49 protein-coding genes and 1 pseudogene (1 of these 50 cut by a window edge) are annotated in these 56,059 nt (G+C 72.7%); 28 read left to right on the forward strand and 22 right to left on the reverse strand.

Annotated features, from left to right (window positions below):
* A protein-coding gene (locus ACZ4UV_RS39145) for an alcohol dehydrogenase (protein ID WP_451019174.1) crosses the window boundary here: on the forward strand, positions 1 to 862 show its 3' portion. Its footprint begins 164 nt before the window's first position; only the last 862 of its 1,026 coding nucleotides appear in the window; its start codon lies beyond the left edge, outside the window; it ends in the stop codon at positions 860 to 862.
* Here ACZ4UV_RS39145 and ACZ4UV_RS39150 read toward each other — a convergent pair.
* From ACZ4UV_RS39150 to ACZ4UV_RS39160, 3 genes are all read right to left on the reverse strand, one after another.
* Positions 849 to 1,139: a hypothetical protein gene (locus tag ACZ4UV_RS39150; protein ID WP_451019175.1), complete on the reverse strand. Its 291-nt coding sequence runs from the start codon at positions 1,137 to 1,139 to the stop codon at positions 849 to 851. The genes ACZ4UV_RS39145 and ACZ4UV_RS39150 overlap by 14 nt on opposite strands.
* Positions 1,136 to 2,080: a polyprenyl synthetase family protein gene (locus ACZ4UV_RS39155; RefSeq protein WP_451019176.1), complete on the reverse strand. Its 945-nt coding sequence runs from the start codon at positions 2,078 to 2,080 to the stop codon at positions 1,136 to 1,138. The genes ACZ4UV_RS39150 and ACZ4UV_RS39155 overlap by 4 nt, the downstream gene beginning before the upstream one ends.
* Before the next feature lie 112 nt (positions 2,081 to 2,192).
* Entirely contained in the window at positions 2,193 to 4,022 is a 1,830-nt protein-coding gene (locus tag ACZ4UV_RS39160) for a SpoIIE family protein phosphatase (protein ID WP_451019177.1), read from the reverse strand.
* A 316-nt stretch (positions 4,023 to 4,338) separates the two neighbouring features.
* Between ACZ4UV_RS39160 and ACZ4UV_RS39165 the strand changes: the two genes are divergently transcribed.
* Positions 4,339 to 8,340 carry a molybdopterin-dependent oxidoreductase gene (locus tag ACZ4UV_RS39165; protein ID WP_467844812.1) on the forward strand — a complete coding sequence of 1,334 codons (4,002 nt, stop codon included), beginning with the start codon at positions 4,339 to 4,341 and terminating at the stop codon, positions 8,338 to 8,340.
* A 3-nt stretch (positions 8,341 to 8,343) separates the two neighbouring features.
* Here ACZ4UV_RS39165 and ACZ4UV_RS39170 read toward each other — a convergent pair whose 3' ends face one another.
* Positions 8,344 to 9,384 (reverse strand): helix-turn-helix domain-containing protein, encoded by a 1,041-nt coding sequence (locus ACZ4UV_RS39170; RefSeq protein WP_451019178.1) that lies wholly within the window; start codon positions 9,382 to 9,384, stop codon positions 8,344 to 8,346.
* A gap of 194 nt (positions 9,385 to 9,578) precedes the next feature.
* On the opposite strand from ACZ4UV_RS39170, the gene ACZ4UV_RS39175 reads away from it, so the two are divergent.
* The 3 genes from ACZ4UV_RS39175 (at position 9,579) to ACZ4UV_RS39185 (ending at position 14,242) form a co-directional block, all read left to right on the forward strand.
* Positions 9,579 to 11,633 carry a xanthine dehydrogenase family protein molybdopterin-binding subunit gene (locus ACZ4UV_RS39175; protein ID WP_451019191.1) on the forward strand — a complete coding sequence of 685 codons (2,055 nt, stop codon included), beginning with the start codon at positions 9,579 to 9,581 and terminating at the stop codon, positions 11,631 to 11,633.
* 32 nt (positions 11,634 to 11,665) lie between these two features.
* Positions 11,666 to 12,124, forward strand: a complete 459-nt coding sequence (locus tag ACZ4UV_RS39180) for a (2Fe-2S)-binding protein (RefSeq protein ID WP_351495606.1) — start codon at positions 11,666 to 11,668, stop codon at positions 12,122 to 12,124.
* Positions 12,125 to 12,292: 168 nt separating this feature from the next.
* The gene (locus ACZ4UV_RS39185) at positions 12,293 to 14,242 is read left to right on the forward strand and encodes a right-handed parallel beta-helix repeat-containing protein (RefSeq protein ID WP_467844605.1); all 1,950 of its coding nucleotides are present in this window, start codon (positions 12,293 to 12,295) and stop codon (positions 14,240 to 14,242) included.
* Positions 14,243 to 14,261: 19 nt separating this feature from the next.
* Here ACZ4UV_RS39185 and ACZ4UV_RS39190 read toward each other — a convergent pair whose 3' ends face one another.
* Positions 14,262 to 15,236, reverse strand: coding sequence for an alpha/beta hydrolase (locus ACZ4UV_RS39190; protein WP_467844608.1), 975 nt, complete (start codon positions 15,234 to 15,236; stop codon positions 14,262 to 14,264).
* Between the two features lie 292 nt (positions 15,237 to 15,528).
* Between ACZ4UV_RS39190 and ACZ4UV_RS39195 the strand changes: the two genes are divergently transcribed.
* Complete coding sequence (locus ACZ4UV_RS39195) at positions 15,529 to 16,410, forward strand: LLM class F420-dependent oxidoreductase (RefSeq protein ID WP_451019182.1); 882 nt, start codon at positions 15,529 to 15,531, stop codon at positions 16,408 to 16,410.
* An 86-nt stretch (positions 16,411 to 16,496) separates the two neighbouring features.
* Here ACZ4UV_RS39195 and ACZ4UV_RS39200 read toward each other — a convergent pair whose 3' ends face one another.
* A complete protein-coding gene (locus ACZ4UV_RS39200) occupies positions 16,497 to 17,054 on the reverse strand; it encodes an NAD(P)H-dependent oxidoreductase (RefSeq protein ID WP_451019183.1) in 558 nt (185 codons plus the stop codon).
* Between the two features lie 99 nt (positions 17,055 to 17,153).
* Here ACZ4UV_RS39200 and ACZ4UV_RS39205 point away from each other — a divergent pair, with 99 nt between their 5' ends.
* Positions 17,154 to 17,834, forward strand: a complete 681-nt coding sequence (locus ACZ4UV_RS39205; RefSeq protein ID WP_451019184.1) for a TetR/AcrR family transcriptional regulator — start codon at positions 17,154 to 17,156, stop codon at positions 17,832 to 17,834.
* On the opposite strand, the gene ACZ4UV_RS39210 is transcribed toward ACZ4UV_RS39205, so the two are convergent.
* Positions 17,809 to 18,975, reverse strand: coding sequence for an FAD-dependent oxidoreductase (locus tag ACZ4UV_RS39210; RefSeq protein ID WP_451019185.1), 1,167 nt, complete (start codon positions 18,973 to 18,975; stop codon positions 17,809 to 17,811). The genes ACZ4UV_RS39205 and ACZ4UV_RS39210 overlap by 26 nt on opposite strands.
* A 9-nt stretch (positions 18,976 to 18,984) precedes the next feature.
* A complete protein-coding gene (locus ACZ4UV_RS39215) occupies positions 18,985 to 19,656 on the reverse strand; it encodes a TetR/AcrR family transcriptional regulator (RefSeq protein WP_451019186.1) in 672 nt (223 codons plus the stop codon).
* 158 nt (positions 19,657 to 19,814) lie between these two features.
* On the opposite strand from ACZ4UV_RS39215, the gene ACZ4UV_RS39220 reads away from it, so the two are divergent.
* On the forward strand, positions 19,815 to 20,861 hold the full coding sequence (locus ACZ4UV_RS39220) for a LacI family DNA-binding transcriptional regulator (protein WP_451019187.1): 1,047 nt from the start codon (positions 19,815 to 19,817) through the stop codon (positions 20,859 to 20,861).
* 180 nt (positions 20,862 to 21,041) lie between these two features.
* Here ACZ4UV_RS39220 and trxA read toward each other — a convergent pair whose 3' ends face one another.
* The gene (gene trxA, locus ACZ4UV_RS39225) at positions 21,042 to 21,422 is read right to left on the reverse strand and encodes a thioredoxin (RefSeq protein WP_451019188.1); all 381 of its coding nucleotides are present in this window, start codon (positions 21,420 to 21,422) and stop codon (positions 21,042 to 21,044) included.
* Positions 21,423 to 21,558: 136 nt separating this feature from the next.
* On the opposite strand from trxA, the gene ACZ4UV_RS39230 reads away from it, so the two are divergent.
* Positions 21,559 to 22,986, forward strand: a complete 1,428-nt coding sequence (locus ACZ4UV_RS39230) for a dihydrolipoyl dehydrogenase family protein (protein WP_467844614.1) — start codon at positions 21,559 to 21,561, stop codon at positions 22,984 to 22,986.
* Between the two features lie 147 nt (positions 22,987 to 23,133).
* Here ACZ4UV_RS39230 and ACZ4UV_RS39235 read toward each other — a convergent pair whose 3' ends face one another.
* The gene (locus tag ACZ4UV_RS39235) at positions 23,134 to 23,778 is read right to left on the reverse strand and encodes a peptide deformylase (protein ID WP_467844617.1); all 645 of its coding nucleotides are present in this window, start codon (positions 23,776 to 23,778) and stop codon (positions 23,134 to 23,136) included.
* A 122-nt stretch (positions 23,779 to 23,900) separates the two neighbouring features.
* Between ACZ4UV_RS39235 and ACZ4UV_RS39240 the strand changes: the two genes are divergently transcribed.
* From ACZ4UV_RS39240 to ACZ4UV_RS39250, 3 genes are read left to right on the forward strand one after another with little or no spacing between them, the layout of a single operon-like run.
* Positions 23,901 to 25,349, forward strand: a complete 1,449-nt coding sequence (locus tag ACZ4UV_RS39240; RefSeq protein ID WP_467844815.1) for a PepSY-associated TM helix domain-containing protein — start codon at positions 23,901 to 23,903, stop codon at positions 25,347 to 25,349.
* A 60-nt stretch (positions 25,350 to 25,409) separates the two neighbouring features.
* Complete coding sequence (locus tag ACZ4UV_RS39245; RefSeq protein WP_390041536.1) at positions 25,410 to 25,826, forward strand: BlaI/MecI/CopY family transcriptional regulator; 417 nt, start codon at positions 25,410 to 25,412, stop codon at positions 25,824 to 25,826.
* Between the two features lie 6 nt (positions 25,827 to 25,832).
* Positions 25,833 to 26,753, forward strand: a complete 921-nt coding sequence (locus tag ACZ4UV_RS39250) for a M56 family metallopeptidase (protein ID WP_467844620.1) — start codon at positions 25,833 to 25,835, stop codon at positions 26,751 to 26,753.
* A gap of 87 nt (positions 26,754 to 26,840) precedes the next feature.
* Here the strand turns inward: ACZ4UV_RS39250 and ACZ4UV_RS39255 are convergent, their stop codons facing one another.
* Positions 26,841 to 27,200, reverse strand: coding sequence for a tetratricopeptide repeat protein (locus ACZ4UV_RS39255; RefSeq protein WP_390041540.1), 360 nt, complete (start codon positions 27,198 to 27,200; stop codon positions 26,841 to 26,843).
* A gap of 138 nt (positions 27,201 to 27,338) precedes the next feature.
* Between ACZ4UV_RS39255 and ACZ4UV_RS39260 the strand changes: the two genes are divergently transcribed.
* Entirely contained in the window at positions 27,339 to 27,683 is a 345-nt protein-coding gene (locus ACZ4UV_RS39260) for a DUF6343 family protein (RefSeq protein ID WP_451022969.1), read from the forward strand.
* Positions 27,684 to 27,774: 91 nt separating this feature from the next.
* Here the strand turns inward: ACZ4UV_RS39260 and ACZ4UV_RS39265 are convergent, their stop codons facing one another.
* Positions 27,775 to 28,047: a hypothetical protein gene (locus ACZ4UV_RS39265; RefSeq protein WP_451022968.1), complete on the reverse strand. Its 273-nt coding sequence runs from the start codon at positions 28,045 to 28,047 to the stop codon at positions 27,775 to 27,777.
* A gap of 132 nt (positions 28,048 to 28,179) precedes the next feature.
* Here ACZ4UV_RS39265 and ACZ4UV_RS39270 point away from each other — a divergent pair, with 132 nt between their 5' ends.
* Positions 28,180 to 28,752: a dihydrofolate reductase family protein gene (locus ACZ4UV_RS39270; RefSeq protein ID WP_390041546.1), complete on the forward strand. Its 573-nt coding sequence runs from the start codon at positions 28,180 to 28,182 to the stop codon at positions 28,750 to 28,752.
* A gap of 39 nt (positions 28,753 to 28,791) precedes the next feature.
* Here the strand turns inward: ACZ4UV_RS39270 and ACZ4UV_RS39275 are convergent, their stop codons facing one another.
* Positions 28,792 to 29,574, reverse strand: coding sequence for an Fpg/Nei family DNA glycosylase (locus tag ACZ4UV_RS39275; protein WP_451022967.1), 783 nt, complete (start codon positions 29,572 to 29,574; stop codon positions 28,792 to 28,794).
* A 188-nt stretch (positions 29,575 to 29,762) separates the two neighbouring features.
* Here ACZ4UV_RS39275 and ACZ4UV_RS39280 point away from each other — a divergent pair, with 188 nt between their 5' ends.
* Complete coding sequence (locus ACZ4UV_RS39280; RefSeq protein WP_390041550.1) at positions 29,763 to 29,963, forward strand: hypothetical protein; 201 nt, start codon at positions 29,763 to 29,765, stop codon at positions 29,961 to 29,963.
* Positions 29,964 to 30,103: 140 nt separating this feature from the next.
* Complete coding sequence (locus ACZ4UV_RS39285; RefSeq protein WP_351495566.1) at positions 30,104 to 30,961, forward strand: chitosanase; 858 nt, start codon at positions 30,104 to 30,106, stop codon at positions 30,959 to 30,961.
* 72 nt (positions 30,962 to 31,033) lie between these two features.
* On the opposite strand, the gene ACZ4UV_RS39290 is transcribed toward ACZ4UV_RS39285, so the two are convergent.
* From ACZ4UV_RS39290 to ACZ4UV_RS39300, 3 genes are read right to left on the reverse strand one after another with little or no spacing between them, the layout of a single operon-like run.
* Entirely contained in the window at positions 31,034 to 31,840 is an 807-nt protein-coding gene (locus ACZ4UV_RS39290) for an SAM-dependent methyltransferase (RefSeq protein WP_451016603.1), read from the reverse strand.
* 35 nt (positions 31,841 to 31,875) lie between these two features.
* Entirely contained in the window at positions 31,876 to 32,148 is a 273-nt protein-coding gene (locus ACZ4UV_RS39295) for a DUF397 domain-containing protein (RefSeq protein ID WP_351495562.1), read from the reverse strand.
* Entirely contained in the window at positions 32,145 to 33,020 is an 876-nt protein-coding gene (locus tag ACZ4UV_RS39300; protein ID WP_351495560.1) for a helix-turn-helix domain-containing protein, read from the reverse strand. The genes ACZ4UV_RS39295 and ACZ4UV_RS39300 overlap by 4 nt, the downstream gene beginning before the upstream one ends.
* A 268-nt stretch (positions 33,021 to 33,288) precedes the next feature.
* On the opposite strand from ACZ4UV_RS39300, the gene ACZ4UV_RS39305 reads away from it, so the two are divergent.
* The 7 genes from ACZ4UV_RS39305 to sbnA all read left to right on the forward strand — a co-directional run bounded on the left by ACZ4UV_RS39305 (position 33,289) and on the right by sbnA (position 43,536).
* Positions 33,289 to 33,729 (forward strand): ATP-binding protein, encoded by a 441-nt coding sequence (locus ACZ4UV_RS39305; protein ID WP_451016602.1) that lies wholly within the window; start codon positions 33,289 to 33,291, stop codon positions 33,727 to 33,729.
* A gap of 78 nt (positions 33,730 to 33,807) precedes the next feature.
* Positions 33,808 to 34,086, forward strand: a complete 279-nt coding sequence (locus ACZ4UV_RS39310; protein ID WP_451016601.1) for a hypothetical protein — start codon at positions 33,808 to 33,810, stop codon at positions 34,084 to 34,086.
* 321 nt (positions 34,087 to 34,407) lie between these two features.
* Positions 34,408 to 36,984 (forward strand): Pls/PosA family non-ribosomal peptide synthetase, encoded by a 2,577-nt coding sequence (locus tag ACZ4UV_RS39315; protein ID WP_451016600.1) that lies wholly within the window; start codon positions 34,408 to 34,410, stop codon positions 36,982 to 36,984.
* 13 nt (positions 36,985 to 36,997) lie between these two features.
* Complete coding sequence (locus ACZ4UV_RS39320; RefSeq protein WP_467844630.1) at positions 36,998 to 40,270, forward strand: non-ribosomal peptide synthetase; 3,273 nt, start codon at positions 36,998 to 37,000, stop codon at positions 40,268 to 40,270.
* A 39-nt stretch (positions 40,271 to 40,309) separates the two neighbouring features.
* Positions 40,310 to 41,314, forward strand: a complete 1,005-nt coding sequence (locus ACZ4UV_RS39325) for a TauD/TfdA family dioxygenase (RefSeq protein ID WP_467844633.1) — start codon at positions 40,310 to 40,312, stop codon at positions 41,312 to 41,314.
* The gene (sbnB, locus tag ACZ4UV_RS39330; RefSeq protein WP_467844634.1) at positions 41,311 to 42,381 is read left to right on the forward strand and encodes a 2,3-diaminopropionate biosynthesis protein SbnB; all 1,071 of its coding nucleotides are present in this window, start codon (positions 41,311 to 41,313) and stop codon (positions 42,379 to 42,381) included. The genes ACZ4UV_RS39325 and sbnB overlap by 4 nt, the downstream gene beginning before the upstream one ends.
* Before the next feature lie 36 nt (positions 42,382 to 42,417).
* Positions 42,418 to 43,536 carry a 2,3-diaminopropionate biosynthesis protein SbnA gene (gene sbnA, locus ACZ4UV_RS39335; RefSeq protein ID WP_467844636.1) on the forward strand — a complete coding sequence of 373 codons (1,119 nt, stop codon included), beginning with the start codon at positions 42,418 to 42,420 and terminating at the stop codon, positions 43,534 to 43,536.
* Positions 43,537 to 43,615: 79 nt separating this feature from the next.
* On the opposite strand, the gene ACZ4UV_RS39340 is transcribed toward sbnA, so the two are convergent.
* Complete coding sequence (locus tag ACZ4UV_RS39340) at positions 43,616 to 44,821, reverse strand: cytochrome P450 family protein (RefSeq protein WP_451016596.1); 1,206 nt, start codon at positions 44,819 to 44,821, stop codon at positions 43,616 to 43,618.
* Positions 44,822 to 44,948: 127 nt separating this feature from the next.
* Here ACZ4UV_RS39340 and ACZ4UV_RS39345 point away from each other — a divergent pair, with 127 nt between their 5' ends.
* Complete coding sequence (locus ACZ4UV_RS39345; protein ID WP_467844638.1) at positions 44,949 to 45,539, forward strand: P-loop NTPase family protein; 591 nt, start codon at positions 44,949 to 44,951, stop codon at positions 45,537 to 45,539.
* Here ACZ4UV_RS39345 and ACZ4UV_RS39350 read toward each other — a convergent pair.
* Positions 45,496 to 45,894 carry a VOC family protein gene (locus ACZ4UV_RS39350; protein WP_451016594.1) on the reverse strand — a complete coding sequence of 133 codons (399 nt, stop codon included), beginning with the start codon at positions 45,892 to 45,894 and terminating at the stop codon, positions 45,496 to 45,498. The two genes, ACZ4UV_RS39345 and ACZ4UV_RS39350, sit on opposite strands and share 44 nt — an antisense overlap.
* Positions 45,895 to 45,986: 92 nt before the next feature.
* Here ACZ4UV_RS39350 and ACZ4UV_RS39355 point away from each other — a divergent pair, with 92 nt between their 5' ends.
* Positions 45,987 to 46,976: a helix-turn-helix transcriptional regulator gene (locus ACZ4UV_RS39355; RefSeq protein ID WP_451016593.1), complete on the forward strand. Its 990-nt coding sequence runs from the start codon at positions 45,987 to 45,989 to the stop codon at positions 46,974 to 46,976.
* 55 nt (positions 46,977 to 47,031) lie between these two features.
* Here ACZ4UV_RS39355 and ACZ4UV_RS39360 read toward each other — a convergent pair whose 3' ends face one another.
* Together ACZ4UV_RS39360 and ACZ4UV_RS39365 are read right to left on the reverse strand one after the other, a co-directional pair.
* On the reverse strand, positions 47,032 to 47,460 hold the full coding sequence (locus ACZ4UV_RS39360; protein ID WP_451016592.1) for a VOC family protein: 429 nt from the start codon (positions 47,458 to 47,460) through the stop codon (positions 47,032 to 47,034).
* A gap of 46 nt (positions 47,461 to 47,506) precedes the next feature.
* Complete coding sequence (locus tag ACZ4UV_RS39365) at positions 47,507 to 48,994, reverse strand: FGGY-family carbohydrate kinase (RefSeq protein ID WP_467844642.1); 1,488 nt, start codon at positions 48,992 to 48,994, stop codon at positions 47,507 to 47,509.
* Between the two features lie 363 nt (positions 48,995 to 49,357).
* On the opposite strand from ACZ4UV_RS39365, the gene ACZ4UV_RS39370 reads away from it, so the two are divergent.
* Positions 49,358 to 52,120 carry a lectin gene (locus ACZ4UV_RS39370; protein WP_451016590.1) on the forward strand — a complete coding sequence of 921 codons (2,763 nt, stop codon included), beginning with the start codon at positions 49,358 to 49,360 and terminating at the stop codon, positions 52,118 to 52,120.
* A 147-nt stretch (positions 52,121 to 52,267) separates the two neighbouring features.
* Positions 52,268 to 53,941, forward strand: coding sequence for an esterase-like activity of phytase family protein (locus ACZ4UV_RS39375; protein WP_467844644.1), 1,674 nt, complete (start codon positions 52,268 to 52,270; stop codon positions 53,939 to 53,941).
* A 135-nt stretch (positions 53,942 to 54,076) separates the two neighbouring features.
* On the opposite strand, the gene ACZ4UV_RS39380 is transcribed toward ACZ4UV_RS39375, so the two are convergent.
* Positions 54,077 to 55,057, reverse strand: a complete 981-nt coding sequence (locus tag ACZ4UV_RS39380) for a D-cysteine desulfhydrase family protein (protein ID WP_467844818.1) — start codon at positions 55,055 to 55,057, stop codon at positions 54,077 to 54,079.
* A gap of 90 nt (positions 55,058 to 55,147) precedes the next feature.
* Here ACZ4UV_RS39380 and ACZ4UV_RS39385 point away from each other — a divergent pair.
* A pseudogene (locus ACZ4UV_RS39385) lies at positions 55,148 to 55,351 on the forward strand (FCD domain-containing protein); the annotation flags it as partial.
* 68 nt (positions 55,352 to 55,419) lie between these two features.
* On the opposite strand, the gene folE reads toward ACZ4UV_RS39385, so the two are convergent.
* Positions 55,420 to 56,025 (reverse strand): GTP cyclohydrolase I FolE, encoded by a 606-nt coding sequence (gene folE / locus ACZ4UV_RS39390; protein ID WP_390041585.1) that lies wholly within the window; start codon positions 56,023 to 56,025, stop codon positions 55,420 to 55,422.
* Between the last annotated feature and the right edge of the window lie 34 nt (positions 56,026 to 56,059).

Below are 56,059 nucleotides of genomic sequence, written 5' to 3' on the forward strand. Positions count from 1 at the left end.
CACGTTCCCGGTGGTACCCGGCCACGAGATCGCCGGGCGGATCGAGGAGCTCGGCGAGGGCATCGAGGCCTGGGGCTGGCAGCTCGGCGACCGCGTGGGAGTCGGCTGGTTCGGCGGCAGCTGCGGCCACTGCAAGCCTTGCCGCCAGGGCGACTTCATCGTCTGCGAGAACCTGAAGGTGCCCGGCTGGTCCTACGACGGCGGTTTCGGCGCGCAGGTGATCGCACCGGTCGACGCGCTGGCCCGCATCCCCGACGGGCTGACCTCGGCCGACGCCGCCCCCCTGGGCTGCGCGGGCGTGACCACCTTCAACGGTCTGCGGCGCAGCCCGGCCCAGCCCGGTGACCTGGTCGCCGTCGTCGGCCTCGGCGGGCTCGGCCACCTCGGGGTGAAGTACGCGGTGGCCATGGGCTTCGAGACGGTGGCCGTCGCCCGAGGCGCCGAGAAGGCCGACCTCGCCAAGCAGCTCGGCGCCCACCACTACGTCGACTCCACGGCCGAGACCCCGGTCGCGGAGTCCCTCCAGTCGCTCGGCGGCGCCAAGGTCGTGCTCGCCACCGCGGGCAACTCCCAGGCGATCTCCGCGGCCGTGGACGGGCTGGGGCCCCGGGGCGAGCTGGTGGTGATCGGCATCGACCCCGAGCCGCTCGGGATCAGCCCGCTCCAGCTGCTCACGGGCGCGCGGGAGATCCGCGGCCATCCGTCCGGCACCGCGCGGGACGTGCAGGACACCATGGAGTTCAGCGCCCTGCACGGAATCCGCCCGACGATCGAGACCGTACCGCTGGAGCAGGCGGACGAGGCCTACCAGAAGATGCTCACCGGGGCCGCGCGCTTCCGCATGGTCATCACCTACGACTGAACCCGCGGCTGAGGGAACGCCAGTTGGCCAGTGTGGCCAGGACGAACGCCACCGGCCGGAGGAGGACCGCGCACCGCCGTGCGGTGGCGGCCCGCAGCCGTCCGCAGGGGATGGGGCGATACGGCTTGGTCCGCCCGTCCTCGTGCCGGGTGAGGTAGTCGGCGGTGTACAGCGCCCCGGCACACGCCGTGAGGCCGAGCGCGGTGATGACCGGGGTGACCACCAGGTCGTACGGGCGCAGCGTCTCCAGATGGCCGGGTAGCCGCGTCGCCGTCAACCGGCGCCGCCCGCACGCCACGGCCCGGTTGCCAGCGCCTCGGCGATCCGGCACAGCGCGGTCCGGTGCGGGCCCTGCGGCAGCGCCTCCAGCTCCCGGCAGGCCCGTTCCGCATAGGCGCGCGCCATCCGCGTGCACTCCTCCAGCACGCCCGTCTCCACCAGCAGCCGCCCCACCTTCTCCGGATCCTTCGAGACCGGCCCGGCCAGCAGCAGGGGCAGGCTGGGCCGATCGTTGCGCACGTCGCTGTCGGCGGGCTTGCCCTCCCGCCCGGCCTCCGGGCCGTACGGCAGCAGGTCGTCGCGGATCTGGAACGCGACCCCGAGCGCCTCGCCGTACCCGGCCAGGGCCCGCGCCTGCCCCGGCGAGCCGCCGCCCAGCACCGCCCCCGTCGCGCAGCACGCGCCGAGCAGCGCCGACGTCTTCAGCCGGACCATCTCCAGATACCCGCCGATCGCGTCCGGCGCCCGGACCGGGTCCAGTTCCCTGGCCACCCCCTGCGCCATCCGCCGGCCGGCCCGCGCCAGCATGCCCACGGCCCGGTTCACGGCCGCCTCCGGCACCCCGCGCCGACCGCACTCCACCACTTGCTCGAACAGCGCGAACATCAGCGCGTCACCGCCCAGGACGGCCGCGCCCGGCCCGAACCTCGCATGCCCCGACGGCTTGCCGCGGCGCAGCTGGTCGTCGTCGAGGATGTCGTCGTGCAGCAGGCTCGCCACGTGCACCAGCTCCACCCCGACCGCCGCGGGCATGACCCGCTCGCAGGACCCTCCCACCGCCGCCGCCGACTCCAGCAGCAGCACCGGCCGCAGCAGCTTGCCCGGCGGATGGAGCGCCCAGCGGTGCACCTCCGTGAGCGGACCCTCGGCGTCCCCGGACATCCAGTCCCGCAGCGCCTGCTCCACGGCGGCCGCCGTGCCGTTCTCCTCGTGCCGCATACCCGGTCCTCACTGCTGATCGCTTCCCCGGCGGTGAACGAGCCACCCGCGGCGGTGTCACACGACTGCCGGAGGCACGGCGGGCGCGCGCCCCGGCGTACGGGCGTGCCGCTCAGCCGCGTACTGCGCGGGCCGCGAGCAGCGCGATGTCGTCCTCGGAACCGGTGGCGAGGTGCGCCAGGACCGTGTCGAGGATCTTGTCCAGCGGATCGGTGGGGCACAGCGACAGTCCCGTCAGCCGTGCCAGACCGCGGTCGATGTCCTCGCCGCGTCGCTCCACCAGCCCGTCCGTGTACAGGAGCAGCACCCCGCCGCGTTCCGGGGTGACGCCCTGCTCGTACCGGCCGAGCCCGCTGCCCAGCGGCGGGCCGACCGGCACCGGGACCAGTTGTATCTCGCCCTCAGGGGTGAGCCAGACCGGCGGCAGATGGCCGGCGCTGGCGTAGGTGAGCGTGGCGACGTCCGGGTCGCCGAGCGCGAGGAAGCAGGTGGCCACCCGCTCGAAGCCGGAGTCGGCGACCATGCGGTCCGCGTGCTGCAGGATGCGGCGCGGCGAGAGCCCCGCGAGGGCCAGGGCGCGGAGCGTCGAACGGTAGTGGCTCATCGCCACGGCCGCGTCCACACCGTGGCCCATCACGTCCCCGATGACCAGCATCGTGCGGCCGTCGGGCAGTGCCAGGACGTCGTACCAGTCACCGCCGATCATCGAGCCGTCGTCGGCGGGACGGTAGCGGGCCGTGGTCTCCACACCGGCGTGCTGCTGCAACTGGCCGGGCTCGGCCAGCAGGGCCCGCTGCAGCTCCAGGGCCATGGTGTGCTCGCGTTCGAAGCGGACCGCCCGGTCCAGGGCGCGGGCGGCGCGGGCGGCGAGCTCGCGGGCCACCGTGGCGTCCTCGTTCGAGAACGGCCCGGAGTCCCCGGCCCGGGCCAGCAGCAGGATGCCGAGCACCCGGCCGTCCGAGACCAGGGGGGCGAGCAGCACCGAGTGGACCCGGGCGGTCAGACACGCCTGGGCGGGCGCCCAGCGCGGGATCAGCGACCGCCACTGCGCCGCGGTGATCGCGTTGCGGCGCCAGATCCGGCCTGCCGCCAGGTTCCGCCGGGTCCCGGTGCCGCGTGGCCAGCCGACCAGTTCGCCGCGCGAGTCGAGGGCCGCCAGCCCGGTGGCCAGCCCGGGACGCGTGGCGTACGCCGCGAGCCGTGTCGGCGTCCGCCGCGCCGACACGGTGTCCGGCGGAGTGAGCTCCACTCCGGCCGCGTCCGCCAGCTCCGGTACGACGAACTCCGCCAGCTCCCGGCAGGTCCCGGCGACGTCGGTGCCGGTGCCGATCCGGGACGCGGCCGAGTCCAGCAGCGCCAGCCGCCGGTGGGCGCGCTCCAGCTCGTACAGGTACTGCTGCGGCTCGCTGATCTCCAGGCCCACCGCGGCCACGCCCACCACCCTGCCCGTGCCGTCCACGAGCCGGTGGTACACACACCGCCACTCCCGGACCTGGTACGGCGAGTCCACCCAGGTGCGTCCGGTGATGATGGCCTCGCGCGGCCGTCCGTCGCGGATGACGTCCCGCAGCACCTGGTCGGGCCGCTGGATGTGCGGCAGCACCTCGCGCTGGGTGTGGCCCAGGTAGGCGTCGGCCGGCACGCCCGTCGCCCGGGCCATGTGCGGATTGACGTAGAGGTAGCGCAGATCGGTGCCGAGGACGGCGAAGCCCACGGCCGCGTCCTCGACGATGCCACGCAGCATGTCGACGTAGCCGATGCCGACGGGGGACGCCTTCGCCGCGGCCGGAGCCGGTGTGCCCCGTGCGACGGGCGCACCCGGCGTCTTCGGTGTGTCCCGTGCGCCCGGTGACCTCGGTGTGTCCCGCGCGGTCGCCGCAGGCGCGGTTGCCGGCGCCGGCGCCGGTGCGGCCCGTCGTCGAGAGGAGGTGTCCCTGTCCACCCGGTCCTCCTCGCCTGCCCCCTCCCTCGGCCGCCCTCATCGTGCAACAGGTCCCGGCACGGCGCATCCCGGGACGGCTCCGGCGGGCATCCCGGCCGCCTTCGCTCACACCGCCCGGAGCGGGGCTGTGCGGCGGCCTTAACCCCCGTTGATCAGGAGCGGTGACGCCGGTGTAATCAGCCGTACATACCGTCGGTGCCGAATGGAAGAGGCTGACCAGCAGGAACAGGGGGCGCCCGTGGCCGCGCCGGACTCGCGCAGCACCGACACCGGCAGGGTGCGGACCGTCTGCTCGTACTGCGGGGTCGGCTGCGGCATGGTCCTGGACATCGGCATGGGCCCGGACGGCCGCCGTACCGTCCTGAAGGCGTCCGGCGACAAGGAGCACCCGGCGAACTTCGGCCGGCTGTGCACGAAGGGCGCCACCACCGCCGACATGCTCGCCGCGCCCGGCCGCCTGACCACCGCCCTGCTGCGGCCCGAGCGGGGCGCGGAGGCGGTGCCGTCGGCCGTGGACGCGGCGGTCGCCGAAACCGCGCGGCGGCTGCGCGCGATCGTCGACGAACACGGCCCGGACGCGGTCGCCCTCTACGTCTCCGGCCAGATGAGCCTGGAGGCCCAGTACCTCGCCAACAAGCTCACCAAGGGCTGGCTCCGCACCAACAACATCGAGTCCAACTCCCGGCTGTGCATGGCCAGCGCCGGCACCGGCTACAAGCTCTCGCTCGGCGCCGACGGCCCGCCCGGCTCGTACCAGGACCTCGACAAGGCGGACGTCTTCCTCGTCATCGGCGCCAACATGGCCGACTGCCACCCCATCCTCTTCCTGCGCCTGATGGACCGCGTGAAGGCGGGCGCGAAGCTGATCGTCGTCGACCCGCGCCGCACCGCCACGGCCGCGAAGGCCGACCTGTTCCTCCAGGTCAGGCCCGGCACCGATCTCGCGCTCCTGAACGGCCTGCTCCACCTGCTGTACGAGAACGGGCACACCGACCCCGGCTTCATCGCCGCGTACACCGAGGGCTGGGAGGCGATGCCGGAGTTCCTCGCGGACTACCCGCCCGCCGCCGTCTCGGACATCACCGGGATCCCCGAGGCCGACCTGCGCGCGGCGGCCCGGCTGATCGGCGAGGCGGGGGAGTGGACCAGCTGCTGGACCATGGGCCTCAACCAGTCCACGCACGGCACCTGGAACACCAACGCCCTGGTCAACCTGCACCTCGCGACCGGGAAGATCTGCCGTCCGGGCAGCGGCCCGCTCTCCCTCACCGGCCAGCCCAACGCCATGGGCGGCCGGGAGATGGGGTACATGGGACCGGGCCTGCCCGGCCAGCGGTCGGTCCTCGCCGCCGCGGACCGCGCGTTCGTCGAGGAGCAGTGGGGGCTCGCGCCCGGCTCGATCCGCGCCGACGGCGTCGGCAAGGGCACGGTGGAGATGTTCCGGAAGATGGCCGACGGCGAGATCAAGGCCTGCTGGATCATCTGCACCAACCCGGTCGCCTCCGTCGCCAACCGCAGGACCGTCATCGAGGGCCTGGAGGCCGCCGAGTTCGTCGTCACCCAGGACGTCTTCACCGACACCGAGACCAACGCCTACGCCGATGTCGTCCTGCCCGCCGCCCTGTGGACCGAGACCGAGGGCGTCCTCATCAACAGCGAGCGCAACCTCACCCTCGCCCGCCCCGCCGCCGACCCGCCCGGCGAGGCCACCGCCGACTGGCGGCTGATCGCCGGCGTGGCCCGCGCGATGGGATACGAGGACGGCTTCTCCTACGACAGCGCGGAGGAGATCTTCGAGGAGATCAAGCGCTTCCACAACCCGCAGACCGGCTACGACCTGCGGGGCGTGACCTACGACCGGCTGCGCACCGCCCCCGTCCAGTGGCCGGCCGCCACCGCCGACGGCCCCGACCGCAACCCCGTCCGGTACGTCGACGCCGACGGCTCCCTCACCTTCGCCACCGCCTCCGGGCGCGCCGTCTTCCACGCCCGGCCGCACGTGGACCCCGCCGAGATGCCGGACGACGACTATCCGTTCGTCCTGAACACCGGCCGCCTCCAGCACCAGTGGCACACCCTGACCAAGACCGCGAAGGTCGCCAAGCTGAACAAGCTCGACCCGGGCCCGTTCGTCGAGGTCCACCCCGAGGACGCGGCCGCGCTCGGGCTCGCCGACGGCGACTCCGTGGAGGTCGCCTCACGGCGCGGCCGCGCGGTGCTGCCGGCGGTCGTCACGGACCGGGTGCTGCCCGGCTCCTGCTTCGCGCCCTTCCACTGGAACGACCTGTTCGGCGAGTACCTCAGCGTCAACGCCGTGACCAGCGACGCCGTCGATCCCCTGTCGTTCCAGCCCGAGCTGAAGGTGTGCGCGGTGTCGCTGACCAAGGTGTCGACACCGGTGAGCGTGCAGCTGCCCGGTGCGCAGGAGACCCCGGCCGCCGTCGTCGCACCCGCTGCCGCCGTACCCGGTGGCGGCGCCGTCGCGCCCACCGCCGCCTCCGTCTTCGGCCTCGACCCCACCCCGCCGCCGGTCCTCACCGCGTCCGAACGGCAGTACCTGCTCGGCTTCCTCGCCGGCATCCCGGTCGGCGCCCCCGGCGTCCCCGTGCTGCCGCCGGACGCGCCGTTCAGCCCCGAGCACGCCCTGTGGGTCAACGGCACCCTCGCCGGCATGTACTCGCGGTCCGCCGAGCCCCCGGCTCCGCTGCCCACGCCCGGCCGCCAGGTGGTGGTCCTCTGGGCCTCGCAGACCGGCAACGCGGAGGACTTCGCCGCCACCACCGCCGAGCGCCTCACCGCGGGCGGCCACGCGGCCTCCCTCGTCGCCATGGACCAGGCCGACCCGGCCGCCCTGCCCACCGGCGCCGACCTGCTCCTGATCACCAGCACCTTCGGCGACGGCGACGCCCCCGACAACGGCGCGGGTTTCTGGGACGGCCTCGCCGCCCTCGACGCCGGGCGCCTCGAAGGCCGCCGGTACGCCGTGCTGGCCTTCGGCGACTCCAGCTACGACGACTTCTGCGGGCACGGGCGGCGCCTGGACAGCCGGATGGACGAACTCGGCGCGGTCCGCATCGCGCCGCGCACCGACTGCGAACCGGACTACGAGACCCAGGCGGAGGCCTGGCTGGACCGGGTGCTGACCGCGCTCAAGGACGGCTCCGCGGCGCCGGCCCCCGCGCCCGCCAGGTCCCGGCGCCCCGCCCCCACCACCGCCCGCCTCGTCGGCAACCGGCTGCTCAGCCTGCCCGGCGCCGGCAAGGAGGTTCGCCGCTTCACCTTCGACACCCGCGACAGCGAGACCCCACTGGTCTACGAGGCGGGCGACGCGCTCGGCGTCCGTCCCCTCAACTCCCGTGACTTGGTGGCGGAATGGCTGGACGTCACCGGCCTCGACGCCGCAACCGGCGTGGATGTCGGCGGAGTCGGTGAAGTCCCGCTCGCCGAGGCCTTCGCCCGCCATCTGGACATCACCCGCGTCACCCCGGACCTGCTCCGCTTCGCCGCCGAACGCACCCGTGACCCCCGCGAGTTGCGCAAGCTGCTGCGTCCCGACAACAAGGACGAGCTGGCCAAGTGGTCCTGGGGCCGCCAGGCGGTCGACGTCGTCGCCGAGTTCGGGATCCGTGCCGACGCCCGGGAATGGGCGGGCGTCCTCGGCAGGCTCCAGCCGCGCCTGTACTCCATCTCGTCCAGTCCGCTGACCGACCCCCACCAGGTCTCGCTCACCGTCTCCGTCGTCCGCTACGAGAACCTGCGCGGCAGGCCCCGGCAGGGCGTCTGCTCACCGTTCCTCGCGGACGCCGAACCCGGCACGCCGGTCCCGGTGCACGTCCAGCGCTCCCCGCACTTCCGGCCGCCCGCCGACCCGGCGACCCCCATGGTCATGATCGGCCCCGGCACCGGCGTGGCGCCGTTCGTCGGCTTCCTGGAGGAGCGCCGCGCCCGCGGCCACCGCGCCCCCAACTGGCTGTTCTTCGGCGAACAGCACCGGGCCACCGACTTCTACTACGAGGAGGAGCTCACCGCCCTGCTCGCCGAGGGCACCCTGAGCCGCCTCGACACCGCCTTCTCGCGCGACCAGCGTGCCAAGGTCTACGTCCAGGACCGGATGCGCGAACACGGGCCGATGCTGTGGTCCTGGCTCCAGGACGGCGCCCACTTCTACGTCTGCGGCGACGCCTCCCGGATGGCCAAGGACGTCGACCGGGCCCTGAAGGACATCGCCACCGTGCACGGCGGACTGACCGAGGACGAGGCGACCGTGTACGTCAAGCAGCTGGCCGCGGACAAGCGTTACGTCCGGGACGTCTACTGACCTCTACTGGCTGCCCATCAGGTGGTGCATGGTGAGGGCGAGTTGCAGCCGGAACCGGCCCTGCGGGGTGCGCACCGACCAGCCCAGCAGATGCTCGGCGTGCGTCAACCGGTCCTGGAGCGTGGAGTGATGGACGTTGACGTCGGCGGCCGCCGCCCGCAGGCTCGCCGTCGACGCGACCGCGTGCAGCGTGCGCAGCATCCAGGGCGCGTCCGCCGCGGCGGCCCGCACCGCGCGGACGTCCGGCGCCGGTTCCGTACCGGGTACGACGAGATCGGCGAGCAGCGCGACCCCGCCCAGTTCGTCGGCGTGCACGACGGGCGGGCCGCCGGGCTCCTGTGCGCCGGCGTCGTAGGTGAACCGCAGCGCGGTGCGGGCCGCCGCCCAGGATCGGGGGAGGTCCGCGACGGCCACGGCCGTCCCCACGCCCGCGCGTCCGGCCGGCGGCACCGGTGGCGCGCCGTCGGCCGTGATCCGGGGCGTCCCGTCGGCCACGATCCGGGGTGGTCCGTCGGCCGGGGCCACCGCCCGAAAGCGCGCCGCCGGGTCGGCGGTGTCCAGGCCCAGCCTGCGGGCCGCGTGCAGCCGGGCCGGTAGCGGGGCGGCTGCGTCCAGGACCGTCTCGACCAGCGCGGGGTCGTCCACCGGCGGCCCTGGAGCCCGCCCCCGGGTGCGGTCGAGCACGGACCGCACGGCCGCCGAGGCCCGCTCCAGGATCACCGCGTCGACGACACTCGGACCGTCGGCCCCGGCCCGCTCCAGCCACAGCGCCGGCGGCCCGCCCGGCACCAGCGGCGCGCACGGCCACCCGGGCTCGGGAGCGCCCGCCACGTCCGTCCGCCGTCCGTCCTGCTCCACCCGCAGCCGGACCCGCCGCTCCTCGTCCGCCAGCCGCGCCGGGCACCCGGCGAGCACGGCGGCGCCGCGCACCAGCGCCTCCAGACCGGCCCGGGTCTCGGCCAGCCGGTCGAAGTAGGCGATGACCGCGACGGCGGCCCCGGCATCCGGGTCCACCGCGGCCAGCCGCCCCGCCAGCTCTTTCATACGGCCATGATGCGTCATCCGGCGGTACGGCGAGGAGAGCCCGGCACGGCAGGCAACCCGCGCGGGCGCCCGCCCCTCCTAGCTGTCGAGGCCCGGCCGCACACAGCGCCGGCACAGGAACCGACCGACAGGAGCCCAGCTTGGACCGCAACGAGCCCCGGCGGGCCGCCGCCGGACCGTCCCGCCGGAGTTTCATGGTGTACACGGTGGCCGCGGCCACCCTCACGGTCGCCGCCCCGCTCGGCTGCGACACCCCGCGGGCCGACGGCGCCACCGCGGCCCCGGGTGTCCTGGTCACCGGCACCGACGAGGAGATGCTCGTCCTGGAGGTCACCGCGGCCAACGAGGTCGTCGTACGGCTGCCCCGCGTCGAGGTCGGCCAGGGCATCACCACCGCCGTCGCCATGATGATCGCCGAGGAGCTGGACGCCCGCCTCGCCGACGTCCGGATCCCGCTCGCCGACGCCCGCAGCAAGGGCAACCAGTACACCGGCGGCTCCAGTTCGGTCAGCTCGCTGTACGGCCCGGCCCGGCAGCTGGCCGCCACCGCGCGCGCCCGGCTGGTGACCGCGGCCGCCCGCCGCTGGCGGCTCCCCGCGCGCGTCCTGCACACCCGGAACACCATGGTCGTGGCCCCCGACGGCCGGACGGCCACCTTCGGCTCCCTCACCGCGAGCGCGGCCCGGATCCGTAACCCGGACGTGTCGAGCAGGCCCAAGCCGGCCTCCCGGCACCGGGTGATCGGGAAACCGACGACCAGGATCGACGCCCGGGACATCGTCACCGGCGCCGCGAAGTACGCCGGTGACCTGGCGGTGGCGGGCGCGAAGCCGACCGTGGTGGCCCGGCCGCCGACCCTGCGCGGCAGAATGGTCTCCCTCGACGACACCGCGGCCCGCGCCCTGCCCGGCGTCCACGCGGTCGTGAAGACACCGGGCGGGGTCGCCGTCGTGGCGGACACCTTCCACCACGCCTTCCAGGCCCGGGACGCGCTGCGGATCACCTGGGCCGACGGCCCGCTCGTTGCCCTGTCCGACAAGGAGATCCGCGCCCGGCTGCGCGCCGCGGTACCCCGGCTCGGCACCCCGCCGCGGGGATCGACGCAGATCGAGGGCGAGTTCGCGTTCGCGTTCGTCAGCCATGCCCCGATGGAGGTGCTCACGGCCGTCGCCGACGTCCGCTCCGACCGGGCCGAGCTGTGGTTCGCCACCCAGACCCCGATGGAGGCCCGCGAGGCCGTTGCCGACCTGCTCGGGCTCTCCAGGACCGCCGTACGCGTCCATGTGATGCGCGGCGGCGGCTCGTTCGGGCGGCGGCTCAATTTCGACCAGGCGACCGAGGCGGCGCTCATCTCCAGGGCGGCCCGCCGGCCCGTGAAGCTGATGTGGAGCCGCAACGACGACATCCGGCACGGCAGGATGCGCCCCGCCGACCACCACCGGATCCGGGCCAGTGTCGCCGGGGGGCGGGTGGTGGCCTTCCAGCACATGTCGGCCTCGGTGGGGGAGTCGTCCGACGGGCAGGGCCTGACCGCGCAGTCCGCCGCGGTACGTCCGCTGCCCAGCGACAGCGGGCTGTACAACTTCGGCCGGGTGAGCGGCGATTCGGGCGGCATCGAACTGCCCGTACCGCTCGGTGCCTGGCGCTCGGTGGACTCCGGGACCATGCGCACGGCGGAGGAGATCGTCGTCGACGACATCGCCCGCGCGCTGGGCCGGGACCCGGTCGCCTTCCGCCGTACCACCCTGCGCAGCAGGACGGTGAAGGCCGTCCTCGCCAAGGCGGCCGCCGCCGGGCACTGGGGGCGCCGGATGCCCGCGGGTACCGCCCAGGGCGTGGCCGTCCACGAGGAGTACGGGTCCGCGGTCGCCTGCCTGGCCGAGATCGACGCCACCGACCCGGAGAACCCCCGGGTCACCAAGGTGGTGATGGCCGCCGACGTCGGTACGGCCGTCAACCCGCGCGGCCTGGAGGCGCAGCTCATGGGCACCGCCGTCGACGGCATCTCCACCGTGCTGCGCGCGGGGCTGCACATCGACCGGGGCGCGGTCCGCGAGGGCAGCTTCGCCGACTTCCACTACGCCCGCCAACGGCACGCCCCGCTGGAGTTCGAGGCGCACATCATCCCCTCCGGCGGGGACCCGGGCGGCGCCGGTGAACTCGGCGTCCCCGCGGCTGCGGGCGCGGTCGCCAACGCCTACGCCCGCGCCACCGGCAGGAAACCCCGCAGCTTCCCCCTCGACTTCTGACCACCGCCGTTCCCAACTCCCAGAAGGCACCGATGCGTTCGTATTCCTTCGTCCTCAACGGCAAGCCGGTGACGGTCGAGGCCCCCGCCGACATGCCCCTCCTCTGGGTCCTGCGTGACCTGCTCGGCGTCACCGGTCCCAAGTACGGCTGCGGGGTGGGCGTCTGCCGCGCCTGCACCAGCCACCTCGACGGCGAGGAGATCCAGCCCTGCGTCGTCCCGGTCGCCGACTGCGCGGACCGCGCGGTCACCACCATCGAGGGCCTGGCCGACGGCGACACCCTGCACCCCGTCCAACAGGCCTGGCTGGACCGTGACGTGGCCCAGTGCGGCTTCTGCCAGCCCGGCCAGATCATGGCGGCCGCCGCCCTCCTGAAACGCACCCCGCACCCCACGGACGCCGACATCGACGCCATCGAGAACGTCTGCCGCTGCGGCACCTACTCCAGGATCAGGGAGGCGATCAAGAAGGCGTCGGCGAACGGGGGTTGAGCCCCGGTCGCTCCACCTCCCGGTCCGCTCCACCTCCCGACGCGCGAACGGCGACCAAAGGCGCCCGACGCACAGACGATGGAAGCCCAGCCATAGACGATCGGCCGACGCCCCCGAGGCCGCTCCCGCCCGACGATGGGCCCATCCGACGAGCGGGAGGTACGAGACGTGAGGACAGCACGGGGGAGTGCGGCCGCCGCCCTGGCCGTGGCGGCCGCACTGGCATCGACGGCCGGCGCACCGGCGCCGCACCACCACCCATCACCCACCCGGCTCTACGTGGCCCCGTGGGGCGACGACCACGGGCCCGGCACCCTCGACCGCCCCTTCGCCACCCCGGCCCGCGCCCAGCGCGCGGTGCGGGCCATCGCCCCGCGCATGACCTCCGACGTCACGGTGAACCTGCGCGGCGGCACCTACCGCCTCACCTCCCCCGTCCGCCTGACCCCCGCCGACTCCGGCAGGCACGGCCACCGGGTGGTCTACCAGGCGTACGGCTACGGAACCGCACACCAGGAACCGGTCACCCTCAGCGGCGGCCGGCAGGTCACCGGCTGGCGCCCCGACCCCGGCCGGCCCGGGGTCTGGCGGGCCGACGTGGGCGGGCTGGAGACCCGCCAGCTGTACGTCGACGGCCACCGGGCCCCCCGCGCCTCCCTCGGCGGACCCCTGCCCGGAAAACTCATCCCGACCGCCACCGGCTACACCACGACCAGCAGGATCCCCCTCTCCTGGCACCACCCCGCCGGCCTCGAAGTCGTCTACCGCTACGACTACGTGGAAGGCCGTTGCGGCGTGAAGGCCGTCTCCGCGACCGCCTCCACCCCCGCCAGGACCGTGATCACCATGGACCAGCCCTGCTGGCGGCTGGCCCGGGCCCTCTACGGCGCGGCCGCACTCGCCCGGTCCCACGACGTCGAGAACGCCCCCGACTTCCTCACCCGGGCCGGAACCTGGTACCTGGACCGCTCCCGCCCAAGCCACCACACTCTCCTCTACCGCCCGCGCGTGGGCGAGGACATGACCCGCACCGAGGTCATCGCCCCCACCCTCCAGACACTGCTCAGCGGCACCGGAAGCTCCGCCGCCCACCCGCTCCACGACCTCACCCTGCGCGGCCTGACCTTCGCCCACGCCACCTGGCTGGCACCGGACGAACCGGCCGGTTTCGCCGCCGCCTGGAGCATGTACATGCGCCCGGGCCGGGGCGGCGACATCACCGCCCTCACGGTCCCGGGCAACGTCACCTTCCGGCACAGCGACCGCATCACCCTCGCCGGCAACCGCTTCGTCCACCTGGGCGCCCAGGGTCTGACCCTCACCGCCGGCACCTCGCACACCACGGTCACCGGCAACGTCTTCACGGACATCTCCGACGGCGGCCTCTCCCTGGGCGTCCTGCCCCCGGCCACCCGCGGCACGAACACGGGCAACCGCATCGCGGACAACTGGATCCACCGCATCGGCACCGAGTACCGCGCCGCCTCCGCCCTCTGGAACAGCGCCACCCAGGACACCCTCATCGCCCACAACCAGGTCGACCACGTCCCCTACACCGGCATCCTCTCCGGCCCCAGCGAGGACCTGCGCGGCCTGACCCGCCGCAACCGCATCATCGGCAACCGGGTCTTCGCCACCAACCGCCTGCTCGCCGACGGCGGCGGCATCTACCTGCGCGGCGACCAGGGCCCCTCCTACGCCGACGGCGCCCTGGTCGCCCGCAACGCCGTCACCGACAGCCCGGGCGCCGTCTGGAACGTCGGCATCTACACCGACGACTCCAGCAACCGCATCACCGTCCGCGACAACGTCGTCCACGACTACGTCGCCTCCATAGGCGGCTGCAGCGAGAACTGGGGTGACCGCCCCGTCCGCAACATCCGCTACACCGGCAACTACTGGGACGACAAGGTCCCCACCTGGCTCGCCCGCCGCCCCTACCCGGGAGCCTGGCCCCCCGCCCCCGACTGCGGCGACCCCCAGCACCTCCACTTCACGTCCAACACCCTCCTGACCCCGACCGCCCCCTGCCCCGCCCACCCGGCCTGCACCACCATCACCGCCACCGCGGGCCCACGCCCGCCGTACCGCAGGGGGCTGGGCCTGGGCCCGCGCTGACCGCGGGTCCGGCAGGCTCTCAGCGCGCCAGCACCCGCCGCAGCCAGTCCACATGGGCCGCCCTGGCCGACTGGGACAGGGCGGCCTGTGGGGCGAAGCCGTCGAAGCCGTGGAAGCCGCCGGGCCAGACGTGGAGTTCGGCGATACCGCCGGACTGCCAGATGCGGGAGGCGTAGGTGACGGTCTCGTCGCGGAAGGTCTCGGCGGAGCCGACGTCGAGGAAGGCCGGGGGGAGGTTCGTGAGGTCGGTGGCGCGGGCCGGGGCCGCGTAGGGGGAGACGTCGGGACCGGCCCGGTGCTCGCCCAGCAGGGCGGTCCAGCCGGTCTCGTTGGACGTGTGGTCCCAGACGCCGAGGCCCTTCATCTGGTGGCTGGAGGGGGTGTCGTTGCGGTCGTCGAGCATCGGGCACATCAGCATCTGGCCGATCACGGACGGACCCTGACGGTCCCTCAGGAGGAGGGCCAGGGCCGCGGTGAGGCCGCCGCCCGCGCTGGCGCCGGCGATCACGATCCGTTCCGGGTCGCCGCCGATCTCCTTCGCGTGCTCCGCGGTCCACAGCAGGCCCGCGTACACGTCCTCCACCGGCGCCGGATGCGGATGCTCGGGCGCCAGCCGGTACTCCACCGACACCACGACCGCGCCCAGCTCCTTCGCCCAGGCCAGCGGGACGTCCACGCCCACCCGGTTGTTGCCGAGCACCATGCCGCCGCCGTGCACGTGGTAGATCACCGGGAGCGGACCGGCGGCGGCCGGGGCGACCGGGCGGCAGATCAGGAGCGAGATCTCGGGGGCGTCCGCCGGGCCGGGGACCGTGCGGTCCTCCACCTCGAACGTGCCCTCCATCGTGAGGTCCAGCTCGGCGAGGAGCCGTATCCCCGCGCCCTGCCGGATCTCGGCGATGTCCGCCATCGTGAACGACGGCGAGATCATGTCCTTGATCAGCTCCAGGGCGGCGGAGAGTTCGGGGTCGAACGGGGGCGGTACGGCGGTCATGGCGGCTCCTCGCTGTGGTGTCCTGCGGCTCGTGTGCCCATGATCCGGGCGGCCGTGCGCCTCCCGGGGGCCGCCGGACGGCGGAAGCTCCCCGCCATCCGGCGGGTGCCTGTCCGGAAACGTGTCCGGACACGCCGGGCCGCCGGCGCCGGGGCTTGACTTCGAGCGCGCTCCAGGACCTAGCGTCGAGGAGGCGGACGACGATCAGTGCGGAACACCGGCGCGGTACGCCGGCGCGGAACACCAGTGTGGAACACCAGTGTGGAACATCAGGGCGGAACGGAGAACGGTCATGCGCGTGGGCGTGCACATCAACCGGTTCAACCACCCCGGCGGCGGACCCGCCCTCGGCGCCGAACTCGCCGCCGCCGGGGCCGCGGCCGAGGCCGCGGGCGTCAGCTGGGTCTCGGTGATGGACCACTACTTCCAGATGGAGTTCAACGGCGGCGCCGAGGATCCCATGCTGGAGGCCTACACCACCCTCGGCTACCTCGCCGGCCGCACCTCCACGGTGCGGCTCGGCGCCCTGGTGACCGGGGTGACGTACCGGCACCCCGGACTCCTCGCCAAGATCGCCACCACCCTCGACGTGGTGTCGGGCGGCCGGGCCACCCTCGGCATCGGCGCCGCCTGGTACGACCGTGAGCACCACGGACTCGGCGTGCCCTACCCTCCGCTCGCGGAGCGCTTCGAGCGGCTGGAGGAGACGCTCAGGATCTGCCTGCAGATGTGGGACCCGGAGAACAACGGCCCCTTCGAGGGCAGGCACTACAAGCTCGCCGAGACGCTCTGCGTCCCCGCTCCGGTGAGCACCCCGCACCCCGAGATCATGATCGGCGGCCAGGGCGAGAAGAAGACCCTGCGCCTGGTCGCCCAGTACGCCGACGCCTGCAACCTCATCCCGTCCTCCGCGGAGGAGCTGAGGCACAAGCTGGAGGTGCTGCGCGGCCACTGCGACACCGTCGGGAGGGACTACGACACCATCCGCAAGACCATCGCGTACGGCGCCGAACCGGCCACCACGGGCGACCTGGACGCCTTCACCCGTGACATCGAGGGCTACGCCAAGCTCGGCCTCGACACCGTCATCCTCTCCCCGCGCCTGGGTGAGACCTCGGGATGGATGGAGACCTTCGCCGCCCCGGCCGTCCAGCGGCTCGCCGGGATCGAGTGACCGGGAGCGGGACCTGAGCGGGAGCGGACCTGAAAGACGCGCAAGGGGCCGGCGAGTGCCGGCCCCTTTCCGGGCGTGGGGGTGCCTCAGGCGGCCACGCCCACGTTGCCGTGCAGGCGGGCGACGACCTCGGTCAGCTGGGCGGCGACCTCGGTGTCGTCGGCCGGGTGGGTCTCGGCGAAGCGGGTCACCGAACCGGGGATCGACAGCTTGATGTCCTCGATCACCTTGCCGCCGGCGATGCCCACGGCCTTGCGGGTCTCGTCCTGCGCCCACACGCCGCCGTACTGGCCGAAGGCGGTACCGATGACGGCGACCGGCTTGCCGCCGAAGGCGCCGGCACCGTACGGGCGGGACAGCCAGTCGATGGCGTTCTTCAGGACGGCCGGGATGGTGCCGTTGTACTCGGGGGAGAAGAGCAGGAACGCGTCGGCGGCCTGGGCGGCCTCGCGCAGCTTCGCGGCGGCGGCCGGGACGTTGCCCGCGACGTCGATGTCCTCGTTGTAGAACGGGATGTCGGCCAGGCCCTCGAAGACCTCGACCACGGCACCCTCGGGGGCGAGCTTGACGGCCGCCTCGGCGAGCTGGCGGTTGTGCGAACCGGCGCGAAGGCTGCCGACGAGCGCAAGGATGCGGACAGACATGGGAACTCCAGGGGGGTGAAACACTGCCGTTACGAATCCGGACCGAGGTCCGCTTAATTTCTAACACCCTAACCGGACCTCGGTCCAGTTCTGTTCCCGATGCTTTACGCTGTCTTCATGTCCAGCGTCCTGCCGCCCCTCCCGCAGCCCCAGGAGCCCTTCGACGCGCCGCAGTTGCTCGAAGTCGGACCCGCTCCCGAAGAGCCGTGCCTGCGTGCCGACGCGGCCCGCAACCGTGCCCGGCTGCTGGAGGCCGCCGCCCGGCTGATCGCCGAGCACGGGGTGGCCGGCGTGACCATGGAGGCGGTGGCCGCGGCGGCCGAGGTGGGCAAGGGCACGGTCTTCCGTCGCTTCGGCGACCGCACCGGACTGCTGATGGCGCTGCTCGACCACTCCTCGCGGCAGCTCCAGGCGGACTTCCTGGGCGGGCCGCCGCCCCTCGGCCCCGGCGCCCCGCCGGTCGAGCGGCTGCGGGCGTTCGGCGTCGCGGTGCTCTACCGCTCGGCCGAGCAACTGGACCTCCAGCTGGCCGCCCAGCCCGAACCCACCCGGCGCTACGCCAATCCGCCGATCCAGGCGCTGCGTACCCACGTCATGATGCTGCTGCGGCAGATCGAGCCGGGCGCCGACTGCGAACTGCTCGCCCAGACGCTGCTCGCCTATCTCGATCCCGCCCAGATCCACCATCTGACCAGGCAGTGCGGGATGCCGATGGAGCGCCTGGAGGCCGGCTGGACCGACCTGGTCGACCGCGTCACGCGGACGGCGCGGCCCCGCTGACGTCCGGCCCGGTGGCGGTGAACATGTCGACCAGGCCCTGCGGTGCGTCGGCGCGGAACAGCAGGGCGCCGCTCGCCGCGGAGTCCGCGGCGGACCGCTCGGCACGCGTGAACATCTTCTCCTCGTAGGCGGCCACGGCGGCCTCCGTGTCGCCGCGGTGTGCGATGAGCGCGAGGGCGAGGTCGGCGCCGTCGATGAGCGCCAGGTTGGCACCCTCGCCGGCGAACGGCGACATCAGGTGCGCCGCGTCACCGAGCAGAGTGACTCCGGGTGCCCGGTCCCAGCGGTGGCCGACCGGCAGGGCGTGGATCCGCCGCGGCACCAGCGGGCCCTCGGCGTCCGCGACCAGCGCCCGCAGGCTCTTGTCCCAGTCGCCGAAGTGGTCGAGCACGGCCCGCTTCGCCGCCTCGGCGTCGGTGAAGTCGATCCCGTCCAGCCAGTCCTCGGGCGCCTCCAGTGCCGTGTACACGTGCAGGCTGCCGTCGCTCTCCCGGTGGCCGAGGAAACCCCGGCCCGCGCCGAGCGCGAACAGCATGCCCCCGCCGACCACTTCGGCGCTCACCGGATGCCGTACGTCCGCGTCCGGCAGGTCCACCTCCACGAACGAGACCCCGGTGTACGCGGGCCGTGCGTCCGAGACCAGGGGCCGCACCCGGGACCACGCGCCGTCCGCGCCGACCAGCAGATCGGTCGTGACGGAGCCGCCGTCCGCGAACGTCACCTCGTGCCGCCCGCCACCGAGCGGGCGGGCGCCGGTGACCTTCGCGCCCCAGCGGATCACGCCCTCCGGCAGAGAGCCGGTCAGCAGCCCGCGCAGATCGCCCCGGTCGATCTCCGGCCGCCCGCCGGCGCCGTCGTCGGGGATGTCCAGCAGGACCCGGGCGTCCCTGTCCAGGACCCGGGTCGCCTGGCCGCCCGCGTGGACGCGCGTCAGGAACGTGTCGTACAGCCCGGCCGCGCGCAGCGCCACCTGGCCGGAGTCGTCGTGGATGTCGAGCATGCCGCCCTGGGTGCGGGCCGCGGCCGAGGCGTCGAGGTCGAAGACGGCCGCCTCGACGCCGTGCACCCGCAGCACCCTGGCGAGCGTGAGCCCGCCGAGACCGGCACCGACGATCGCGACGGGGTGGTGGGCAGTGGACATGAGGAGCTCCTAGTCTCGGGGTTCTGGTACGGCGGTGTGCTCGATGCCGTTGATCAGGGCCTGGAACGCCCAGGACACGCGGGCCTCGGGCGCGCCCGACAGGAGCACCCCGGAGGCGGCGGCGATGTGCGGGTGGGTACGGTCCGACACCTGGCTCAGCGCCCGGCCGAGGGCGTCCCAGTCCTCCCGGGACGCCTCGCCCGCGTGCTCGGCGGCGGTCGCGGTGGCGCGTTGGAGCAGCAGGTCGACGCCCCAGGCGGCCCGTTCGCGCGGTACCCCGCCCTCGTCGAGCAGGCCCAGCAGGGTCTCGATCAGGTCCAGGTAGTGCGGGCCGCTCGGCCACGCGGTCAGCGCGGAGCGGGCGAGGCTCGGGTACTCCAGGAGCATCTGCGTGTACGCGATGAGCACCCGCTCCAGTCGCTCCCGCCAGCCGCCCTCCGCCGGGGCCGGGCCGACGGAGCCGAGCAGCTCGTCCAGGACCGCCGCGTGCAGTTCGGCGGTGTTGCGGACGTAGACGTACAGCGAGGCCGGCCCGGTGTCGAGCTCCTGGGCCAGACGCCGCATGGTGACCTTCTGCAGGCCTTCGGCGCGCAGGATCTCCACGGCGGCGGCGACGATGCCCTCCCTGGTCAGGGCGGGCTTGGCGGGACGCTCCCGGCGGGAGCGGGGAGTTGCTGGCATGCGTCGACCATAACGAACAAGTTCGTTGCGAACAAGTTCGTGACGAACATGTTCGTCCCATGGCGGGGTGGCTCCTCGGCGGGATGAGCGAGGGCCCAATTCGTCGAACCGTCAACCACCTTGCCCCGCCGGTCCCCCCTTGCCGGGCTTCTGCCAAGATGCCGTACGTCATGGTGCAGATCCCGAAACCGACCTCGGCAGCGTCGCCGGTCCCGCGCTCGGTCCCCACGAGCGCCGATGTGGCCCGCCTGGCCGGCGTCTCCCGTGCGACCGTCTCCTACGTCCTCAACAACACCAGTGCCGTCCGGATCAGCGAGCCCACCCGCCGCCGGGTCCACGAGGCCGCGAAGGAACTCGGGTACGTCCCGCACGCGGCCGCCCGCAGCCTGCGCGCCGGACATAGCCGGATGGTCCTGATGCCCGCCCCGGCCATCGCGGTGGGCCCGCTCTACGGGCAGTTCATCAACGACCTCCAGTGGGCCCTCAGCCGCCTCGACTACACGGTCGTCCAGTTCGGCACCGCGGGCCTCCGCGGAGACGAAGCCGCGCGCGCCTGGGCCGAGTTGAGGCCGGTGGCCGTGCTGGTCCCCGGCTCCGAACTCGGCTCCGAGGGCGTCGCGGTCCTCAAGCGGGCCGGCGCCCGCGCCGTGGTCACCTTCGGCCCCGAACGCGTCGAGGGCGCCCACGCCCTGCTGATGGACCACGACGCCGTCGGCCACTGCGCCGGACGCCACCTGTACGCCCGCGGCCGGCGCCGGATCGGCGTGGTCGTTCCCGAGGAGGCGGGGCTGGAGACCTTCTCCCGGCCCCGCCTCGAAGGTGTGCGCCAGGCGCTGCGTGGCACCGACGCCGAGGTGACCGGGGTGCCGCTCGGCTACACGGAACAGTCGGCGGCCGAACTTGCCGCACGCTGGCCGGAGTTGGGGCTCGACGCGGTGTTCGCGTACAACGACGAGTACGCGATGCTGTTCATGCGCGCCCTCCAGGACGAGGGCGTGCGCATCCCCGAGGACACCGCGGTGCTCGGCGCCGACGACCTGATGCTCGGCCGGCTGCTGCGGCCCCGGCTCTCCACGATCCACATCGACCTGCCCTCCGGCCGCGAGCTCGCCGAACTGGTCGACCGCGTGGTGCGCGACCCCGGCGGCGAACCGGAGACGCACCGGGTGCTCGGCGCCTCCGTGGTGCAGCGCGAGTCCAGCTGATCCCGACCGGCGCCCCCACAGCGGCGGCCGGACCGTGAACGACGCGACGACCGGACCGTGGACGACGATCCGTGGGACCCTTCTCCGGCGCAGCCGCCGCCTCGGGCACCCGTGCCCTGGTTCGGCGGCGCGCCCCGCCTCCCGGTGACCGTCAGCAGCCGTGACCCGGCCTGCCGGGTCTCACTGGCCCTGCGCACCGCCCTGCTGTGCGGCGATGCTCTTGCGGACCTCGTCCATGTCCAGCTTGCGGGCCTGGCCGATGACGTCCGTCAGGGCGGCCTCCGGCAGGGCACCCGGCTGGGCGAAGACGGCGACCTGGTCGCGGACGATCATCAGGGTCGGGATCGACTGGATACCGAAGGCCTGCGCCAGCTCCGGCTGCGCCTCGGTGTCCACCTTGCCGAAGACCAGGTCGGGGTTGTCCTGCGCGGCCTTCTCGTAGACCGGCGCGAACATCCGGCACGGGCCGCACCAGGACGCCCAGAAGTCGATGAGGACGAACTCGTTCTCGGTGACCGTCTGGTCGAAGTTCTCCTTGGTGAGCTCCACGGTGCTGCTCATGCGTGCTTCCCTCTTCCTGACGTGGGGGGCGCCCCGGGGCGGGGCGGAACCGCTCGCGACAACATGTCCGGCCGGGCGGGTATTCCGGCTGCCTACCCGTGTGGCCTCCGCGCACACCACCCGCAAGACTGGCCCCATGACGGAAACGGAATCCATCGCTTACGACGTCGTGGTGCTCGGGGCCGGGCCCGTGGGGGAGAACGTGGCCGACCGCACCCGTGCGGCCGGCCTCACCACCGCGGTCGTGGAGAGCGAACTCGTCGGCGGCGAATGCTCGTACTGGGCCTGCATGCCCAGCAAGGCCCTGCTGCGCCCGGTCATCGCCCAGGCGGACGCCCGCCGCCTGCCCGGGCTCGCCCAGGCGGTCCAGGGCCCCCTCGACACCCCCGCGGTCCTCGCCCGCCGCAACTACTTCGCCTCGGACTGGAAGGACGACGGCCAGGTCGCCTGGCTCGACGGCATCAGCGCCGACCTCTATCGCGGCCACGGCCGCCTCGCCGGACCCCGCACGGTCACCGTGACCGGCCCCGACGGCACCCTCACCACCCTCACCGCCCGGCACGCGGTGGCCGTCGCCACCGGCACCCGCGCCCAGCTGCCCGACCTGCCCGGCCTCGCCGAAGTGAAGCCCTGGACCAGCCGCGAGGCCACCAGCGCCCAGGAGGCGCCCGGCCGGCTGATCGTCGTCGGCGGCGGTGTGGTCGCCACCGAGATGGCGACCGCCTGGCAGGCCCTCGGCTCCCGGGTCACCCTCCTGGTCCGGGGCAAGGGCCTGCTCAACCGCATGGAGCCGTTCGCCGGCGAGCTCGTCGCCGACGCGCTCGAGGAGGCCGGCGTCGACGTCCGCACCGGTACGTCGGTCCGGTCGGTCACCCGCGAGAACGGCACGGTCGTGGCCGTGACCGACAGGGGCGACCGCATCGAGGCCGACGAGATCCTGTTCGCCACCGGGCGCGTCCCGCACACGGACGACATCGGCCTCGACACGGTCGGTCTGGAGCCGGGGTCCTGGCTGTCGGTGGACGACACCCTCCTGGTCGAGGGCACCGACTGGCTGTACGGCGTCGGGGACGTGAACCACCGGGCGCTCCTCACCCACCAGGGCAAGTACCAGGCCCGCATCGCGGGCGCGGCGATCGCGGCGCGTGTCGCGGACACGCCGCTCCTGGACGCACCGTGGGGCGCGCACGTGGCCACCGCCGACCAGCACGCCGTACCGCAGGTCGTCTTCACCGACCCGGAGGCGGCGGCCGTCGGACTCTCCCTCGCCGAGGCGGAGCAGGCGGGTCACCGGGTGCGGGCGGTCGACGTCGAGTTCTCCTCCGTCGCCGGGGCCGGGCTGTACGCCGACGGCTACAAGGGGCGCGCCCGGATGGTCGTCGACCTGGATACGGAGACCCTGCGCGGAGTCACTTTCGTGGGGCCGGGGGTGGGTGAGCTGATCCACTCGGCGACGATCGCCGTGGCCGGAGAGGTGCCGATCGGCCGGCTGTGGCATGCGGTGCCGTCTTATCCGACGTTGAGTGAGGTGTGGTTGCGGCTGCTTGAGGCGTACCGGGGGTAGGCCTCAAGGAGGAGACGGGGCGTGTGGGTTGTCTGCGGGCCGGTGGGGGCTGGTCGCGCAGTTCCTCCCCCAGCCTTCGGCCGGGGGTACCCCCAGTGCCCCGTTCGGGGCGCTGACGAGCACCGCGCCTCGCGAAGCGCTGTCGCCTCACGGCAGTTCGAAACCCAGGGCCTCGGCGGCCGTCGCCGGGGTCGGCTGGGTCCAGCGCTCCGTCATGGCGGCGTTGGAGGACAGTGAGCGCAGCTCCGCCCGGTCCAGGTAGAGCATGCCGTCGAGGTGGTCGGTCTCGTGCTGGACGATGCGGGCCGGCCACCCCGTGAACACCTCGTCGAGCGGGTGCCCGTGCTCGTCCGCGCCGGTCAGCCGGACGCTCGCGGGCCGGGCCACCACCGCCTGCCAGCCCGGCACGCTCAGGCAGCCCTCGAAGAACGCGGCGCGGGCGGTGCCGACGGGCTCGTAGACCGGGTTGACCAGTACCCGGAACGGCTGCGGGACCCGGCCCCGGGCCGCCGCGATCTCCTCGGGCACCGGCGCCGGGTCCTCGATGACCGCGATGCGGAGCGGGACGCCGACCTGGGGCGCGGCGAGGCCCACGCCCGGTGCCGCGTGCATGGTGACGCGCAGTGCCTCGACGAAGCGGGCCAGCAGGGCCGGGGCCAACTGGCCGTCGTACCGCTCGGTTCCGCGCCGCAGCACCGGGTCGCCGGCCGCGACGATGGGCAACGGGCCGCCGGGGGCGAGGAGTTCCTCGATCCGGTCGGCAAGGGATGCGCGAGCACTGGGAGATGCCATCGGGCCAGCATGCCATGGCGAGGGGTGTGACTCAGGTCACTTCGACTGTGGGGAACTCCGCTCGGGAGCGGTCCGACTACTGGACCGTCCCCGCTCCGCACCAGTCCCCGGAGAAGCCCTCGATGCCCATCACCCCTTCGACCTCCCCCCATCTCGGCTCAGCTCGATCGGGGGGACCCCCATCGGACGAGGCCCCGCAACCCGCCGCCCCCGCCGCGTCGCCGAGCCGCTGGGCCCCGCTGCGCCCCCTCGTCCTGCGCCTGCACTTCTACGCCGGCGTCCTGGTCGCCCCCTTCCTGCTCGTCGCCGCCGCCACCGGCCTGCTGTACGCCTTCTCCTTCCAGGCCGAGAAGCTGGTGTACGCCCATGAGCTGACCGTCCCCGTCGGCGGGACCGAGCTGCCGCTCTCCGAACAGGTCGCCGCCGCCCGCAAGGCCCACCCCGAGGGCACGGTCTCCGCGGTACGGCCGTCGCCGGAGGCGGGCGCGACCACCAGGGTGCTGCTGTCGGGAGCCAAGGGTGTCAACCCGGACCACACCCTCGCGGTGTTCGTCGACCCGTACACCGGCAAGGTGCGCGGCGCGCTGGAACAGTACGGCTCGACGGGCGCGCTGCCCCTGCGCACCTGGATCGACGAACTCCACCGCGACCTCCACCTCGGCGACACCGGGCGGCTCTACAGCGAGTTCGCCGCGAGCTGGCTGTGGGTGATCGCGGGCGGCGGCCTGGTGCTGTGGTTCGCCCGGAGGCGGGCGCTGCGCAAGGTGCGCGGCACCAGCGGGCGGCGCCGCACGCTGGGCCTGCACGGCACCGTCGGCGTCTGGGCCGCCGCCGGGTTCGTCTTCCTCTCGGCGACCGGCCTGACCTGGTCCACGTACGCCGGCGCCAACATCGACGAGCTGCGCACCTCGCTCGGCCAGGCCACCCCGTCCGTGTCGGCGGCCGCGAGCGGCGGCGAGCACGCGGGTCACGGCACGGCGGCCGGGACGGGCGGTGACGCCGAGCACGGCGTCGGTCTGGACAAGGTGCTCGCGGCCGCCCGCGCCGAGGGACTCGGGGACCCCGTCGAGATCGTCCCGCCCGCCGACGCGAACAGCGCCTACGTGGTGCGGCAGGTCCAGCGCAGCTGGCCCGAGAAGCAGGACTCCGTCGCCGTGGACCCGGGCGCCGGCGAGGTGACCGACGTCCTGCGCTTCGCCGACTACCCGGTTCTCGCCAAACTGACCCGCTGGGGCATCGACCTGCACACCGGCATCCTCTTCGGCCTGGTCAACCAGCTCGCCCTCGCCCTGCTCGCGGTCGCGCTGATCCTGCTGATCCTCTGGGGCTACCGCATGTGGTGGCAGCGCGGTCGCGGCTCCGCCTTCGGCCGGCCGATCCCGCGCGGGGCCTGGGCGGAGGTCCCGCCGTACCTCCTCGTCCCGGCGATGGCGGTGGTCGCGGTCCTCGGCTGGTTCGTGCCGCTGCTCGGGATCCCGCTGGCCGCCTTCCTCGCCGTGGACATCGTGCTCGGCGAGATCGCGCACCGTCGCGGCCGGCGGACGTACGGAGGCAGGGCCGGCGTGAAGTAGCGTGGTCAGACACGCTGGTGAGCGTGTCACCACACGCCGACGCCGGAGGGAGACGGGACCATGGCGCGGGCCCGGCGGGGGCAGGGGGAGCTGGAGGGGCAGGTGCTGGGCGCGCTGCGCGAGGCCGGCGGTCCCGTCACCGCCGCCTGGGTGCAGGAGCGGCTCGGCGGCGACCTCGCGTACACCACCGTCGTGACCATCCTGACCCGGCTGCTCGCCAAGGACGTCGTCGCCCGGGAACGGCAGGGCCGCGCCTTCCTGTGGACGCCCACCGCCGACGTGGCCCGGCTCGCCGCCCTGCGGATGCGCCGGCTCCTCGACGGCGAACGGGACCGCGAGGCGGTGCTCGCCAGCTTCGTCACCGCCCTGCCGCCCGGTGACGAGCAGGTGCTGCGGGCCCTGCTGGAGGCCGCCGGGCCGGGCCCGGTGAACACCCGGAACGTCCCGCCCGCGGACCACGGCGGTACGGAAGACTGACCGTCCATGGGGGTCTTCGTCTTCCTGCCGCTGGTCCTGCCGCTGACCGCGTGGCCCGTCGCCCGGCTGGCCGAGGGGCGGCTGCATCCGCGCACCGCCACCCGGCTGCTGACCGCGGTGGCCGTGGTCATGGCCGGGTGCAGCACGCTCTGCCTCGCCCTGCTGATGGTGGTCGGCACCGCCCAGCTCCCGGGCAACCCCCTCCCGGACGGCTGGTCCGACCCGGAGGTACGGGCCGCCGTCCCGCACGACGAGATCGCCGGCCGCGCCACCATCCCCGCCCTCGCCGCGGTCACGGTCCTGTGCGGCCGCACCCTCCACCGGCACGGCCGGGTCACCCGGCAGGCCCGCCGGGCGCTCACCGCACTGCCCGGCCGGGCGGTCGCCGTGCTGCCCGACAGCACGCCCTACGCCTACGCGCTCCCCGAGCGGATCGTCGTCACCTCCGCGCTCCTGGACGGCCTCGCCCCGGGCGAACGCCGGGCCCTGTTCGCCCACGAGCGCGCCCACCTCGCCGCCCGGCACCACCGGCACCTGCTCGCCGTCCACCTGGCGGCACGCGCCAACCCCTTCCTGCGGCCCCTGCGCACCGCCGTCCGCTACACGGCCGAGCGCTGGGCGGACGAGGAGGCGGCCCGCTCGGTGGGGGACCGGCGCACCGTCGCGCGGGCCATCGGCAAGGCGGCGCTGCTGTCCGCGGGCACCCCGGCGCCGACGCTGGCCGCGCTGGCCGCCGCCGGTGCGGTGCCGCGCCGGGTCGCCGCCCTGCTCGGCCCCGCCCCGGTGGCCCGCACCTGGCCCTCCGCGTTCACCGCGGCCGGCCTCGCCGTCTGGGGCGCCGCCGCGGGCACCCTCGTCTCGTCGATGTCCTCGGCGAACTCGGCGGTGACGCTGTTCCTGATCCTGCGCGCGGCGGCGCCACTGTGACCGCCGCGTGAACGACGGCGAAGCGCCCCGACGACGGCGAAGAGGGGCCCCCGGCCGTGCCGGGGGCCCCTCTTCATCAGCCGCTGCTCACTTCTCCGGGAAGTCCCCGGCCAGCGCCGAGGCGATCCGCAGATGCGGCTCCGCCTCCTCGTGCCGGGCCTGCCGCTGGAGCGTACGGCCCAGCATCAGCCGGGCGTAGTGCTCGACCGGGTCGCGCTCGACGATCTCGCGCAACTCGGCCTCCGCGCGGCGCAGTTGGGCCGAGTGGTAGTAGGCGCGCGCCAGCAGCAGCCGCGGTCCGGTCTGCTCCGGCGCCTCCTCGACCAGCCCGGCGAGTACCCGCGCGGCGCCCGCGTAGTCCTTGGCGTCGAAGAACAGCTGGGCCCGGGCCCAGCGCTCGGCGGCGGTTCCCTGGTCGTAGTACGTCGTCTCGTACGTCGTGTCCACTCGTGACCTCCTTCGAGGCCGACAACGGACCGAGGTGGTTGAATATTCCACCAACTCTGTGGAGGGGCTGGTTTGGCGGTGCCGGTGCGGGCAACGCGACTGGGGACGGATGTCCGACCGCCCGGGAAGGGGGGAGCCGTGGACCACGAACTTCCCGACCGCGAGCGCGAGCAGGTCCGGCCGGTGCCGCGGGAGCGCTCCGCCGCGCCCGGCGGCCTCCGCCCGCGGTCCGGCACCGAACCGGTCACCGCCCGCAGCCCGGTGCGTCTGCGCCGGCTGCTGAGCGGCGTCTTCCTGCCTCTGTTCGCCGCGGCGGCCGTCCTGTTCGCCGTCTGGGCCGCCCGCTCCGGAGCCGGTGACAGCCCCGGCCGCGGCGCTCTGTTCACCCTCGCCGCGGTCTGTGCGGCCCTCGCCGTGGCGGCGGCCGTGGACCTGCTGGTCGTGGCCCGCGGCCTGCGCCGGGAGCGTGCCGGCTCCCGGTGAGGTCAGGCCCCGGCGGCGGGTCCAGTGGAGCGGCCGGGCGCGGTACGGGTGCTGCCCGCACGCGGGCCGCGGTGATGGACCGCGCCGCCGGTCATGGCGGCCAGGCCCGGCAGAAGATCAGCGCCAGCGCGAGACCGGCACAGAAGATCGCCAGCGGGCCGAGCGTGGCGATGTGGTGGTCGAGCACGGACGCGGTGTAGCCGGGTCCGCCGGACAGGTTGCCGGCGATCGCCAGAGCGGTGAAGGCGGTGACGGTCGCCGCGAGCAGAAGCAGTCCGAGGAAGAGCTCACAGTCATCTCCTCGGGTCCCCAGGAAATGGTCCTGCCCGGTCGAGTACCTGCGGTACGGCGCTTTACACGGCATCGCCGGGCACCGGTGCGGCTGCCATGGTCTCCAGCCGACAAGCTGAATTTTCTTGACAATATTAGTTGTCGGTTGGAGGCTGGGAGGGACCGCGGACGACCGCGGCGGATCCCAGGCGGCGAGGAAACCCCGATGCGTACCCTGATCAGCACTGCCTTCATCTCCCTCGACGGTGTCGTCGAGGGTCCCGGCGGCGAGCCCGGCTACCGGAACTCCGGGTGGACCTTCAAGGGCGTCGAGTTCGTCCCCGAGGCGTTCGAGATCAAGGAGCGGGAACAGAAGGAGTCGACGGCGATCCTGATGGGGCGGGCCAGCTACGAGGCGTTCAGTCCGGTGTGGCCGGACATGGCGGAGTTCGCGCACTACAGGACGGTGCCGAAGTACGTCGTCTCCACCACCCTCACCGAGGGCGACCTGGTGTCCAACTGGGGGGAGACCACGATCCTGCGCTCGCTCGACGAGGTCGCCGCCCTCAAGGAGACCGAGGGCGGCCCCGTCATCGTCCACGGCAGCGCCTCGCTCAACCACGCCCTGTCCGATGCGGGCCTGATCGACCGCTACCACCTGCTCGTCTACCCGCTGCTGCTCGGCGCGGGCAAGCGGCTGTTCAGCGCCTCGGACAAGGACACCCAGCACCTGAAGCTGGTCGAGCACGAGGTCTACGCGAACGGCGTGCAGAAGAACGTCTTCGACGTCGTCCGCTGAGCCGTGCCGTGCCGCGCCGCCGTCAGCCGCGTGGTCGCGTCAGTGCTGGCAGGCCGGGCACCAGACCGTGCGGCGGCCGGAGACGCGGCGGGAGCGCAGCGGGGTGCCGCAGCGCGGGCAGCTCGGTTCGGTGTCGTCGCGGTGGCCGGTGAGCCAGTTGCGGCGGGGTGGTACGCGGGCGGCCCGGCAGGAGGTGGCGAGCACCCGTCGCATCGCCGTGAACACGTGGCGGGCCTCGGCCTCGTCGAGATCGCGCGCCGGCCGCCCCGGGGCGACCCGGGCCCGCCACAGGATCTCGTCGCAGAGCAGGTTGCCGAGTCCGGCGACGGCGGACTGGTCCATCAACAGGCCCTTGACGGCGCCCCGCCGCCCGGCGAGCAACGCCAGGAAGTCCCCGCGGTCGATGTCGAGGGCGTCGGGTCCCAGGCCGGCCAGCATGTGCTCCACCGCGTCGGGCCCGTCGGCCAGTCGGACGCCCTGGAGCTTGCGCTGGTCGCGGTAGCGCAGCTGCCGTTCGCCGTCGAGCGTGAGGACGACCCGGTCGTGCCGGTCCAGGGGGTCGTCGGCCGAGGCCGGTATCAGCTCGCCCGTCATGCCGAAGTGCCACACCAGGGCCGGGCCGTCGCCGACCGGTGCGACCAGCAGCTTGCCGTGGCGGTGCGGCCGGCCCAGTCGCCGGCCCTCGACCTCGCGCCGCAGCCGCCGTGCGCCGACACCGCGCAGGACTCCCGCGTCCCGCACGTCGACACGCCGGACGCGGTGCCCCCGGCCGCAGGAGTCCAGCACCTCGCGGAAACCCTCGACGTCCGGCAGCTCCGGCATGGTTCCTCCCGGGGGCGGTCTCGGCGCACCCACCGCATCCCGGGTAGCCGCGTTCGCCCCGGCCAACCATCGCGCGGAGCGGCAGCCGGAGGTGGGTGCCGCCGCCCCTCCATGCGTCGTTCGAGGGCGCGGCCCGCCGCATGATCCGTGTCCCTCGGGGGCATCCGGACACTATGGAAGGCGCGCCTGTGATCGTGCAGCCGCCGGGCCCCGACGGCGGCCGGCGGGTCACCATCCGCGGGGAGTACGTCGGCATGGCGTACCACCTGCTCGACATCGTCGAGTTCCTGCGTCGCGCGGGCCTGCCCGAGGCCAGTACGACGGTCGACGACCCCGAGCTGATCGAGTGGCGCGGCATCGGCCCGAAGGCCTGGACCGCCACCGGCTGACCCGCGTCGGCCGCACCGGACCGCACCGGCGGACTTGTTCGACCCTACGAACTTTTCGCGTGACGGGTACACATCAGTGGGTTCGACTGATAGGAAACCTTCCTATCGGTGAAGTCCCCAACCCCCCACGGGAGCCCGCTGTGAGGAATCCGAACGACACCACCCCGACGAACCCCGTCCTGACCTCCCGCCGCACCCTGCTCGCCCTGCTCGGAGCGTCCGCCGTCGGCGCCGGAGCCGTGCTGCTGCGCCCGGCGCACGCCTCCGCCGCCGCGCCGGCCGCGAGCTGCGTGGGCCTCGACGACCCGGCGAAGAAGGAGATCGCCATGAAGCTGGTGTCGAGCGCGGAGAACTCCTCGCTCGACTGGAAGGCGCAGTACAAGTACATCGAGGACATCGGCGACGGCCGCGGCTACACCGCCGGGATCATCGGCTTCTGCTCCGGCACCGGCGACATGCTCGACCTCGTCCAGCTCTACACCGACCGCAAGCCCGGCAACGTGCTCGCCAAGTACCTCCCCGCCCTGCGCCGGGTCAACGGCACCGACTCGCACAGCGGTCTCGACCCGAACTTCCCGGCGGACTGGCGCAAGGCGGCCCAGGACACCGCCTTCCAGCAGGCGCAGAACGACGAACGCGACCGCGTGTACTTCAACCCGGCCGTGCAGCAGGGCAAGACGGACGGCCTGGGCACGCTGGGGCAGTTCACCTACTACGACGCCATCGTCATGCACGGCGACGGCGACGACGCCACCAGCTTCCGCAACATACGCAAGCGCGCCCTCGGTCACGCCAAGCCGCCGGCGCAGGGCGGCAACGAGAAGACGTACCTCAACGCCTTCCTCGACGCCCGGGTGTGGGCCATGAAGCAGGAGGAGGCGCACAGCGACACCACCAGGGTCGACACCGAGCAGCGGGTCTTCCTGAACAAGGGCAACCTGTGCCTGAACACCCCGCTGGACTGGAAGGTGTACGGCGACAGCTATCACATCGGCTGACACCCCCGGGCTGTCGTACCGCACCCCCATGCGGTACGACAGCCCAGGGGCGGATCCCCCCTCGCAGCGGCCTTACGGCTTGATGCCCACCCCGGTCCACAGGCTGACCTCCGCGTCGGTGGCGGTCGGCTCGGCGTCGGGGCGCCAGCGGTGGCCCACCGAGACACCGGGGTCGAGCAGTTCGAGCCCGTCGAAGAAGCGCGTCACGTCCGCACGCGAGCGGAACTGCACCGGGGTGCCCGCGTTGTTGTAGATGTCGGTGACCTTCTGCCAGGTGTCCGGGTCGAAGTCGGGCGTGCAGTGGCTCAGGGCGAGCGCGCTGCCCGGGGGAAGCACGTCCAGCAGCCGGCTCACGATGCCGTACGGGTCCTGCGCGTCCGTCACGAAGTGCATCAGGGCGTTCAGGGACAGCGCCACCGGCCGCCCGAGGTCCAGCACCTCCGCCAGTTCCGGGGCGTCGAGCAGCGACTGCGGGTCGTTGACGTCCGCCTCGATGTAGGTCGTGCGGCCCTCGACCGTGCTGCGCATCAGCCGCTCGGCGTACTTGAGCACCAGCGGGTCGTTGTCGGCGTACACCACCCGGGCCTCGGGGACCACGGACTGCGCGACCTGGTGCAGGTTCGGCTCGGTCGGGATGCCGGTGCCGATGTCGAGCCACTGCCGGATGCCGTGCTCGCGGGCGAGGACGCGGGTGGCGCGGTGCATGAAGGCACGGTTCTCCCGGGCGCAGACGAAGATGCCCGGGTAGGCGGACGCGACGGTCTCGGCGGCCACCTTGTCGACGTCGAAGTGGTCCTTGCCGCCCAGGTAGTAGTCGTACATGCGGGCGGAGTGGGGCCTGCTGGTGTCGATGTCCCGCGCCGCGGGCGAGTTGGTCATCCTGAACCTTTCAGAGGGGGTGGGTGGGGGAGAGGTCAGCCGGTGGTGAGGTGGTCGGCGAGGCCCCGTTTGACCCCCGCGACGAACGCGGTGATCTCCTCCGGGGTGTAGATCAGCGCGGGGCCGGCCGGATCCGTCGACTGCCGCAGCGCGATCCTGCCGTCGGCGAGCTGCTTCGTCTGCACGCACTGACCGCCGTTGGGACCGCTCCAGGGTGACTCCCAGCCCTGTTCCCCCAGGTCCGATGCGGGCATGCCGTTGTACACGTCGTGGACGCCGCCGTCGAAGGAGGTGTCGAAGGTGGTCATGAGTACTCCTTGCGCATGCGGTTCAGGAGCGCCCTGCTCTGCGCGTCGGAAGTGAGCAGGGACATGCGGTTGTGCGCCTCCAGGTGGGCGACGACGTCGGAGCGCTGGTCCAGGTACATCGCGCCGGAGAGGACCTCGGTGTAGACGACGTCCGGCAGCTCGGGCTCCGCGAAGCGGAAGTAGGTGAACGGGGCGCACACCCCCACATGGGCACCGGCCGTGAACGGGACGACGTCGACGCTGACGTGCGCCAGCTCCGAGGCCTCCAGCAGCCGTTCGATCTGCTCCCGCATCACCTCGGGCCCGCCCACCACCCGGTGCAGGACCGCCTCTTCCATCACCACCCACAGCGTCGGCGCGTCGGAGCGCTCCAGCAGGGCCTGACGGCGCAGCCGCAGGTTCACCCGCCGCTCCAGGTCCTCGTCGCTGTCGTTGGGGAAACCCCCGCTGAGCACGTGGCGCGCGTACTCCCGGGTCTGCAGCAGCCCCGTGGCGTAGTGCGGCTCGTACGTCCGCAGGGTCGTCGCGCCGGTCTCCAGGCTCACGTAGGCGCTGAACCAGGTGGGCAGCACATCCCGGTACGTGTGCCACCAGCCGGGCTCGTTGGCCCGCTCGGCGAAGGCGACGAACTCGTCCCGCTCCTGCCGGTCGGCGCCGTAGGTCTCGAGCAGTTTCTCCACGTAGAGGGGCTTGAGCGTGACCTCCGCCTTCTCCAGCCGGCGGATGGTCAGGGGGGTGACCCGAAGCGCCCGCGCGGCGTCCTCCAGTGACACTCCCGCTCCCTGGCGCCGCTCCTGGAGCCTGCGGCCCAGAATCATGCGCAGCACGGTGGGCGCACTGGTGCTCCCCGCGTTCGAACGGCCTTCGCTCACGCCCTACCTCCTGAGGGACTGTCACCCGAACGAGTGTGACAGGCACTTGCTGAAGCGGCCAGACGGATACCGGCATCCTGAAATTATCAGGGAGTCGGTTGCAGCATGAACTCGCATGCGCGCATGATTACTTGAGTAAATCGCGGTCACGATCACGGGCGATGTCCCGCTTCCCGTGCGGCCGTTGCCTCGTCGTGCCCGCTCTGCCGCTCTGCTCCGCCCGTTCTGCCTGCTCTCAGCCGCGCCCGCCTTACGGAAGGCAGCCATCGTGTCCCCCCACGCGACCTCCCCCCGCGACCTGTTAGACGTAGACGCGCCCGACCGTGCGCACTGGATCGAGTTGCCCTCGCACCGCTCCAGCGTCAGAGTCGCCCGCCGCTCCGTGAGAGCCCGGCTCACCGAGTGGGGACTCTCCCGCGAGTTGTGCGAGGACGCGGTGCTGCTGGTGTCCGAGCTGGCCACCAATGCCGTCATCCACACGCTGAGCGTGCGGATCCTGTGCGGCATGGGGCTCGTCGCCGACGGGTGTCTGCGGCTCGAGGTCCACGACCACGACTACTCCGGCCACGGACTGCCCCGGCGCGATCCCGGCCCCGACGACGAGGGTGGCAGGGGGCTGCTGCTCGTCGAGCAGCTCGCCGACTCCTGGGGCGTCGACCGGTCGCGGCTCACCAGCGGTCAGGCGGTGTGGGCGATACTGACGGCCTGACGGGGGGGTGAGCAGGGCGTCGACGGTTCGGAGTTGCCGATTTCGTGCGGGTGTACGGGCCCGCATATGATCTTGGTCGTGACTGTGCAGAACTCTGACAAAACGCCTTCCCGTAAGCAGCGGCTCCAGGAGAAGCAGCGCCGCCAGCTGGCCGTCGTCGACACCGTGGACAAGGCCGAGGTCAAGGTCCGCAAGGCGGAAGCCGAACTGGCCGTGGCCGTCGCCGAGGCGGTGCAGGTGTTCGGTGACGAGCGTGCCGCCTCCGAGGGGCTCGACATGCCCGTGGAGGCCGTACGCCGCTTCGTCGGCATCGCGGCACACGAGACCGCCGCGGCGACGGACGGTGCCGACGGCTGACACGAGCCGATGATCCGTGCCCCGCGCCGCCGGTGAGGACTCCCGCCGGCGCGGCACGGATCCGTGTAGGACCACCGCACGCCACGGCCCCATGCCTCGGCCGATGCCGGTACCCGCGACGGGGGCTGCCGGCCGGGGGGCCGCCGTTCGGGTGATTCGCCCGCTCCCCTTCCGGGCGTGAAACCAAGGGAATGCAGGCCTGGCAGCTCATGCCGGGCGCTCGTTCATGCCTGTGGGACAAGTGGCAGGTAATGCTCTTATCCGGACAAACTGAATCCGCCGGTTCGTGATCAGGAACATCCACGTTCTCCAGGAGATCGCATGGTGGAACAGTCCTCCGAGGTCGTTTCGGAGCCGGATGAACCTGCCGTCGCCCCGACCGGCAGCGGCCCCAGGGCGGCGGAGACCGAGCGGAGGCTCGCGCAGGCACTGGCCGACCTCCTCGACGCCGAGACCGTCCCGGTCGACGGCCACTTCTTCACCGACCTCGGCGCCAACTCCCTGGTCATGGCCCAGTTCTGCGCACGAATACGCAAGGCTGTCGACCTTCCGTCGCCGTCCATGCGGGACATCTACCGGCACCCCACGATCCAGAGCCTGGCGGCGGCACTCGGCCAGACCGCCGCCCCCGCCGATCCGGTGCCCGCCCCGCAGCCGCCCGAGCCGTCGCCGGCACCGGGCCCGCGCACCGGCCGGTGGAACCATCTGGTCTGCGGCACCCTCCAGTTGCTGGTCTTCCTGGGCTACTCCCTGGTCTCCGGATTCGTCACCGCCGCGGGATACGAGTGGATCGCCGCCGGCAAGGGGCTGGCCGACATCTATCTGCGGTCGCTGCTCTTCGGAAGCGGCGCGTTCGTGGCGTTGTGCGCCTTCCCCGTCGTCGCGAAATGGCTGCTCGTCGGCCGCTGGCGCCCCCGCGAGTTCCCCGTCTGGGGCCTGACGTATCTGCGGTTCTGGGTCGTCAAGGCGCTGCTGCACGCCAACCCGATGGTCTTCCTCACCGGAACTCCGTTGTACGTGCTGTACCTGCGGGCCCTCGGCGCACGGATCGGCAAGGGCGTAACGATCCTCTCCCACTCCGTCCCCGTCTGCACCGACCTGCTGACCGTCGGGGCCGGCACGGTGATCCGCAAGGACTCCTTCTTCCTCGGCTACCGGGCCTGCGCCGGACGGATCCAGACCGGCCGCATCACCCTCGGCACGAACGCCTTCGTCGGCGAGAAGACCGTCCTGGACATCGACACCTCCGTCGGCCACGGCGCCCAGCTCGGCCACTCCTCCGCCCTGCACAGCGGTCAGGCGGTCCCGGACGGCGAGCGCTGGCACGGATCCCCCGCGGAGCCCACCCGGACCGACTACGTCCGGATCGCCCCGGCGCACTGCGGCACCCTGCGCCGCGCCTGGTTCGGCCTCGGCACACTGCTTCAGCTGCTCCTCCTGTACGTCCCGCTGGCCATCGGCGGCGTCTACATGTTCTTCACCGAGGTACCGGCGATCGGCAAGCGGCTCGACCCGGTCACGGTCGCGCTCGGCTGGTCGGAACTCCTCCCCGACGCCCTGCTGCTCTCCGCCGTGCTCTTCTTCGGGTTCCTCGTCCTGGGACTCGCGGCCCTGTGCACCCTGCCACGCCTGGTGGGCCTCCTGGTCAAGCCCGACAGGGTCTACCCGCTCTACGGATTCCACTACGCGCTGCAGCGGACCACGGCCCGCATGACGAACATCAAGTTCTTCGCCTGGCTCTTCGGCGACAGCTCCTACATCGTGGGCTACCTCCGCGGCATCGGATACGACCTGTCACGGGTCGAGCAGACCGGGTCGAACTTCGGCACCGAAGTGCAGCACGAGACACCGCTGCTGGTCAGCGTCGGCAGCGGGACCATGGTGGCCGACGGCCTCTCCGTCCTCAACGCGGACTTCTCCAGCACGTCCTTCCGGCTGTCCCGGGCCTCGATCGGGGCGCACAGCTTCCTGGGCAACAACATCGCCTACCCGGCGGGCGCCAGAACCGGGGAGAACTGCCTGCTCGCGACGAAGGTGATGGTTCCCCTCGACGGCGAAGTCCGGGAAGGCGTGGGGCTCCTCGGCTCACCCTGCTTCGAGATCCCCCGCTCGGTGGACCGCGACGCCGGCTTCGACCACCTCCGCACCGGCGAGACGTTCCGCCGCCGGCTGGCCGCGAAGAACCGCTACAACCTCCGCTCCATGGCGCTCATGCTGCTCGTGCGCTGGCTGCACACCTTCGCGCTCACCCTGTTCGGACTCGCCTCCGTGGACCTGTACGGCGTGGTCGGCCAGGTGGTGATCGCCGGCTACCTGGCGTTCACCCTCGCCTTCTCCGCCGCCTACTTCATCCTGGTGGAGCGCTGCCTCGCCTCGTTCCGCGCGCTGCGCCCCCGGCTGTGCTCCATCTACGACCCGTACTTCTGGTGGCACGAACGGCTGTGGAAGGTGCCGGACCACTTCCTCAACATCTTCAACGGGACCCCGTTCAAGAGCCTGGTCTGGCGGCTGCTGGGGGTGCACATCGGCCGCCGGGTGTTCGACGACGGCTGCTACCTCACCGAGCGGACCCTCGCCACCATCGGCGACGACTGCACCCTCAACGCCGGCAGCAAGATCCAGTGCCACTCGCAGGAGGACGGCACCTTCAAGTCCGACGTCACCACGCTCGGCGCCGGCTGCACGCTGGGCGTCGCCGCCCATGTGCACTACGGCGTGACCATGGGCGACGGCGCGGTGCTCGCACCCGACTCCTTCCTCATGAAGGGCGAGGAAGTCCCCCCGAACGCCCGGTGGGGCGGCAATCCCGCGGTGGACATGCCGGACGGCGGCAGCCGTTCCGTTGGCGCCGCCCCGGTCACGACAGCAGCCGACGCCACCACGGCGACCTTGAGTTGAGGAAGGGCATCCGATGGGAACGCGCGTGGAGACGGACCGGGAGTTCTGGACCCGGACACTGACCGCCGGCGGTGCCACCGCCGTGCCCCGCTGGGTCCGGGAACCGGTGCCGGGAACGGCCGGGCACGAGACACCGCTGCCGGACGACGTGACGCGGGCGGTGCGTGAACTGGCCGCGCGGCAGGGCCTGTCGGCCGGCACCGTGCTGCTGGCCGCCCACCTCAAGGTGCTGGCCGCGCTCTCGGGCGAGCCGGAGGTGGTCACGGGCCACGTCGCCGAGCCGGGCGGCGCACCGCTGCCATGCCGGGTGGCCGTCCCCTCCGGAAGCTGGGCGGTCCTGCTCGCGGCCGCCGCGCAGGCCGAGGCGGAGGTGCTCGCACACCGCGACCACCCGGTGGCCGGACTGCGGCGCGAACTCGGGCTGACGGAGCCGCCGTACGAGGTGGTCTGCGGCCCCCTCGGCGCCGACGAGGCCCACGCCGACCACGGCGTCCTGCACGTGCGCTGGTCCGACCGGGACGGCCGGCTGACGCTGCGTCTGCGGTACCGTACGGACGTCCTGGACGCCGAGGCCGCCGCCCGCATCGGCGGTTACCACCTGACCGCGCTGCGTTCGCTGACGGCGGACCCCGACGCCGACCACACCCGGCAGAGCCTGCTCTCGGCCGAGGAACGGCACGAGCAGCTGGAAGGCCTGGCCGGCCCGCACCGCCCGCTGCCGGACGCCCGCGCGCACGAACTGTTCGAGCAGCGGGTGCGGTCGCATCCGCAGGCCGTGGCGGCCGTGCACGGCACGCGGGAGTGGACGTACGACGAGCTCAACCGGCGCGCCAACAGGCTGGCGCGCGCCCTGCTGGCCCGGGGCCTGGGCCGGGAGGACGTGGTCGCCGTCGTCTCCGAGCGCACCCTCGACTGGCTGGCGGCGGTGCTGGCCGTGTTCAAGGCGGGCGGCGTGTACCTGCCGATCGAGCCGCACTTCCCGGCCGGCCGCATCGAGGCCACCCTGTCCCGGGCCGGATGCCGGATCGCCCTGGCCGAGCCCGGCAGCACCGGCACCCTCGACGGGGCGCTGGCCGCCCTGCCGGACGTCGTGCAGCTGCCGTTCGACACGGCGTACGCCGAGCCGCACGCCGACGACGACCCCGGGATCCGCGTCGACGCCGGTCAACTCGCCTACATCTACTTCACCTCCGGCTCCACCGGCGAGCCCAAGGGCGCGATGTGCGAGCACGCGGGCCTGCTCAACCACCTCCACGCCAAGATCGACGACCTGGAGATCGGCGAGGGGACCGTGGTCGCGCAGACCGCCCCGCAGTGCTTCGACATCTCCCTGTGGCAGCTCGTCGCCCCGCTGCTGGCGGGCGGGCGGACCCTGCTGGTCGAGCAGGACGTGATCACGGACGTGGCACGGTTCACCGACACCCTGGAGCGCGGCCGGGTCGGCGTGGCCCAGCTCGTGCCGTCGTACCTGGAGGTCGTGGTCTCCTACCTGGAGCAGCACCCGCGCACCCTGCCCGACCTGCGGTACGTGTCGGTGACCGGCGAGGCGCTGAAACGCGAACTGGTCCAGCGCTGGCTGGCGGTCCAGCCGGCCATCGGCCTGCTCAACGCCTACGGACTGACCGAGACGTCCGACGACACCAACCACGAACTCCTCCGGGAGGTACCCGACCGGGTTCTGCTCGGGCGGGCCGTCAACAACGTCCGCGTCCACGTCGTCGACGAGCACCTGGCCCTGGTACCGCTGGGCGCCCCGGGACTGATCGCCTTCTCCGGCGTCTGCGTGGGCCGCGGCTACGTCAACGACCCCGAGCGCACCCGGGAGGCGTACCGCACCAACCCGTACCGGCCGGGCGAACGCCTCTACCTGGGCGGCGACTGGGGGCGCTGGCACCCCGGCGGCAAGCTGGAGTTCCTCGGCCGCCGGGACAGCCAGGTCAAGATCCGCGGGTTCCGGATCGAGATCGGCGAGATCGAGAACTGCCTGCTGCGGGTGGCCGGCGTACGGGACGGCGCGGTCGTCGTCGCCGAACGGAACGGCGGCGGCAAGCAGCTCATCGCCTTCTACTCCGGCACCCGGCAGCGGCCGGAGGCCCTGCGCGACGCGCTCGGCGCGAGGCTGCCCGCCTACATGGTCCCCTCGGCCTGCCACTGGCAGGACAGCCTTCCGCTGACCGCCAACGGCAAGATCGACAAGAAGGCCCTGACCAAGCTGGCCGAGACCACGCCGGCCGGCGACGTCCACCGGGCGTCCGGTGGCACGGAGCGGGCGACCGCGGGCCGGCTCGACGCGACCGAGCGGAGAGTGGCCGCCTCCTGGGCCGAACTGCTGGGAGTGCCCGTGGAGCAGGTCAGCCGCACCGACCACTTCTTCGACTCCGGCGGCACCTCCCTGACCGCGGTCAAGCTCAGCCTCGCCCTCGACCGGGCGGTGTCCCTCAAGGACATCACCCGGCATCCGGTCCTCGCCGACCTGGCCGCCCTCCTCGACGGCCCGGCCCGGCAGCGCCAGGAGCTGCTGCTGACCCTGGCGGACGGGAGCGGCACCCCCGAGTGCGCCCTGGTCTGCTTCCCGTACGCGGGCGGCAACGCGGTCAACTACCAGCCGATGGCGAGCGCCCTGGCGGGCAGCGGCCTCACGGTCCTCGCCGTGGACCTGCCCGGCCACAACCTGGCCGCACCCCCCGAGCCGTTCGCGCCCGTCGAGGAGGTGGCCGAGCAGGTCGCCGCCGAGATCACGGCACGCGGCCTGACCCGGGTCATGCTCTGGGGCCACTCCTCGGGAACCGCACCGGCCGTCGAGACGGCCAGGCGGCTCCAGCAGCGAGGCGTCCACGTGGAACGGCTCTTCCTCGGCGCACAACTGCTCGGCACCGCCACCGAACGGCACACCGCCGTCACCGAACTGGCGCACCTGGGCGACACCGAGATCGCGACGCGCCTGGCCGCGGACGGCGGCCACCCCGAACTCGCCGAGCTGAACCCGCAGCACGCCGCCCGCATCGCCGCCGCCTACCGGCACGACTGCGCCGCGGCCCACCGCTACTTCGGCACGGTCCTGCAAGCCCCGCCGGCCGTCAAGCTGTCCGCCCCGGTCTCGGTGGTCGTCGCCGCCGACGACCCGCACACGGCCGGGCACGCCCGGCACCACCGGGACTGGCTGCTCCTTGCCGACCGCGTCGAGCTGCACGAACTCGCCGACGGCGGCCACCACTTCCTGCGCACCCGCCCCGCCGAGACCGCGCAGGCCGTCCTGACCACCGTCCTCCCCCTCGCCTCCTCCTGACCCGTCACACCCCAGGCGGTCGACCGAAAGGAACCCGAGATGCCGTTCTCCTCCCTGGCATCACCGCTCGACGTGGAGCTGCGGCCGGACAAGCCGGCGCTGCTGCGCGTGGATCCCCCCGACGACCCGCCGAAGTGGGCGGCCGAGCACCGCGAGGCGTTGCGCGCCCAGGTCACCGAGCACGGGGCACTGGTCGTCCGCGGCCTCGGACTCCGCGACACCGGCCAGGCCGGTGCCGTCTTCGAACGCCTGGCCGGGGAACTCATGACGGAGCGGGAGGCCTTCGCCCCCCGTGAGACCCACCGTCCCGGCGTGTACGCGTCCACGCCCTGGCCGGCCAACCAGCCCATGTGCATGCACCACGAGCTGAGTTACCAGCTCCAGGTGCCCGGCCTGATGCTCTTCGCCTGCCTCACCGCTCCCGAGCAGGGCGGGGCGACGGCGGTGGCCGATGCCGAGGAGGTGCTGCGGGCCCTGCCCGGCGGGCTCGTCGAACGGTTCGAGCGGGAGGGCTGGATCCTGACCCGCACCTACAACGACGAGATCGGCGCGAGCCTCACGGAGTCCTTCGGCACCGGCGACCGCGCCGGGATCGAGCGCTACTGCCGGGCCAACGCCATCGACTTCACCTGGCAGCCCGACGGCACCCTGCGCACCGAACAGCGCCGCAACGCCGTCGTCCGGCACCCGCTCACCGGCCGGCGCTGCTGGTTCAACCAGATCGCCTTCCTCAACGAGTGGACCCTCGCACCCGAGGTGCGCGAGTACCTGGTGGACGTCTACAGCGCGGACGGACTGCCGTTCAACACCCGCCACGGCGACGGCACCCCGATCGGCGAGGACGTCGTCCAGCTGATCAACCGCACCTACGAGGCGCACACCCGGCGCGAGCCCTGGCAGCAGGGCGACCTGCTGCTCGTGGACAACATCCGCACCGCGCACAGCCGGGAGGCGTTCACCGGCGAGCGGCAGGTGCTGGTCGGCATGGGCGAACCCCTGCGGCCGGCCGAGGACTGCCCGGCGACGGAGGCGAGCGAGCGATGACCGACACCCTGTCGACCACCAGCCGGTCCGCCACCCCCGGGCGGCCCGCCGTCCCGACCTTCGCGGTCGTCACCGGCGAGCAGGTGCACCAGGCGCTGAGCGGGCGCGAGAAACAGCTCACGGAGCTGGTCGAGACCGTCTACCGGCTGCACGACGCGGGCGACTCGGTCAACCCGCCGTCGTACTTCCTGCGCTTCACCGACCGGCCGACCTCGCGGATCATCGCGCTGCCGGCCTCCCTCGGCGGCTCCGTCCACGTGGACGGCCTGAAGTGGGTCTCCAGCTTCCCGGAGAACGTGAGCAGCGGGCTGCCGCGGGCGTCCGCGGTGCTCATCCTCAACGACCAGGAGACGGGCTACCCGTTCGCCTGCCTGGAGAGCTCGATCATCAGCGCCACCAGGACCGCGGCCTCCGCCGCCCTGGCCGCCGACTGGCTCAGCCGCAACCGCACCCGCCCCACCCGGGTCGGCTTCTTCGGCACCGGCCTGATCGCCCGCTACATCCACACCTTCCTGGCCGGCACCGGCTGGGACTTCGACGAGATCGGCGTGCACGACCTGTCCGCCGACAGCGCCGACGGCTTCCGCGGCTACCTGGAACAGACCGGCACCGGGGCGCGGATCACCGTCCACGAACACGCCGAGGACCTGGTCCGCGGCAGCGACCTGGTGGTCTTCGCCACCATCGCCGGCCGGCCCCATGTCACGGACCCGGCCTGGTTCACCCACAACCCGCTGGTCCTGCACGTGTCCCTGCGCGACCTCGCCCCCGAGGTCCTGCTGGGCGCGGCCAACTTCGTCGACGACGTCGACCACTGCCTCAAGGCCGACACGTCACCCCATCTCGTCGAACAGCTCACCGGGAACCGTGACTTCCTCAACGGGACCCTCGGCGACGTCATGGCCGGCCGGGCCGCCCCACCGCCCGACCGTACCGTGATCTTCTCGCCCTTCGGACTCGGCGTCCTCGACCTCGCCGTCGGCAAGTACGTCTACGACGAGGTGTCCCGGGCCGGGGACCTCTGTCTCATCGATGACTTCTTCCACGAACTGCGCCGCTACGGCTGAGGCCGTCGTCCTCGGCCCGGCACCAGGAGGCCCGCCGTGCCTGTCATCTCCGCTCCCTACGCCTTCAACGAGGGCGACCTCTACGTCGACCTGGAGTCGATCTGCGGACACCCGCTCTACCTGAAGTGCGAGGCCTTCAACTTCGCCGGATCCATCAAGCTGAAGGCCGCCAACGAGATGGTGGAGAACGCCGAACGGGACGGAATCCTGAAAGCGGACTCCGTCCTCGTCGAGTCCTCCTCCGGCAATCTCGGCGTCGCGCTCAGCATGATCGCCGCGAGCAAGGGTTACCGGTTCCTGTGCGTGACGGACTCCCGTTGCAACCTGTCGACCAGGCTCCTGATGGAGGCGCTCGGCAGCGAGGTGCACATCGTGGCCGACCAGGACTCCAATGGCGGGTTCCTGGGCACGCGGATCGAGTACGTCCGCTCGCTGTGCGCGTCGGACGACCGGTACGTGTGGCTCAGCCAGTACACCAACGCGGGCAACTGGACGGCGCACTACCGCACCACCGCCCCGGAGATCGCCCGCCGGTTCCCCGAACTGGACGTGCTGTTCGTCGGGGCGGGCACCACCGGAACCCTCATGGGCTGCGCCCGCTACTTCAGCGAGTGGCACCGGCCGGTGCGGATCGTCGCGGTGGACGCGGCGGGCTCGGTGGCGTTCGGCGGCGAGCCGGGCCGCCGGATGATCCCGGGCCTCGGCATGAGCATGCGGCCGCCGCTGCTCGACGAGTCCTTCGTGGACGAGGTGATCCGGGTGGAGGAGCCGGACACCATCCGGATGTGCCATCGCATGGCCCGGCACGGCTTCCTCTTCGGAGGCTCCACCGGGACCGTGGTCAGCGGCGCGACGGACTGGCTGACCCGGCACGACGCCGGTGACCTCACCGCGGTCGCCGTCGCACCGGACCTCGGCGAGCGCTACCTGGACACCATCTACCAGACCAACTGGCTGCATGACCTGTACGGCGACCAGGTGCTGGCCACCGGGGACGGCGACCGGGTGCCCGGCACCGGGGACGGCGACCGGGTGCCCGGCACCGGGGACGGCGACCAGGTACTCGACGCCGGGGACACCCCGCCGCCGAAGTCCCTGCCCCGGGAGCCCAAGTCCGCCTCCCGCGCACCGGCCCGACGGCGCAGCAGCACCTGACGGCGGTTCACGCCGGAGCGCGGCCCCCCGGAGACGCCCACGCGGCGGCATCCGGGGGGCCGCGTGTCCGCCGGGCTTCTCAGTAGCGCACGGGCAGGGCGCGCAGCCCGCGGGTGCGCATCGACGGACGCCAGTCCAACCGCTCGACGGGGACGTCGATTTCGAGGCGGGGGAAGCGTTCGAGGAGCGCGCCGAGGGCGATCTCGGTCTCCAGCCGGGCCAGCGGCGCGCCCAGGCAGTAGTGGATGCCGTGCCCGAGGGCCAGGTGCCCGGTGGCGTCGCGGCCGAGGTCGAGCCGGTCGGGCTCGGGGAAGCGGCGCGGGTCGCGGTGGGCCGCCGCCAGGGACAGCAGCACCGTCTCGCCCGCCGGGACGGTGACCCCGCCGATGGTGACGTCCTCGGTCGGGAAACGGCGGATGGCGAGCGGCGCGGGCCCGTCGTAGCGGGCCAGTTCCTCCACGGCCGGCCCGATCCGGTCCGGATCCGCGCGCAGCGCGGCCAGCTGCCCGGGGCTCCGCAGCAGCGCCAGCGTGGCGTTGCCGATCAGATGGACGGTGTTCTCGTACCCGGCGAACAGGATGAGGAAGGCCAGCGACATCAACTCGTCCTCGCTGAGCCGGTCCTCCTCGTCCCGTACGGCGATCATGGCGGAGAGCAGGTCGTCGGCGGGCTCGGCCCGCTTGCCGGCGAGCAGCCGGGCGAAGAAGGCCAGCAGCGCCCCGACGGCCTCCTTCGCCCGCTCGGGCCGGGCCGGGTCCGGGACCACGAGGGCGTCGGTCCAGGCCCGGAAGTCCGGCCGGTCCTGCTCGGCGACGCCCAGCAGTTCGCAGATCACGGCGATGGGCAGCGGCGCCGCGTAGGCGGCGATCAGATCGGTACGGCCGAGGGGCGCCATGGCGTCGAGCAGCGCGTCGGCGGTCCGCCGGACGGGTTCGCGCAGCAGGGCGACACGGCGGGGCGTGAACGCCCGGGACACCAGGCGCCGGACACGGGTGTGGTCCGGCGGGTCCATGTTCAGCAGGTTGGCGTCGAGCGCGGGCGGCAGCGCGAGCCCGCGGTAGCCACCGGGCTTGGCGTTCGCCTTGTCGAGGGAGAGCCGCGGGTCCGCCAGGGCCTGCCGCACGTCCTCGTACCGCGTCACCAGCCAGGCCGGCAGCCCGTCGGTGCCGGCGACCCGGTGCACGGGCCCGGCCTCCCGCAGCCGGGCGTACCCGGCGTACGGGTCGGCGAGCAGCTCCGCGGGGTCAACGGCGGCCGGAGCGGGGGGTGTTGTACTGGCGTCCATGCCCCAACCCTAGACAGTGCGGGCAGCGGCGGCGGCCGGTCACCCGTACCGCACCCGGGGGAGCGCGCGGCAGCCGTGCCCGGAGCCGGCCCGGCGGACGAGGTCGCCCGCGGGACAGGGTGCACCGGTGGAACGGATCTTGGTGGTGGGGGTCACGGGCGCGGGCAAGTCCACCCTCGCCCGCACCTTGAGCGGCCGGCTGGGCCTGCCCTACCACGAGATGGACGCCATGTACTTCAGCGGTCCGGGCTGGGCCGTCAACGGCGAACTGGCCGAGGACGTCGCACGGCTCACCGCCGGGCCTCGCTGGATCATCGACTCGCTAGGCTATCCGGAAGTCCGTGACCTGCTGTGGGACCGGGCCGACACCGTGGTCTGGCTGGACTGTCCCAGACGCGTCGTCATGCCTCGCGTGCTGCGCCGGTCCGTCCGGCGCACCGTCACACGCGAGGCACTCTTCGGCGGCAACAGGGAGACCTGGTCGGGGTGGCTGAGCCGGGAACACCCGGCCTGGCGGGCCTGGTCGCAACACGCCACCCGAAGCCGCGAGATCGCCGACCCGGCGGCCGATCCCCGCTTCGCCCCTCTCCACACCCACCGCTTCGCGCACCCCGACGACACGGCGGCCTGGCTGGCATCCCTCCGAGGCCACGGTCGCCGCGTCGGGCGATGCGTCAGCGCCCGAACTTCGCGCGGGCCGCCGGGGTCACGGGGGTGAAGAAGTTGACGAGGTTGCCGTCAGGGTCGCGGAACAGCAGCGAGCGGTTGCCCCAGGGCATCGTGGTGGGCTCGGTGACGAAGTCGGTGACGAAGCCCTTCAGGTTCCGGTGGACGCGGTCCACGTCGTCGACGAGGAACTCGGTGATCACGCTGTGGTTCTCCGCCGGGCGGGCGGAGCCCGGGGCGAACAGCGGGACGGTACGGGTACCGGCGATCGCGAGGGTCGCGCCGGCCGTCCCCAGTTCGGCGAAGTCCTCGGTGGCCCACGTGGCCCGTGCCCCGGTGGCGCGCTCGTAGAACTCGACGAGGCGCGCCACGTCGCCGGTGATGATGCGGATCGAGACGAAGTCCATGGGTTCTCCTTGGCTGTGCTGAACGCGTGCACCGCAGAGGCTAGGAGAAATAGCGGACAGAATCGGTCCGGTATTCGCGTTAGATTGTGTCCATGTCCCGACCCACAGGCCGCGTGCTGACCCTCCTGGAGCTGCTCCAGTCGGGCGGCACCCGGACCGTGGCCGAACTCGCCGACCGGCTCGGCGTCGAAGGGCGTACCGTGCGGCGGTACGTGGACCAGCTGATCGACCTGGACGTGCCGGTGGAATCGGTGCGCGGCCGCTACGGCGGGTACCGGCTCGCCCCCGGGTACCGGCTGCCCCCGCTCATGCTCGGCGACGACGAGGCGCTGGCCGTACTGCTCGGCCTGGTCGCCGGCCGCCGGGCCGGACTGACGACGACGGAGCTGACGGCGAGCGAGACGGCATCGGCGAAGATCCGGCGGGTGCTGCCCAAGCACCTCGCCCGTCGGCTCGACACCCTGCTGGAGGCCCTCGCCTTCACGGACCAGCCCGGCGAGTTCGACACCCCGGACGCCGGGGTCCTGCTCACCCTCGCCGATGCCGTACGCCACCGCCGGCCGGTCTCCATCCGCTACACCGACCGCGACGGACGGCCAAGCGAGCGCACGCTGCACGCGTACGGGATCGTCGCCCATGCGGGCCGGTGGTACGTCACGGGCAGGGACGCCGGGATCGGTGAGGACCGGACCTTCCGGCTCGACCGCATCGCGGACGCGCGGACCCTGCCCGGCTCCTTCGAGGCGCCCGCGGGTCCCGGTCCGGCGGAGCGCGTGCTGTCGGGGTTCGCCGCGGCCGGGTACCGGCACGAGGTGACCTTGCGGATCCACGGGACGGCCGAGCAGATCCGGGCCCGTCTTCCCGCCGGCGTCGCGACCCTGGAGGAGTACGAGCCGACGGCGGGCCGCGATCCGGCGGCCGAACGCTGGCTGCGCGTCGGGCTGCGGGCGGAGCGGCTCGACTGGCTGCCTCCGGTACTCGCCGCACTGGACCGGCCGTTCGTCATCGAGCGCCCCGACGAACTGCGCCACCTCGTCGCCGCCCTCGCCGACCGGCTCGCGTCCTACGCCCGCCGGTCCTGACGGCGAGCGAGCCGGTACCGGGCCGAAGTACGGCCCACCGCGTCCCGGAGCACGCTCAGTCGATGCAGAACTCGTTGCCCTCGATGTCCAGCATCGGGATGCACGCGTCGTTGCCGTCGTACAGCGTCTGCACGTGTACCGCACCGAGCGGGACCAGCCGCGCGCATTCGGCCTCCAGCGCGGCGAGGCGCTCCTCGCCCACGAGGCCGGTGCCGACCCGCACGTCCAGATGCACCCGGTTCTTGACGGCCTTTCCTTCGGGGACGCGCTGGAAGTACAGACGCGGGCCTACTCCCGAGGGATCTGTGCAGGCGAACCACGAGTCCCGCTGCTCAGCCGGCTGCGCACGCTGGTACTCGTCCCAGGTGGCGAAACCCGCCGGTGGCGGCGGTACGACGTACCCCAGCACCTCGCACCAGAAGCGGGCGAGACGCTCGGGTTCCGCGCAGTCGAAGGTGACCTGGAACTCCTTGATCGCTGACATCGGCGCACCATAGCAGGCGGACTCCGCCCCTGAACGCCCCGCGGCGTCACGGGGTTTCCCTCCCGACGCCGGTGACCTGGTCGTGGGCCAGGGCGTGGGTGACCGCGGTGGTGCTCTCGTACAGGACCCGGTACTGGGTGAACCGGCGGTCGTAGACGTCCGCGGTGGCGGGATCGGGCCGGACCACCGATGCCGGCGGGTTCCAGGCCGTGATGTCCGGTCGGCCGATCAGCCCGGCGGCGAGGAAGGCGGCTCCGTAGCAGGCGCCGACGGTGGTGCGGGCGACGATCTGTTCGAGGCCGGTGACATCGCTGACGATCCGGGGCCACAGCCCGCCCCGGGTGCCGCCGCCGACCGCGACGATCCGCCGGATGTCGGCACCGGCCGCGAGCATCGTCTCGACGTTGTGCCGGACACCGTAGGCGGTGGCCTCCAGCGCCGCCCGCATCAGGTCGCCGCGGGTGTGACCCAGCGTCAGGCCCGCGATCACCCCCCGCGCGTCGGGGTCCATGAGGGGTGTGCGTTCCCCGGCGAAGTAGGGCAGCATCACCAGGCCGTTGGCACCCGGGGGCGCGGCGGCCGCCTCGTCGAACAGCTCGCCGGGGCCGATGTCGCCGCAGAGGTGCCCCAGCCAGTCGGTGACGGCTCCGGAGGTGGCCATGCCGCCGGCCAGGCAGCGGGTGCCGGGCAGGGCACCGACCGTGGACCACATCGACGGGCTGGTCACCAGCCTGTCGACCGTGTTCACCAGGAACATCGTGGTGCCGTACATCAGCATCAGGTCACCGACGCCGTGGCCGCCGACGCTGACGGCCTCGCTCCAGGCGTCGATCGTCCCCACGACGACCGGCGTCCCGGCCGGGATGCCCGCGACGGGCGTGCGCACCCGGCCGGCCTCGTCGCCCGGCCAGCGCAGCGGCGGGAGTTCGATGCCGGGCGCGATGTGCTCGGCCCACTCGGGGATCCAGCGCTGTGCGTGGATGTCGAACAACGGGGTGCACTGGCTGGCGGAATGCAGGTCCAGCACGTAGGCGCCGGTCAGCCGGTGGGCGAGCCACGAAGCGGGCATGAGCAGGCGGCGGGCGCGTGCCCACGCCGCGGGCTCCCGCTCGCGGATCCAGGCGAGCTTCGGCCCGACGGCCTGGGACGACAGCGCGGAACCGCACCTGCCGAAGACCATGTCCGGTCCCAACTCCGCGTTCAGCCGCGTGATCTGCTCCTCGGCGCGGGTGTCCACGCCGTACAGCACCGCCGGCCGCACCGGTTCTCCCGCGTCGTCGACCAGGAGGGTGCACGGGCCCATGCCGCTGACTCCGACGGCCCGGACGGCGATGTCGGCGCGGTCCAGCAGTTCGGCCGCGATCGAGACGAACTCGTCCCACCACACCCGTGCGTCCATCTCGACGTGCCCCGGGCGCGGACGGTCGACCGCGTGCCCGCGTACGGCCTCGCCCAGGACGCGGCCGGCGGCGTCCACCACCACGCCCTTGGTGCTGGAGGTGCCGACGTCCACTCCGAGGACGACGTCGATCATGCGCTGCCTCCTTCGGCGCCGGATGTGCCACCGTAGCCTGCCGCTCCGCGGTGATGCCGTCCGCGACCCGCACGCCGGCCCCTCGGCTCACGTCGCACTCAACGGACCGCTGTGCAGCAGTCGTTGACATGCTCCTGCCTTGTGGCTAGCTTCACGAACAGTTCCCGCTGTGCTCCTGGGGCGCTCGCAGCCCAGGGATCCATCGAAGCGTTCGTCTCTCAGGCACCTCGTCTCCACGGTTGGACAACGTTGTCAGCCTTCGGTGATCAAGCCGTCCCGGTGCGTCGTTCATCACCCGGGGTCGCGCTCCGGCGCGACGACAACGTTGTCGGACCTCCACTCCCGAGTAGAGGAGCAAACCCCGTGATCACACGACTGTCGAGACCTCCCGGAACCATGGCGGTCGGTCTCCTCGCGGCCGCGGCGCTCGCCGCGGCCGGGCTGTGCACGCCGGCGTGGGCGGCCGGGAAGGCCGCGCTCGTCACCGCGCCGGCGACCCTGGTCAATCCGTTCATCGGCACGTCGAACCAGGCCGACGACTTCCCGGGGGCCGACGTCCCGTTCGGCATGGTGCAGTGGAGCCCGGACACGCCGTCACGACCCGACGGCGGGGGCTACGAGTACAACGACTCGTCGATCACCGGTTTCAGCCTGACCCACATCGCCGGACCCGGCTGCGGCGCGGCCGGTGACATACCGGTGCTGCCCACGGTGGGAGCCGTGAACACCGGTGCCACGGACGCGTTCTCGCACGCCAACGAGTCGGCCTCCGCCGGGTCGTACAAGGTCGCGCTCAACAACCAGGTGACCACCGAGCTGACCACCACGACGCGCAGCGGCATGGCCCGCTTCACCTTCCCCTCGACCAGCCAGGCCAACCTGATCTTCAAGTTGACGGGCAGTCAGAACGGCGCCAGCTCGACCCAGTTCACCAAGGTGTCGAACACGGAGGTGAGCGGGCAGGTCACCAGCGGCCACTTCTGCGGCGCGGGCAACACCTACACCGTGTACTTCGACATGGTCTTCGACCAGCCGTTCGTCTCGCAGGGCAGTTCGCTCGCCAAGGCGTCGGTCACCACGTCTCCGGCAGCGGGCGGGGCGTCGAAGAACGCCGCCGAGACGCCCAACAAGCCGCTCCTGCACGGCAATTCGGCGAAGTCCGCCAAGGACGGCGCCGCCCCCGACGTCGCGGCCTCGAACGGCTACGTCACCTTCAACACCACGAGCAACCCGGTCGTGCAGGCCAAGGTCGGCATCTCCTACGTGTCGGTCGCGGGCGCGGTCGCCAACCGGACCGCGGAGAACACCGGCTGGGACTTCGACGCGACCCGCACCGCGGCGCAGAACGCGTGGAACAGCACGCTCGGCAAGGTGCAGATCGCCGGCGGGACGGCCGCACAGCAGCAGAGCTTCTACACGGCGCTCTACCACTCGCTGCTGCACCCGAACGTGATCAGCGACAGCAACGGCCAGTACTACGGCTTCGACGGGAAGACGCACACCGTGGACGCCGGTCACAGCGCGGTGTACGCGAACTACTCCGGCTGGGACATCTACCGCTCGCAGGCCCAGCTCGAAGCCCTCGTCGCGCCCCAGGCCGCCTCGGACACCGCGCAGTCGATGGTCGACGACTACACACAGACCGGGATCTTCCCCAAGTGGTCGGAGAACAACGGGGAGTCGTACGTCATGGTCGGCGACCCGGCGGACGCCATCCTCGCCGACTACTACGCCTTCGGCGCCCGGAACTTCGACACCACGACCGCCCTGGCCGACATGGTCAGGCAGGCGAGCACCACCAACAACGACCGGCCCGGACTCGCCTACCTGAACTCGCCGGGATACATGCCGCACGACGGCAGCTACGGCTGCTGCAACTTCTACGGTCCGGTGGCCACCACCCTGGAGTACGACACCGCCGACTTCGCGGTCTCCGCGATGGCCGGAGCGCTCGGCGACACCGCGAACCAGAAGACCTACGCCAACCGCGCGCAGGACTGGCGCAACGTGCTCAACCCCGCCTCCGGCTTCGTGGAACCCCGTAACGCCGGGGGGTCGTGGACGGGCGGCTTCGACCCCACCAGCGGCACCGACATGGTCGAGGCCGACTCGTGGATCTACACCGGGATGGTGCCCTTCGACATCGGTGGCCTGGCGCACGCCAAGGGTGGCAACACGGCGATGAACCACTACCTGGACACCGTGCTGCGCAGCTACACCGGCGCAAGCGGCTACGCCTGGGTCGGCAACGAGCCGAGCATCGAGCTCCCGTGGGAGTACGACTACACCGGGCAGCCCTACAAGACGCAGGGCACGGTACGGGCGATCCAGGACCAGATCTGGTCGAACACCCCGGGCGGCCTGGCCGACGGCAACGACGACCTCGGCGCGATGAGCGCCTGGTACGTGTGGTCGGCGCTCGGCATGTTCCCCGAGACGCCCGGAACCTCCGACCTCGCCCTCGGCTCACCGCTGTTCACGCAGGCCGTGGTCACCCTTCCCTCCGGCAAGTCGCTGACGATCAACGGCAACGGCGCCGCCGACAACGCCCCGTACGTCCAGTCCGCGGCGTGGAACGGCACGGCGTGGAACAACGCCTACGCCCCCACCACGGCGATCACGGCAGGCGGCACACTGGACTTCACCCTGGGCACCGGCGCCAACACGTCGTGGGCGACCGCGGCCACGGCGGCACCGCCCTCCTACCCGGGGGACACCACCGCACCGGCCTCGCCGCGGATCGGTCCGCTCGACTCGGCGGTGACCTCGAACCTGTGCGCGGACGTCGCGTCCTCCGGTACCTCCGACGGCACCCACGTCCAGATCTGGGGCTGTGACAGCACGTACGCCCAGGACTGGATCGTCGCGGGCGACGGAACGATCCGGTCCCTCGGCAAGTGCCTGGACGCCGATCACAGCGGGACCACCAACGGCACGCTGATCCAGCTGTGGACGTGCAACGGCACCGGCGCCCAGCAGTGGACCGCGGGCGCCAACGGGTCGCTGGTCAACCCCGAGTCGAAGCTGTGTCTCGACGACCCCAACTCCTCGACGACGAACGGCACCCAGCTGCAGCTCTACACCTGCAACGGCACGGCTGCCCAGAACTGGAAACTGCCGAGCTGAGCCGAACAGCGGGGAGCCGGCCGGGCGGTTGCGCGCCCGGCCGGCTCGCGCGGAGTGCGGCCCGAGGAGCGAAATCATGTCCGTCCTGAACCGTCGGTTCACCGAAAGACGACTCAGAGTTCATCACCGGCCTACAAGTTCATGGGCATGACCTCAAGACCTCGCTTGCGCAAGCGCACCCGGATCGGCACAGCGATCCTTGTCACCGCCGCCGTGGCGGGCACGGGCACGGTCGTGGCCCAGGCCCACGGCTGGCTGTCGGCCCCGACGCACGACTTCGACGCGGTCGCCGACTCCTTCTCCGGCCACGACAAGGTGACGGGCGACGTGCTGCGCAACGACTCGGGCGCGACCGCGGTCGTGCGGCACACCGCCCCGTCCCACGGCACGGCGACGGTCAACGCCGACGGCACGTTCACGTACACGCCGGACTCCGGCTTCAAGGGCACGGACACCTTCACGTACACGGCGACCGACGCCGTCCAGCTGTTCAAGGACACGCGGCGCAACGGCGACCCGCTGCCCTCGCTCGCGACGGTCGCCGGACCGGGCGGCACCACCACCCGGATCTCCGGCGAGGGCTACGGCTCCGCGCTCGCCCCGGTGCCGGGCAAGCAGGGCCGCTTCTACGGCCTCACCGACCGTGGTCCGAACGCCGACGCCCCGGACGGCAACAAGTCCGAGATGCTCACCGACTTCACCCCGCAGATCGGTGAGTTCAAGCTCGACAAGGGCAGGGCCGAGCTGGTCAGGAAGGTCACCCTGAAGGGGCCGAAGAGCCTTGGCGGCGTGCCGTACAGCGGCCGTCCGCCGCACGACACGAGCGAGGTGATCGACGACGTCGCCGCGACGAACGCCAACGGCGGCACTCCCGTGCCCGTCGCCCGGGACCCCTACGGCTACGACTCCGAGGGCCTGGTGGCGCTGCCCGACGGCACGTTCTGGGTCTCGGACGAGTACGGCCCGTACCTCACGCACTTCGACGCGAACGGCTACGAACTGGGCCGGCTGACCCCGTACAAGGCCAGCCCGGACAACCAGTACCACAAGATCGTCGGCTACCTGCCGGCCGAACTGGCCAACCGCCTGAAGAACAAGGGCATGGAGGGCCTGACGGTCACGCCGGACGGCTCGACCCTGGTGGGCGTCATGCAGGCCGCGCTGCAGCAGCCGGACCTCGGCGGCACCAAGGCGTCGAACCTCCCGCCCACCCGCATCGTCACCGTCGATCTGCGCACGTTCAAGACCAGGCAGTACCTGTACCTGCTGGACGACCCGGCCACCACCGGTGACGCCAACAGTGAGATCACGGCGCTGTCCGACACGAAGTTCGTCATCGACGAACGGGACGGCAACGTCGAGCCGTTCGCCCAGAAGTCCCTCTACGAGGTCGACATCAACGGCGCGACCGACGTCAGCGGGCTGACGATCGGCGGCAAGTCGCCCGAGGCGTTCGTCGGCAAGGTCGGCACCAACGCCGCTCTCACCGCGCTCACCGGTGCCGGCGTCCAGGTCGCGCAGAAGCAGCCGTACGTCAATGTCGGGACGCTGGTGAGCCAGCTCGACCCCAGCGGGAAGTTCTTCGCGCACGACAAGGTCGAGGGCGTCGCCACCACGGACGCCGGCAAGACGCTGTACCTGTCCAACGACGACGACTTCGGCATCGACACCATCGCCGTCGACCCCGACGGCACATGGACCGTCCACCAGAAGGTGCTGCCGGCCACGGGGCAGACCGACAACGGCGAGATCCTGAAGGTCGACACCACCAGGCTGCCGGCCGTGCTCAAGACCGCCACGGTCACGGTCCGCGTGAACTGACGCACTCCCCGTCCCGCCCCGGGCCCGTCCACTCGCCGGACGGGCCCGGGGCGGGAAGCGGCGCCCCGAGGAGATCGCCGGACCGTCCTGGTGCCGGCGTGGCAGCGGTTCGCGGGCCGCTGCGGCGGCCGTCGGTCACACGGTGCGGTCCGCGAGAACCTCTCCGGCCCGTCGTAGCGCCTCCTGGTGGCCGAAGAGCCCGGGGAGTCCTCCGGTGTGGACGAAGACGGTGCGCTCACCCGGACGGATGTCCCCCGCGCGCACGGCCGCGACCAGACCGGCCATGGCCCGCCCCGTGTAGACGGGATCCAGCACGATCCCCTCGGTCCTGGCGGCGAGCAGGACCGCCTCCGCGACCGGTTCGGTGAGGTGGGAGTACCCGGCGCCGACCTGGTCGAGCCGCAGCCGTGGCCGCCGCGGCGCGGGGGAGGGCGCGTACAGGTCCGCCAGGAGCAGGTCGAGCGTGTGACCCGGATCCGCCACGGCCCCGCAGTGCACGCCCAGGACGCGGTCCTCGCCCAGGGCACGCACCAGCCCGGCCATCGTGCCACCGCTGCCCAGCGCGACCACGGCCGTGGCCAGGTCGGGAGCCTGGGCGAGGAGCTCATGCCCGCCGTCGACATAACCGAGTGCCCCGACGGGACTCGATCCACCGAAGGGAATGAGCGCCGGCGCCGCGTCCTGGTCGCGCAGCTCCCCGACGACACGGTCGAGGACGGCCGCGAGTCCGGCCCCGTCCACCGCGCCGGCCCACACGACCCTCGCGCCGAGGAGGCCGTCGAGGGCCAGGTTGCCCGCGGCCGTGCCGGTGGGCTCGCCCGCGAGGACGAGTACGACGTCCAGGCCGAGCCGGGCTCCGGCCGCCGCCGTGAGACGGGCGTGGTTGCTCTGCGGCGCCCCGCTGGTGACAAGGGTTCGCGCACCCTCGGCGAGGGCCTGTCCGCAGGTCCACTCGAGCTTGCGGACCTTGTTCCCGCCGCCGCCCAGCCCGATCAGGTCGTCCCGCTTGATCCACAGGTCGTCCGGCCCGAGTCCCAGGGCCTGCGCGAGCCGCGGGGCGGGTTCGAGCGGAGTCGGCCAGGAGGCCAGGGTGACCTTGCGGTACCCCTCGCGCATCGCGTCCATACGACGGTCCTTCCTCTCCGCGCCCGCCTGCCGGTCCCGCATTCACCTCAGGGTAGGGTCGCGGCCCGAGCTCGCGCGGCCTTGCCGGTCGTCCGAAACCTGCGCGACGCCGATGAAACCGTGGAGCGGGACGATCGGGAGCGGTACGCGGAGTTGGTCCAGGAGTTCCACCACCTGCTCATCGTCGGCTCCGACAACAGCAGGCTGCAGGCGCCCCACCAGATACTGATGAACCAGCTCGCGTACTCCCGACTGGTGAACACCTCACTGAGCCGGCCCGGCCGTGCCCTCCAGTCGGCCGCGACACGAGGCCGGGCGCGGCGGGCACCCGACGCCGGAATGCCTCCGAGCGGTCAGCGTGCGAGGATCAGGCTCATCGCCTCAGCGCGCGTTGCCGGCCTGCGCAGTTGTCCACGCACGGCTGACGTCGTCGTCCGCGCGCCGGGCTTGCGGATGCCACGGGCCGACATGCACATGTGCTCCGCTTCGACGACCACGATCGCGCCGCGCGCGTGGAGCAGGCGCATCAAGGCATCGGCGATCTGCCCGGTGAGCCGTTCCTGGATCTGCAGGCGGCGCGTGTAGACGTCCACCAGGCGGGCCAGTTTGGACAGTCCGGTGACCCTGCCGTCCTCGGCGGGGATGTAGCCGACATGGGCCGTACCGCGGAACGGCAGCAGATGGTGCTCACAGAGGCTGACGATCTCTATGTCCTTGACCAGCACCATCTCGTCGTGGCTTAGCTCGAAGGTCGTGGTCAGGACGTCCTCGGGCTCCTGCCGCATCCCCGCGAGGAGTTCTCGGTACGCCTGTGCCACGCGGGCGGGTGTCGCGCGCAGCCCTTCGCGATCCGGGTCCTCGCCCACGGCGAGCAGCAGTTCGCGAACGGCGTTCTCGGCCCGCCGGGCATCGAATCCGCCCGTACGAGCGCCGATGCGGGGCATTACGAGGTCGGTCATGAGCATCTCGTCTCCGGGGCGGGGTCCGCGACAC

It is taken from the genome of Streptomyces sp. NPDC028289 (genome assembly GCF_055565975.1).

What these genes read in the sequence shown, in the direction of transcription:
- ACZ4UV_RS39155 (WP_451019176.1), bottom strand. Translation starts at nt 2,080, where the DNA reads ATGCGGCACGAGGAGAACGGCACGGCGGCCGCCGTGGAGCAGGCGCTG.
- ACZ4UV_RS39165 (WP_467844812.1), top strand. Translation starts at nt 4,339, where the DNA reads ATGGTCCTGGACATCGGCATGGGCCCGGACGGCCGCCGTACCGTCCTG.
- ACZ4UV_RS39170 (WP_451019178.1), bottom strand. Translation starts at nt 9,384, where the DNA reads ATGAAAGAGCTGGCGGGGCGGCTGGCCGCGGTGGACCCGGATGCCGGG.
- ACZ4UV_RS39175 (WP_451019191.1), top strand. Translation starts at nt 9,579, where the DNA reads ATGGTGTACACGGTGGCCGCGGCCACCCTCACGGTCGCCGCCCCGCTC.
- ACZ4UV_RS39180 (WP_351495606.1), top strand. Translation starts at nt 11,666, where the DNA reads ATGCGTTCGTATTCCTTCGTCCTCAACGGCAAGCCGGTGACGGTCGAG.
- ACZ4UV_RS39190 (WP_467844608.1), bottom strand. Translation starts at nt 15,236, where the DNA reads ATGACCGCCGTACCGCCCCCGTTCGACCCCGAACTCTCCGCCGCCCTG.
- ACZ4UV_RS39195 (WP_451019182.1), top strand. Translation starts at nt 15,529, where the DNA reads ATGCGCGTGGGCGTGCACATCAACCGGTTCAACCACCCCGGCGGCGGA.
- ACZ4UV_RS39200 (WP_451019183.1), bottom strand. Translation starts at nt 17,054, where the DNA reads ATGTCTGTCCGCATCCTTGCGCTCGTCGGCAGCCTTCGCGCCGGTTCG.
- ACZ4UV_RS39205 (WP_451019184.1), top strand. Translation starts at nt 17,154, where the DNA reads ATGCTTTACGCTGTCTTCATGTCCAGCGTCCTGCCGCCCCTCCCGCAG.
- ACZ4UV_RS39210 (WP_451019185.1), bottom strand. Translation starts at nt 18,975, where the DNA reads ATGTCCACTGCCCACCACCCCGTCGCGATCGTCGGTGCCGGTCTCGGC.
- ACZ4UV_RS39215 (WP_451019186.1), bottom strand. Translation starts at nt 19,656, where the DNA reads ATGCCAGCAACTCCCCGCTCCCGCCGGGAGCGTCCCGCCAAGCCCGCC.
- ACZ4UV_RS39220 (WP_451019187.1), top strand. Translation starts at nt 19,815, where the DNA reads ATGCCGTACGTCATGGTGCAGATCCCGAAACCGACCTCGGCAGCGTCG.
- trxA (WP_451019188.1), bottom strand. Translation starts at nt 21,422, where the DNA reads ATGAGCAGCACCGTGGAGCTCACCAAGGAGAACTTCGACCAGACGGTC.
- ACZ4UV_RS39230 (WP_467844614.1), top strand. Translation starts at nt 21,559, where the DNA reads ATGACGGAAACGGAATCCATCGCTTACGACGTCGTGGTGCTCGGGGCC.
- ACZ4UV_RS39235 (WP_467844617.1), bottom strand. Translation starts at nt 23,778, where the DNA reads ATGGCATCTCCCAGTGCTCGCGCATCCCTTGCCGACCGGATCGAGGAA.
- ACZ4UV_RS39240 (WP_467844815.1), top strand. Translation starts at nt 23,901, where the DNA reads ATGCCCATCACCCCTTCGACCTCCCCCCATCTCGGCTCAGCTCGATCG.
- ACZ4UV_RS39245 (WP_390041536.1), top strand. Translation starts at nt 25,410, where the DNA reads ATGGCGCGGGCCCGGCGGGGGCAGGGGGAGCTGGAGGGGCAGGTGCTG.
- ACZ4UV_RS39250 (WP_467844620.1), top strand. Translation starts at nt 25,833, where the DNA reads ATGGGGGTCTTCGTCTTCCTGCCGCTGGTCCTGCCGCTGACCGCGTGG.
- ACZ4UV_RS39265 (WP_451022968.1), bottom strand. Translation starts at nt 28,047, where the DNA reads ATGCCGTGTAAAGCGCCGTACCGCAGGTACTCGACCGGGCAGGACCAT.
- ACZ4UV_RS39270 (WP_390041546.1), top strand. Translation starts at nt 28,180, where the DNA reads ATGCGTACCCTGATCAGCACTGCCTTCATCTCCCTCGACGGTGTCGTC.
- ACZ4UV_RS39275 (WP_451022967.1), bottom strand. Translation starts at nt 29,574, where the DNA reads ATGCCGGAGCTGCCGGACGTCGAGGGTTTCCGCGAGGTGCTGGACTCC.
- ACZ4UV_RS39290 (WP_451016603.1), bottom strand. Translation starts at nt 31,840, where the DNA reads ATGACCAACTCGCCCGCGGCGCGGGACATCGACACCAGCAGGCCCCAC.
- ACZ4UV_RS39295 (WP_351495562.1), bottom strand. Translation starts at nt 32,148, where the DNA reads ATGACCACCTTCGACACCTCCTTCGACGGCGGCGTCCACGACGTGTAC.
- ACZ4UV_RS39315 (WP_451016600.1), top strand. Translation starts at nt 34,408, where the DNA reads ATGGTGGAACAGTCCTCCGAGGTCGTTTCGGAGCCGGATGAACCTGCC.
- ACZ4UV_RS39320 (WP_467844630.1), top strand. Translation starts at nt 36,998, where the DNA reads ATGGGAACGCGCGTGGAGACGGACCGGGAGTTCTGGACCCGGACACTG.
- ACZ4UV_RS39325 (WP_467844633.1), top strand. Translation starts at nt 40,310, where the DNA reads ATGCCGTTCTCCTCCCTGGCATCACCGCTCGACGTGGAGCTGCGGCCG.
- sbnB (WP_467844634.1), top strand. Translation starts at nt 41,311, where the DNA reads ATGACCGACACCCTGTCGACCACCAGCCGGTCCGCCACCCCCGGGCGG.
- ACZ4UV_RS39340 (WP_451016596.1), bottom strand. Translation starts at nt 44,821, where the DNA reads ATGGACGCCAGTACAACACCCCCCGCTCCGGCCGCCGTTGACCCCGCG.
- ACZ4UV_RS39350 (WP_451016594.1), bottom strand. Translation starts at nt 45,894, where the DNA reads ATGGACTTCGTCTCGATCCGCATCATCACCGGCGACGTGGCGCGCCTC.
- ACZ4UV_RS39355 (WP_451016593.1), top strand. Translation starts at nt 45,987, where the DNA reads ATGTCCCGACCCACAGGCCGCGTGCTGACCCTCCTGGAGCTGCTCCAG.
- ACZ4UV_RS39360 (WP_451016592.1), bottom strand. Translation starts at nt 47,460, where the DNA reads ATGTCAGCGATCAAGGAGTTCCAGGTCACCTTCGACTGCGCGGAACCC.
- ACZ4UV_RS39365 (WP_467844642.1), bottom strand. Translation starts at nt 48,994, where the DNA reads ATGATCGACGTCGTCCTCGGAGTGGACGTCGGCACCTCCAGCACCAAG.
- ACZ4UV_RS39375 (WP_467844644.1), top strand. Translation starts at nt 52,268, where the DNA reads ATGACCTCAAGACCTCGCTTGCGCAAGCGCACCCGGATCGGCACAGCG.
- ACZ4UV_RS39380 (WP_467844818.1), bottom strand. Translation starts at nt 55,057, where the DNA reads ATGCGCGAGGGGTACCGCAAGGTCACCCTGGCCTCCTGGCCGACTCCG.
- folE (WP_390041585.1), bottom strand. Translation starts at nt 56,025, where the DNA reads ATGACCGACCTCGTAATGCCCCGCATCGGCGCTCGTACGGGCGGATTC.